Consider the following 57,671-nt stretch of genomic DNA (forward strand, 5'->3'; position numbering starts at 1 on the left):
TTTGCATGCTGACGTAAATTTTCATGTAAAGGTTGTTCTTTATATTGATTTATCAAATAAAACTCCTCCTTATGACTACGTATTCATTTTAATTTCTGCTCTGTACAAGTATTAATATATGTTTCCGTTTAGAAAAAAGTCAACAGTTTTTTGAAAATTAAATATTTTACAATTTCTTCTTTCTATATGTTTTCTAGCTAAAATGCAGCTTTCTACATTGACTATTTTTTTTCATTCTCCCCTCTATTTCTAGTGCTTATCATCAGGCGGCTGTTGTATATTTACGCTAATTCAACTATATTAAAATTATGAGAAGGAGGAATTTACCATGGTGTCATCTAAAGATGTAGCAAAGAAAGCAGGGGTATCACAAACAACTGTTTCACGTGTACTCAACACACCAGAACTAGTTAAAAAACCTACAATAGATAAAGTGATGCGTGCTATTGAGGAATTGAATTATATTCCAAATGCCAATGCTCGCTCTCTTGTACAAAATAAAACGAAAACGATAGCCCTTTTGTCTGGCCCTATCCATAACCCATTTTTTGTTGACACAACAACAGCTATTATTAACTATGCAAACGAGCAGGGCTATCGGGTACATGTCCAATATGTAGATGACGATCGCTTGCAAGAGGCATATACGTCTATTCTTGAAAATAAAGTAGATGGTGTTATTCTCTCATGCATTTTTTGGGAGGACCCAATGTTTTTTAAATTAAAGCAACTCGATATCCCATTTATTACGTACAATCGAAGACATAAAAACAATGAATTTTTTGTAGAGATTGATAATTTTTATGCTGGTTACTTAGCTGCTCAGCATTTGCTGGAGCTTGGACATACGGCTATTTCTTGGGTTGGTGGTCCACAAAATCGCAGCACATTCAAGGAGCGATATGCAGGGTTTTTAAAGGCGCTTGAGGATTATAATATCGCTAAAAATGATGATTATATTTTTACAATAGATACGTCGAAACAATCCATTCAAGGTCTCTTTCAACATATAACTTCACTAGGTCAGCAGCCAACAGGCATCTGTGCAGCAACGGACTCCATCGCTCTTCATTTACTCGATTGCTTCATCACAAAAAATTTAAAAGTACCAGATGATATCAGTATCATAGGCATTGATAATGTGGATTTAAGTAAGCATGGAATGATTCAATTAACAACAGTCGGTAGCATTTTAGAAGAGAATTTAGGATTTTTAGCTATTAAAGAATTGTTTGAAATGATTGAAAATAAAAAAAATAGTTGCGTTCGTATTACAAAGCCTGTTAAAGTATTTAATAGGCGCACAACAGGTGCCCCAAAACAAACTATTAAATAGTTTGTTTCTTTTTATCATCGAATGAATACGTAACCATTTTTATTTTCTCTCTTGTACAGTTGTTTTTTATTGTTGTCAAAAATGAATACGTAACCATCAATAAATAATCCTAGGAGGTTTATAAGGATGAAAAAAAATTTATATATAGACGGGCAATGGGAATCTACCGCTAACTATGCTTCTTTATATGCTCCCTATTCCCGACAGAAGATTGCTGAAATCCCTCAGGCTAGCGAAGAGGATGTTAAAAAGGCCATTCAGGCTGCTTATAAAGCAAAAGCAGCAGTTGCCAATACGACAACCTATGAACGAGCACAGGTCTTGGAGCAGTTGGTGCAACTTTTTATACAACACAAAGAAAAAGCAGCCCAAATCATTGCCTTAGAAGCAGGAAAGCCACTCAAATATGCTCTACTCGAAATAGAGCGTACAATCGAAACCTATAAATTTGCGGCAGAGGAAGCCAAACGTTTAGTGGGTGAAATAGTCCCAATGGATGCTGCTAAAAATGGCAATAATCGGTTTGGTTACACACTTGAACAGCCTGTTGGTGTTGTAGCTGCCATTACACCATTCAACTTTCCTCAAAACTTGGTTGCTCATAAGGTAGGACCTGCAATTGCTGCTGGAAACACGATTATTCTTAAGCCAGCATCGCAAACTCCCCTATCTGCTTTATTTTTAGCAGAGCTAATTGAGCAAACCTCTTTACCAAAGGGAGCTTTCAATGTCATTACAGGCAGTGGCAAACTTGTAGGTGACGTACTAATTGAAAGTGACCATATCAATATGATTACCTTTACTGGGAGCCCAGCTGTAGGTATGGATATTCGCAAGCGAGCAGGCTTGAAAAAAGTTACCTTGGAGCTTGGTTCCAATGCAGGCTTACTTATTGATGAGCAAGTAAATCTTGATGAAATTGTTTCAAAATGTGTTGTGGGCTCTTTCTCTAACCAAGGGCAAGTATGTATTTCACTTCAACGCATTTATGTAATGGATACACTGTATGATGAATTTCTTGCTAAATTCGTTGTCCAGACTGAGAAGCTTGTGCTAGGCGATCCTTTAGAAATGACTACAGATATTTCTTCATTAATTCATGCAAATGAAGAGATTCGTGCGCTTGATTGGATTAATGAGGCATTGGCAAATGGAGCCGAATTAGCTACAGGTGGAAAACTGCAAAATCGTATATTGTTACCTACTATTTTAACGAATGTTGCAGATCACCTAAAGGTATCCTGTCAGGAAGTATTTGCACCTATTGTGATTGTTAATCGAATAACGAGCATACAAGAAGGAATTGAAGCCATCAATAAATCACATTATGGATTGCAGGCTGGCATTTTTACGAATAATATTCAAACTGCTTTTATGACCTCAAAGGCATTGGAGGTGGGCGGTGTCATTATTAATGACATTCCAACTTATCGTGTTGATCAAATGCCCTATGGCGGGGTAAAAGAAAGCGGTACAGGAAAAGAAGGGATTAAATACGCTATCCATGAAATGACCGAAACAAAGCTGATTGTTTGGAATCAATCGTAAGGAGAATTAGTATATGGTATATAAAATTACTTTCACACCTCTTAACTATACAGGCTGGCATTCATTATCTCACTTATTGGCAGAGGTAAAACGACTACAGGCAAAGAAAATACTTGTTGTCACTGATCCAACGTTAATAAAAATTGGCTTAACTACTCAAGCCATTCAACCGTTAATCAATGCAAATTATAGCATTGAACTATACACTGAGGTGGCAGCAGAGCCTTCACTAGCACTCGCAGAAAAATTAGTAGCCTACACTCGACAGCATCAATTTGACATGATTATTGGGATTGGCGGGGGTAGTGCATTAGATTTATCTAAGCTAGCAGGTGTACTTGCTGTGCATGAAGGATTTGTGGCAGATTATTTAAATTTAACTGGTACAAAAAAAATCTTAAGCAAAGGGATTCCCACTATTCTAATACCAACAACGTCTGGTACAGGCTCTGAAGTAACCAATATCGCTGTCTTGACATTAGAAAATACAAAAGATGTTGTAGCACATGACTATTTATTACCAGATGTTGCTATTATAGACCCTGCACTAACGGTTTCTCTTCCACCTAATATTACTGCTGCAACAGGAATTGATGCACTTACACATGCCATTGAAGCCTATATTTCAAAAAATGCAAGCCCTATTTCGGACGCATTGGCTATACAGGCTATTCGTTTAATTACGCAATCCATTCGTACTGCAGTTGCAGATGGTAGCAATCAAGAAGCTCGTACAAATATGAGTTATGGCAGTTATCTTGCTGGGCTTGCCTTCTTTAATGCTGGGGTTGCAGGTGTTCATGCCCTCGCCTATCCACTTGGAGGGCAATTCCATGTCCCACATGGAGAATCAAATGCAGTGCTCCTTCCTTATGTGATGGGCTATATTCGCCAAAGCTGTGAAAAACGCATGAAGGATATTTATGAAATAATGGGCTTTCATACAGCATATTTATCGCAGGAGGAGGCCTCTTATCGTTGCGTGGAGGAATTACAAAAAATCGTTAAAGACGTTAATATTCCGTCTACCTTAAGGGAATTTAATATTCCTGAGGAGGCATTAAAGCATTTAACAGCGGCGGCATTGGAGCAAAAGCGAATTTTAGCACGTAGCCCTATGACCTTATTAGCAAAGGATATCTTTACAATCTATCAATCTGCATTCAATGGCATCATTACAGAAAATAAATAGTTATTTTGTGATGTGTTACTTCTTTCTGGACAGATTGGAACTGTCCTATTAAAATCTCTTTTTTAAAAAGACCTTTGTCCATATGTCAAAGGTACAAGAATAATAAAGGTTTGCTAAAAAATAAGCGCCCCCTATAGACAAAGATAATCTAAAGGGGGCAACATACAATCATTTATAGATGTTTGATGACATCTCCTTAAGCCACTATAGCTAGAAGTACACTATTTCATAAAGCTTCTACTTTTTCCTATTGTGAATATCGAAAATAAAAGGAATCTCCAACTTCTGAAGAGCACCCACTTAAATAGTATTCAATGCCTTCATCATCACTTCTTGATGCTATAGTAGAACAGGTCGTGCTTTGGGCTCCTTTTCCAGAACCCGCATATTTATCTTGAGAATTATCATACGTATATTGTATTTTGTCACCATCATAATCTAAATGATAATAAATGGGATCCCCTTCAATCGTATAGGTTGTGATACGAATGGCATCTTTAGCGCCTTTTTGAATATTTTCTATAAAGCTGGTAAATTTCTCTAAGTTACTAATTTTTCCGTGAAGATTGACGACATCTCCATTTGCCAATGCCTCTTCCAAAGAATCAGCTTGTTTCTGATCGCTCATTTCAGCTTCCTCTTGGCAACCAAGTAAAACTATTGATAAAAAGGTTACGCACAGCATTAAGCTAAACTTTTTCACACATATCCCCCTCTATAAAATTAGTCGTATTTCTATTGTCTTCGTTTCGCTTAATTGTTCCACCGGTAATGCAATATAGAAATTTCCAAACAAAAAATCATCTCACCTCTATAAAATTTTAGAGCTGAGATGATTTTCATCAAATTTCATTATAAGTAAAAGCACTTAGTGAATCTTCCATCAGTGGGCTTTTGCAGGCTGTAGCTTCCTAATCTATTATTTTTTATACAAAAATTTTAACATATTTTTTGTAAACTCTTCATATGAAGAATTCCTTCCCCGCTGGTTATACCACTTTCGAATCGTTTCTACTAACCAAAACGGCACAGGAATTCCATCTATTAAATGATAGTATTGCTCATAGCCTTTTTTTAAATGCTCCCATCGACAATCATTACCTTGTAATGTATATTCAGAAACATCAATTATTTTCGCTTTCCCGTTTTGTAGTAAAATATTTTTTAAATGAATATCACGGGGATTTAGGCCCTTATTCCGTATATATTCTCTTGCATCCTCCACTTCTTTTACAATCTGTTCAGGAATGTGAACACCTTGTAAAATGCAGTCAAAGAGTGTTTTTCCTTCTTCATAACTTAAAACGAGATATTCGTCAGATGAAGCAAAGCATGTTGGGAAAAAAGGTGAGCCCTCTAATAGTTGATAAACATCTGCTTCAACTTGTACTTTGTGTACTTTGTCCTTAGCATATATTTTAAATGCATAAGCTGGGGCAGAAAGAGCCTGAAAAACAGCCGCATCTGTCCCGACACCAATACACTTTAAATCATCAGCTTCACCACTTATGGTTACTGGCTCGTTATTTGGATTTGAAAAAACTTTAATTTTAGAAAGAGAACCTATAGCTTTGTCCCAGTCATTTTCCATATTATCTCTCCCGTCATTAGCATTGAAGAAAACTACACTATCCAATTACTATAATAGAGCTTCTATATAACTGGCACACCTGTAAAGGATTAGGGAGCACTATTTGCATTATTATGTTGCATACCTCCTAAACAAAGTATAACATCCATTTGCTCTTAAACTAACCAGATACGTTATTGAAATTCCTTCTCTTATTTATGAATGTGAAGGTCGCTTCATAACATTTCCACCTAACCGAGATCATCATGACTTTGTCATTTTATTTGGAATTTTCATTGAAAATGCCTTTGATGTAGTAAAGGACGCACAAGTTGGGTGGAACGTGATTCACCTATCAGTTGATAAAGACGATGATGTGTTAGCCAGCCTTGGCACAAATAATAGAGTTGGCAGGACAAATGAATCAAGAAGCATATTTTTGACAATGGCTATCCCACAAAATAGAAATAATACGACAATACGTAATTATTTTTTATTTTTTAGTTCTAACAGTATAGGAGCTATATTTAGTAAGATAGAAACAATTGCCAAAAACCATAATGCCTTTTCCATACTAGGTACTACATCCCCTAAAGCTGACCAATCCTCCACTTTTACCCACCGAGATACAAGGCTATATTCTGCACAGAGTGTCAATGCTGTAAATGATAATCCCATTGCCATCGCAAGTTTATAATCTTTTCCTGTTTTATACATATAAAGATTTATAAAAGTTGCTACTATGGCAATACATCCTAATATTAACCACATCATTATACCTCCATTATATTTTTATTTAAGATTAACATTTATTTACGAATTTATATTAAAAGGTCCAGTTATCTTATTGCGAAATTTAGACTGATCATTAAAGGACGTTCCTTGTTTAAAATGTACCCTCCATTAAAAAAAGTTAGGCAACTTGTTGAAGCTGCTGTCTGTATATTGCAGGCGATAAACAAAAATACCCTGTAAGATGACCTTTTTGAAAGTAGCTATCTTATAGGGTACATATTATATTAACGGTTCCACCTTTTTCCTTTAGGAATTAGCTGCTGCAACAACCCAGATGCAAATGTTAGAAAAAATAAGAAGAAAAAGTGTGTAAATTAGATACTTTTCACTTTCCTTCTTCTCTGTTGTAAAGAATAAAATTTTGATTAGCATCAACACAAATCCAAGACCGCCAAGTATTTTTGCCAGTAGGAACACAGACACCTTTGTTTTTCTCTCCTTTACTTACTAACTGATGAACATTGTGAACCTGTCTTGAATGGATGATCAAAACGCCACATCCATTTGCATTAGCAACGGTTAACGCACCTGCTCCTATTTCATCAAATTGAATTTGATTGCCAATGAACGTTAATAACGGGGGACATTGCTAGAGCGTTTTTGCTTCTTTTTAGATTCTCTATAAATCCTTGTTTTACTAAAATCCCCGTTTGTTTAAGTACATTTTTTCAACCTTATAAAGCAACTGGACTTTTAAGGGTTAATAGCATCCTTTAAGAACTTCTCCGTTAATATTTCTCAATGTTTACTGTTATATTTTCTTCGCGAATTGTTACGTTTGCTGTTTTAGAAGCATTCTTAATAGAATCTTTAACTATTTGTTGAATCATTGTATTATCAACTTTTACATCCTTCGGGAAACTTACTGATACAGAAATATCTTCAATATTACCACCTAACATTATTGCTATTGACTCACTATCAAGTTCCGTTTGTTCTGTAATAGATACTATGATGTCATTTTTTAATTCTGATAATAAATTTCCCTGCTCATCCTCTACTATGCCTTGTTCGCTTTCTAATACTTGAACTTGTTCTTCGTTCTCGTTTCCATTACACCCAACTAACAAAATTGAACATACAACTCCTGAAATTATAGCTTTTTTCATCATTTCTAATTTCCCCTTTCAACAATAAAGTGCATATTCCGCAATAATTTTCCATACATAAGTTTGACGATACTTTATATCACTAAGTTTCCTTGTAACATTTCCTCATCATCAATATTTACTAAGTTTTAGCTGCTTTCTGTAATCAGTAACTTAAGAAGTTGTCTTGCATTTATACTACAGTTTTACATACCTTTATTCATTCAACTGGTAAGATTAAAATCCCATTGTTATTGCATATTCACACAACATAGCTCCCTTCATCTTTAGACTTATATACGGCTCTAATTTATTACCAATAGATGGCACGTTTTGAAATTCAGCTAAACTAACTGGTCGATGCCTAAAATAGGTACTTTGCTTATTTTCACTTTAGCATTTCTAAGTTTTGTTTTTCATTTTTCTATTCTCAACTTATGATGTTCTTGCTCTTTTGGACATAAAAACACCCCTTTAGACAACTATAATCTAAAGGGGTAAAACGCTACGACTTTATTTCAATTCTACAAATAGACATTCTTTACTATTTTACAGACCACATTTTAACTGTGCACCACAGTTTGTACATGTGTTACAGCCACCCATTTCTTCGACTGTACCTTTACGACAAACTGGGCATGTATTTCCTACGTCTGAGCCAATTACTGTTGTGGATTCTAATGCTTGAATTGTGTCGACTAAAACAACTGGACGTGTTGTATGCTCCTCCACTAATTCCTCTTCAAATGATAATTGATCCATATCATTTTCTTCCGCTTTTAGTGTTAGAACTTGTGAATCGCGGCTACCATCTACATAAACCGTACCGCCTTTAGCGCCACCTTTATATAGTCGCTCATAAACTTTTTCCACTTGCTCTACTGTATAGCCTTTTGGTGCGTTCACTGTTTTAGAGATAGATGAGTCAATCCATTTTTGAATAATACATTGAACATCCGCATGTGCTTCTGGCTTCAGCTCCATCGCTGTCACAAACCATTCAGGAAGCTCCTGTTCATTTGCTTCTGGATGACGCTCTAAATACTCTTGGACAATTTCAGCTTTTACTTCAATAAATTTACCTAGACGACCAGAACGGTAATATGTGAAGGAGAAGTATGGCTCAAGACCTGTTGCTACTCCCACCATTGTGCCTGTTGATCCAGTTGGCGCAACCGTTAATAAATGTGAATTACGGATACCCGTTGCTAAAATTTGCTCCTTGATATGAACAGGCATTTTTTGCATAAAGCCTGTTTCTGTGAAGGCTTTGCGTAAGCGAGCTGTTTCTTCGTCTGTAGCACCTACTAAGAATGGGAAGCTACCACGCTCTTTGGCAAGCTCTGTAGACGCCTCATATGCCGTTTCAGCAATGGTTTTAAAAATTTCATCGACTAACGCATTACCTTCCTCTGAGCCATATTCCTTTTCACAGTAAATAAGTAAGTCAGCTAAGCCCATTACCCCTAAGCCAACGCGACGCTCGCCAAGTGCTTGTACACGATTTTCTTCTAAGAAATAAGGTGTCGCATCGATTACATTATCCTGCATACGAACACCCACACGTACTGTTTCACGCAATGCTTCATAATCAACTGTTTGATTGTCCTTATTTGCAAACTGTGCAAGGTTAACAGCCGCTAAATTACACACAGAGTATGGTGCAAGTGGTTGTTCCAATATTGTTATCCTAAAGGCTTTTTATCCTTTAGCTCTTACAGTTCAGTTCCTGTAAGTTCAGCATACATTTTCATTACCTATTTTTGTAATGTTGCGGTCTCGTGCCCAGATTATAGTCTACATGGTAGGATCACTGGGTATGCGTTGCCCCTGACTAACGCTTTACCATTAGCCTTCGGTTCGGATTAGCATCACAGCCTTCCCGCTTTATCCCGCAATTTTTAACGTGAGGCGAGGTTCACCACACGGGTTTGTTGCTACAACGCTTTGCCCATAGGCTTTCGCATTTGTCATATCATTAGCATTGTCGATAAAGAAAATACCTGGCTCTGCAGAGTATGTTGCACAAACATTAATTAAGTTCCATAACTCTTTTGCTTTAATTGTACGGTACGTGCGCACTTTATAGCCCATTTTCTCCCATTCACGCACATCGCCAACTTTATGCCACTCTGTGTTGTAAATGTTCATTTCTTCTTTTGTATATTCTTCAACGGCTGGGAAACGAAGCTCGAAGTCAGCATCGTTTTCAACAGCTTCCATAAATTCTTTTGTCAGCGTTACAGAAATATTTGCGCCTGTTAAAAACTCTGGGTTATGAACCGTATATGTTCCACCATCACGCAATTTATTTTCAGCTTCTCGAATAATCGCCGTATCAAATCCACCTAAGCCTTCAATATTTTTATAGTTCAGGATGCCTTGATACATCGCTTCCTCTTGTGCCGTTAACGGCTTAAAGTTTAATTTTTCTTTTGCAAGACGAATAATCGTTTCATCTGTTGTATTTTCGATTAAGTACCGTAAAATACGTGGATTTTGCATTTTTGAAATAATAAATTCCACAATATCAGGGTGCCAATCTGCCAGCATTATCATTTGTGCCGATTCCTTGCGCGGGTTCGCTACACCCACTCTCTATGTCACCATAGACGTTGAGACCATATCTTACATCATTATAGATGCCCTCGCACTTCGGAGTGGCTTCACTCCTACTCTACTCACTTCCGCTTTTATAAGCGTGTTTTCGATGGTCGTTGAACCTTCCTCTTTTTAGAGGCTTGGCTGCTGATTGTCTTTATCCCACTGCTATTTTCAAGCATTCACGCTTACCGTTCCCAGTTACGTTGTAGCTAGCAGTGCATTTATAATGCGTTGTTTAACATTTTCAAAATCGTTTTTGATCTCATCTTCCCAGAAGCGGAGTAATGTAAAGCCATATTTTTCCGCTAATTGATTTTTTCCATATCCCTCATCATAATTCTTTTTTGAACATCGTAAAAAGTGGAATAAAATTTGGGGTTGCCATGCCAAAAGTCCCCATCACATTCGATTAAAATTGTCGTACCTACTAACAGAAAATCAAATTGCGCTCCTTGCAAAATAAATGAATATTGGTAAGGAATAGCTTCCTCAATCAAGAAGCCTTCAACGATTTTTTCAATACTTGTTTTTCGAAATATTTCTCTTTCTAGTTGTTTTAAAGTAGCTTGTCGAATTTTCTCAATCGTTTCTTGACTATACACTCCTGTTTTACCACTATTCCATGAAGGTGTTCCATTTAATTTTCGTGTTTGTGCTGTTTTGGAAATGATTTTTTCAAAATGAGACTTTTTCAGTTCACAAGGCATTTCTTGATGCCATTTACTCGTATTTTGAGATCTAAGCTTACTTGTACATTGCTTGCTACAAGTCTTCGTTTGACGATGTTTTCCATCAAAACGCTTACCACAAATTACGCATTTTAATGGCTCTCCCTTTCCACGACAACTTCTACTACAAAATTGATTAGGAATACCACGTCTAAGCTTCACGATGTTAGTACATAGAGGATATTGGCACGTAATCATTTCAATGGGATAAAAATAAGATAATAAGTAATTGTCTAATGTTAAATTGTGCTCTTTTTTCAAATGAGCTGTAAACCAGCCTTGTTACATATTAAACAAGTTTGAGGTTGTTTCGCATTATAAACTTCCATATTTTTCACCTCGCTAAAAGTGATCATATTTCCATTAAAGAGTTCCCAGCAATTCACGAGGTTTGTTTACGCAGAAGCACTTAGACAATGCATACCTCTGCGCGAACCTCCTTGTTCGACAAGGTGGGTCAGTTTTGCAATATCATCCAGCCATGAAACAGAGCCAGAGGATTTGCCGTTAACACCGCGTGCTAATGTGTTGCGCGGACGTAGTGTTGAGCCATTCGTACCAACACCACCACCACGGCTCATAATTTCCATTACTTGCTTACGGTGATCACTAATGCCTTCACGCGAATCAGCGACAAATGGCATCACGTAACAATTGAAAAATGTCACATCTGTTTCAGAGCCTGCTCCATAAATAACACGCCCTGCTGGAACAAATTTCAAGGATACTAATTGCTTATAAAATTTTTCAAACCATTCTTGGCGTTTTTCTGGTGTTTTTTCAACAGCAGCAAGCCCTGTTGCATTTCGTTTGGCAATTTGTTCATAAAAAATTTCAAGAGGCTTTTCTATCACGTCAATTGAACGCGTAATCATACCCGTTTCTTGCTCTTTTGGATCATCTAAAGCACTACGATAATCTTCCTCAATCAAAATTTCTGCCGTCTTTGAAGACATGTCCAGTTTTTGAATTGTCCCTAAACCACGCGCAGGGAATTTTGGATCAGCTTTGACCGTTAAAACAACAAAATCACCAGCTTTGAGTGTTTTCTTTTCTGTGTCTTTAAATGAATAGCGATCAATCATCACCAGTCTTGATACACCTTTATGTGTAATATGCATATCAGGCGTTACTGGATGAACCTGCGGGAATTGTTCAATATCTTTGTTTAACTGTTCAAATGAATTGTTTACTTCGGGTTGATGATTTGTGAGTACCATCGTTTTGCCTCCCTTGTTTTCTGTGTTACAAAATAAATACACAATATTGCGTGTTGCTAAACACTACATATTGTGTATTTGTCTTTAAAAAAGATACTATATATAGTTTTTTAATTCAACTCTTGCTTTTTTTCATAGACTTAGAACTACTTGTTACAACTAGGCTTGGGTGCGAAAAAATATTTTTTATTTCCTAAAATTCCACTCATCACATGCATATTTTTTTTCTTCTAGTGCATGCACATACGCTAATTGCTCCTCAGAAAGTGTAAATGGTTTTAAGTCAATTTGCAACGATTTTGCAAAGCCATCGCGGAAAGCTGTCACACATTGTTCAATCGTTACAGGCTCTTTAACAAGATTGTTAATTGCGACTGCCTTTTCTGGTAGCTTTCTACGCATACGCTCCTTCGCTTCCTCACTAGAAAAATTAAAGACTGATAATAATTTCTCTTGATCGAGGTCTAATAAAATAGCCCCATGCTGCAAAATAACACCTTTTTGACGTGTTTGTGCACTTCCTGCTACTTTTTTCCCTTCAACAACTAATTCATACCAGCTTGGTGCATCAAAGCATACTGCACTTTTTGGACTCTTTAAGTCTGCTCTTTGTTCCTCTGTATTAGGCACACTAAAATAAGCATCCATTCCTAAGTTATGGAAGCCTTGCAATATTCCTTCACTTAGCACACGATATGCCTCTGTCACAGACTCGGGCATATTCGGATAGCTTTCCGTCACAATAACGCTATATGTAAGCTCATGCTCATGCAGCACAGCTCGTCCACCTGTTGGTCGACGTACAAAGCCTAAGCCCTGTTCACGTACAGCCTCTAAATTAATATCGCGCTTCGCTTGTTGAAAATAACCAATCGATAATGTCGCAGGCTCCCACTCATAAAAGCGAATCACTGGTGGAATTAATCCCTCACTATGCCAATCCAGCAATGCCTCATCTAATGCCATATTAAAAGAAGGACTACATTTTCCTGAATTTAGAAAGTACCAAGTTGTCATCTTTTCATCTCCTACAAATATAAAATAATACTTTAGGCGTTCATGTTACATATATACTTTTGTAGCACGACTAAATCTGCCACAACCTAGTTAATTTTATCAAACTCATTGGACTATCGCTAGCGCATCTTTTATAATAATAAAGAAGATAGAAAGGGGTAAGAAAATCTTGGACATACTTATCACAATCGGTGTCGTTTTAGTAGTCTTAATTGCATATATCGGTATTAATGCACTACGACTCAAAAAAGCCGTCACAAACCTAACACAAGAACAATTTATAGAAGGCTATCGAAAAGCACAGCTCATCGATGTGCGTGAGCAAAAGGAATTTGATGCTGGTCATATTCTTGGTGCACGCAATATTCCTTCCACAACACTACGTCAGCGTTATAAAGAAATTCGCCCAGATTTACCAGTATACTTATACTGTCAAAATACAGGCCGTAGCTCACGTGCTGCACTATTTCTTAAAAAACGTGGGTACAACCAAATCTACCAACTTCAAGGTGGCTTCAAAACTTGGACAGGTAAAATAAAAGCAAAAAAATATTAAATTTTCTATGAAAAAAGTCGTCTCAAAGCACTAGGAGGCGGCTTTTTTTATTAATAACGCCCTGTTGTAGAGTTTCTACTATTTGGTTTATCATACTCCTGATACTTTATAAAACCAAAAGAAAAAGCTGACTTCGACATTTCCGTTGAAGTCAGCTCCAGCTATTTATATATCTGTTGCGTACATATTGTTATACAGCAGCTCTAATTTTTTCGAAAGCTTACTATAGGCAGTTTGCCAAGCTTTACGAGCCTTATTATTATCCTCTGTTGCTGGCACATATAAGGCATGAACTTCTTCCACCTTTTTTAAATCACTTTCTGCCTGTGTAAGCTTTGCATAATTTTTAATAAGCTTCTTCTCTGCCTCGCTCAATGCATCATAGGTTGTACGAATTTCTTGTACCTTTTCCTGTAAATTTGCAGTATACTCTCCTTTTACAAGTAGCCCATTGATAGCTTCAATCACGCTTAAAGCACTATCATTTGTTTGCTGTTGTTCCTGTTGCTTTGCTATAATTGCTTGTCTAATCGCTGGCTCAATAAGACTTACTTGTTTAGCTGTTAGCTTTGCAAATGCCTTAATAACCGTGCTTGGATTTTTTTGAAACGATTTATCATATTGTTTCATAAAGGATTCAACCTTTTTTACATCAGCAAGTGCTGTTTTTAATGTCGCATAATGAGTAATTAGCTTTTTATCGCTTGCGCTTAAGCGATTATATTGCGTAGAAAGCTGCTGAATGTGCGCTATCGACACATTATATTGCTCTCCTGCAACAATTTGTGCAATCTCAGCATTAAGCTGTGTCGTACTTGGTGCATGCTCATCAATAATGCGATTATTTAATAAAGCCTCATATTGTGCTTTCGCTAAATATTGTTGATTGGCAGGTAATTTCGCATATGCCTTTTGCACGGTTTGAATTTTTTTCGCCTGCTTCGCAGCATCTGTTTCCTCTCTAGCAGCCTGCACTTTTTTATGGAAGGATTGCACACCTGAAATATCCTTTTTCGCCGCTGTCAATAAATGATAATTTGTCACATATTTCCGTGCCGCTGCGGATAAACCTTTATAAGCTGCTGATGCTGCGTCAACCGCTGCCTCTAATTGGACAAATGTATAGCTTGTGACATTTGCAAATTTCGCAATATCCGCCTTTAATGCCTCTGCAGCCGCTACATCAGCAGGCACTTTCTCATTGCCATCCACTGAAACCTTTGGTGTATTGAGTAAAAAATCATCTGCATTATAGACAAGCGATTGCTGCAAAGTGGTTAGTTTTTGATAAGCTTTCAATGTACTCGTATAACTTGATTGCAGCTTACTTTCCTTGACACCCGCTACTTCAGCCAGCTTTTGATAAGCATCGATACTTTTAATCACTTTTTCAGCTACCTTTAAATCCTTTTGTAGCGTAGCCAGACTATTATAGTCTGTAATTTGAGCTGCTGAGGCTTTCGTTAAGCCTTTATACTCCTTGATCATGCGATTGACATTATTGACATGACTTTGCCATGAACTAGCAGATGGATGAATGGGATAAGCATCCTCTCCAATATAGCTCTCAATATCACGATTTAATGCGTCGATTTGACTTTCTTCTGCACCCTCTGCCAGCAATAACTGCTGTATATAGGCGTCTGGTACTAGCTGCAATTGTTTATACGTTAATTTCTCATAGGCAGCACGAATGGATTTTGCAGCCGTTACTTGCTTATTTGGTGTATTGCTTGGTGATAACTTATCAAACAATTTTAGAAATTGCTCCACCTTTTTACTATCCGCTTTAGCTTCCTGTAAAATAGCTTGGTTTTGTACAGCCGCACGGTAATGTGGTGATAATTTAGCAATATCCGCTTCAATCGTCGCAATAAGCTGCTGCAAAGCATCTTTATCTGTAGCTACATATCGCACATACGAATTTTCGTATCGTAGTAATTGAACAATTGCTTGCTGAATCCTTCTAACTTCCTGTACTTCCTCTACATCATTTGGCTCATTTTGTAAGCTTTTAATGCTTGTATACAGTGCATCCTCTACATCTAAGCTGCGTTGCAATAAATCCAATTGCTCATATGCCTCTGTCAATTCTTGAATATATTTAGGTAGGTTTTTCTCCTGTACCTCCCCGATTTTATCCATCTTATCATTTAAGCTGCTAACTAGCTCTACATCTGCAAGCGCTCGCTTTAACACCTCATAATTGGACACATTGCCTCTAGCTGCTGGCGATAAAGCCTGATACTTACTTTCCAGTGTTGTTACTTGTGCCTTAAACGATTCTAGGCTTGACACATTATAACGATTATCATGAACAAGCAATGCCTGAATATCATTCATTAATGTATCGATTGGCGCTTTCGACACTGTCATAACATCCGAAAAATCTGATTCTACAATAGAGTCGCCAACCTTTGCCTTTACTTTCACAATAATATCTTTGATGCCCTTATCAACAGCATCCTTTGGTATTGTATAGGTACTACCAGTAGCTCCTTCAATAATCGTAAAGGCATTCTCTCCAAGTTGATAAAACCATTGATAACTATATGTAATTTGACTACTCTGTAAAGTAGCACCTGCTCTATCTGTTACTTTCGCACCTGCTACTTTTATCGTTTCCCCTGGTGCAACAAAATCGGCTGTTGCATAGCCCTCCAATGTCGGACGTGCAATTGTTAGATTGAGCTGTTGAATCGTCCGTGGGGCACTTTGATATTTTTGCCCTTCTGTTGTAGTAGCTTCGACAAAAATCGTCTTGCCTGCAGCCTCTACAGGTACTGTTAAGGATGCAGAGGTTGCCCCAGCAATTGGTTTATTCGTTGTTGTAGGGGAACCATCTTCACTGTCAATTTGCTCAAGATAATACCATTGATAGCTACTAACAATCGTATTAGCTGGTAATTGATCCACCTTTAATACTTTATTGACTATATTCTGCCCTGTGACTGAAATCGTTTCTGTCGCTCCCGCTACTGTTGGAGCAACAAGTGCTACAGAAGAAATCGTTGCTGCTGTTAAAAATAATTTCTTACTCACTACTAATAACCTCCTCTATCCATCTAATGAATTATATCGGCTCTACTTCCAATATTTCCTTTGTTTAGAGGATATTTTTCTAAAAGGTGCATTTCTTCCTAAATTATCATTGCTACACTTGTACTATTTTGCTGTATCATGTTAAAAAAATAAAAGCCTTCTAATCTACATTCATAGCAACTATGAAGTGATTAAAAGGTTAAAAAGATTGCATTATCCTCGGATCGTATAAGTAGGACGTTTTAATGTGTTGTATGCATAAGGTTGAGGATTATTTGCTTCACTTACTTGAATGCGAATGGTCATCCCTTCTCCAGCTTTCGTATCTAACGCAAATTTGCCATTAAAGGCTTGAACACGCTCCTGCATCCCACGAATCCCCATCGAATCAGCAAGGATAATATCATCCATATTACAGCCTACACCATCATCCGTATACATAATTTCAAAGCCTTCCTCAGTGCCCAGCAAATGCACTTCAACGGTATCAGCGTAGGAATGTTTCAGTGCATTGTTTAGTAGCTCCTGGAAAAGTCGATAAATCATTAAATTTAAACGCTCATCCTCTAAATACAGACGGTCCATCGTATAAATCAATAAAAAATCAGCACGTTTATGAATTTTTTGAATCAGTTTTTCAAGTGCCGCATTTAATCCCAATGTATCCAATAACGGCGGCTTTAAATTTTCACAGTAGCCTCTTAAATCATTTAACGAGGTCACCATCTGTTCATGTACTTTCACAAGCTGCGATGGTATAGCTTCTGTATCTTTGGCATGTATGAGAACATCCATCTCTCTTGCTATATGAAGTTGCTCTTGTAAAATCGTGTCATGCAGCTCTTGTGCCAATTGATATTTCTCTTCCTCAAAGCGTAGCCATAGTAATTTATTCAACCATGGTAGCTGTTGATTATCAGCTTCTTTCATATGCTTTAACTGATCTAACAGCTCCTCTACCATTTTCGTATTTTCAATAAAGTTATTTAAGTACAGTAGCAATAGCTCAAGCCATAGCAATTCTTCATCCTTCAGATAAATCGTTTGGCAATGATCAATCACGAGCATTCGTTTATAATGAGTATCTTGATGAATAAAGGCTATATAATAATGCTCTGTTTTTTGAATGTCGCCCAAGCTCAACCGTTCCAGCAATCCCTCATCAATTTCATACTGCTTATATGCCTTGGGTTGATTTGTTAAGGTACTGTGGTGCGTATGAAAATCGTAGGTAAGCACTGAAACATTTTCCACTTCAAGCTGAAGAATTACTTCCTGCACAAACCGCTCCAATAAATCTTCAATTTTCACAACTCTTCCAATACTATCAACGGTTGTATACAGGCGGTGAATATAGTCGCCCTTTGTGGAGAAAAGAATCTTGCGCTTGCGATAATCAACCCGCTCTTTTATGTAAAACAACGCCATTAATGAAAGAAAAGCAAAAAAGAAAATCTCCGTTAAGCGCGTCATTGATAAATCTGTTAAGACATAAAGCCCTAATAATAGCCAAAGGGTAAAGGCAAAAGAAAAATTAAAATAATAACGCAGCCTAGAAATAAAATACTCCATATCAAATATACGCTCAGTAAGCTGTGTGAAAATAAAACTAAAAGGGATGAGCATTAAAAATATTGAGCATATATCGGCTGACAGCAATTGTTTATTGAATAGAATTTGAGGTAATGCATAGAGAAATAAAAATGGTAAAAACGGGATAATAATACTACTTAGTAGTATTTTTAATTGTGGCGTTCTATATTTAAAATACCCTACTATTATTATTCCAAGAATCACTAACAATAGAAAGAAAAATAACCCTAGAATAATATATGAATTTTGAAAATGAGTAGAAGGATATAAGATGCTGAAAACACTGAGTAATACACCTATTATAGGAAAAATATAAAATATACTAGCTTTTTTAATAAATATCCATTTTAAACCAATAAATTCAAAATATGACTTCATAAAATGTGTCAGTATTGCTAAACAAAGTAACATACTACCTCGATTAATGATAATTCCTACAGCATTTAATCGACTAGCTGCTCCGCTACTAACGTAAGCTAAAGAAACTGTTAAAGTAAAAAGAATTAATAGATTTATAAGAATCGTATTTTTTTGTTTATAGTATAAATACAAAGTGATAAACAATGTAAGTAGAAAATAACAAGAAGGAACTATTAAAACGTAATAAAATTGTTGAGGTATATCAAATAAACTTACTCTTAAATTACTAGTATCTCCGTTAGATTTTTTAATAGTTAGTTCTCTAACTGATCGAATTACAGGTTCATACTTTAAATCATGGAGATAATCTGGCTCTACTCCATTTACTTCTAAAATAATATCACCTGTTTTAATTTGATGTTGCTCAGCCCACTCTCTGTAATATGGCTCAATTAAAATCCATTGTCCATCTTCTTTTTGTACCTTCATACTTAAAACAGGCTCACTATATGTAACATTTAATAAATACATACCCAGTACCAAATATATACCTATAGCAAGCCAAAACCATTGTTTATTATTTGAATTTAGTACCAAATCGTACTTTCTAAACATACATCTTCATTAAACGAATCCAAAATTGCCTTTTGCTCTAGCTCTGAGATACCGATTAGAGAAGCTTTTTTTTCTTTTAACAATGTTACTAACGACGGATTTTGCTCTAAATACTGAATCATGTTAATCATAAAATCTCCCCATTCCACTAGTTTTTTATAGTTACATCGTATGTACCCAATAGCCCTTAATATAAGGAATTATTAACCATATTTGTAACTATACCTTTATTATACTACTGCTTTCCGAGATTTCAACATAATTTTCTAAAAAATTCAAAAATATTAGAAGAAATGTAATGTTCTTTCTTATTTTTCGCTATCTTCTCCCTATAAACTGACATAAACTTTCAAATAAATAAGCTTATTTAGTGAAGCATGCATAGGAAGCGGCTAGCCCCTTTCGCACCCATTCAGCTAAATAAGCTGTTTTCTTTATTATATAAGTATTGGCTTTTTCTAACATAAAAATATTATGTAAATGAAAAATTTGTCACCGCCCTTTCTCGTATTGTCACTTATTTTTCATGTTCCTGCTGGACACATGCTTGATAAAATGACAGCAGTAATTGGTCAATCTCCTGCTTTTTCACAACTTTATTTAACCATTCAGTTGGAATATCCTCTAGCGGATAATACATACCTGCCAGCGTTCCAGCAATCGCTGCCACCGTATCTGTATCCTCACCTAAATTGACAGCCTTTAAAACAGCCTCCTTAAACGTTGCTGTAGTGCCAACACACCATAAAGCTGCCTCTAACGAATGGATAATATAGCCGCTTGATTGAATAGCATCCTCAGTAAGCTTGAAAAAGTCCTCCTGAAAAATGCGATGATAGGAGGCAAGTTCTGCCTTTGCATCCCCTTGTAAATGATTATTTACTAATAAATGGACTTCCTGTAACGCTGCTGCGAGCGAATTATTTCGGTATAAGCTTAATAATATCTCAATATAAATGATAGACCCTACAAGAGAGCGGGGATGGGCATGTGTAATCGCTGTATATTGTTGAATAAGTGCTGCGCGTTTCGTAAAATCTAGCTCATTTAGCATAGCAAATGCTATTGGAGCGATTCTCATCAATGCACCATTGCCATTATCAAATTCGCCTGTTTTTCCGCAATGCTCAGGTAAGCTACCCTTTTTATAGTTTGACACTGCCTCAGCCGTTGTAATTCCTATATCAAACATTTCGTCAAAAGGCGTGCAGTAGCCCTGCTCCATATATAGTACAAATTTATCCATTAAGCTCGCCGTATTCCCTTGCTCAATGATGTTTTCGACTAAACATAGTGTTAACGAAGTATCGTCCGACCAAGTGCCGGGCGGCTGATTATAGGTGCCATATCCAATCATATCCTCTACATAAAAAGTACCTCTAGGCTTAAATTCAACAGGTACGCCCATCACATCGCCAATGATTCCTCCATATAAAGTCGCTAGCATTCGTTCCTTTAGATTATGATTAGCCATATCATTCACGCTCCTTCTCTAAAACAGCACTTTTTTATACTACTACCTCAAATTATTGTAAGAAAAACATCTTTTTTGTATTACCATAAAAAATACTTATCTACTCACGGTATTTTTGTCTGCTTGTATGTGTTGCTAAGTCCGCATATCTAGTGGTAATAGGTAAACGGCTATCTTTTTCAATCAAATGGAGCGTAATTTGAATGGAAGTAGCTAAGTCTATCCAGTTCCCACATGATACAAAAATAGGCTTAACATCTTTTCTTGTTCTTAATGCTGCACCATATATTTTACCATTCACGTTTATATCTGTCGCATCACCTTTGTTATTTTCAGGCATTTGAAAATCTGTATCGTCTATTTTTAAATAGCTTTTCGCAACACCGATTGTAGGTCGGTTTAAATAAAAGGAAGCATGTGTGGCAATACCCATATTGCGATAATGCAAATAACCATTTCCATCAAACATAAAAATATCTGGTTGATATTGAAGTTTTTGCGCTGCCTTTATCACTAACGGCAGCTCTCGAAAAGCTAAATAACCAGCCATATAGGGTACATCTATTTGTGCATAATAGTCAACCTCCTCAATAATTTCTTTTGTTGCATAATCTATTACAACAATGCAACAAACTCCATAATCTACTTGATCTTTCGTCCAATAGGCAATATCAACGCCCGCTACTAAACGAATATCCTCAAGCTGAAAACGATTTTGCAATGAAATTTTAGTTCTCCACTTTTCTTGCTCTTTTTTAAATGCTTGTTCCATATCTTTTCTTCCTTCCAGCTACCCTCTTTAAGGCTTGCTTACAGAGATAATATGACTCCTCAATCGGATTTTTACAGCCTATTCATACGAGATAAAATCTATCGGGATATAATCAGCAAGCCATACTTGTTGGTTTCCTCGATAAAATGTAACACCATTGTTGCGAGCTGCTTCCGTATCAATCCATACGATTACTGGCTCTGGTGCTTTCCGTTTGCCAACAATCCATGCTGTTTCCCTATCTTCTGATAGATGGACATATTGTCTGGACATTGGTAACAAACCCGTTTCACGAATACTCTTCATTAATTTTGGTGAAGTACCATGATATAACCGTTTGGGCGGTATAGCCTCTTCTTTATTGATTTTCATAGGTGTTGAGTGCCCATATAAAGCTCTAATTCTATGATCCAGCAATTCATGACGCTTCTTGTCAGCTAAAAAAATAGTTTGCTGTATATCTTCTAAGCTGATATCTTGCCATTTTTCTGATTGACTAAAAGCTGCTAATAATTGCGCTACAGGAACCCAGCCCTCCGCATCTAATTCCAATTCATATTTCCACGGCTGATGGCGTAAAGCATATGATAGCTCTTTGCTTAATGCCGTGTAAAATGCTGTATCTCTCAATTTTTACACCTCCTAGTAAACAATTAAGTTGTCCTTATCGCTCCAGCCACATGGGAAATGACCAGATTCATATATTTTCAGCAATTCTAAGAAAAACGCTGGTTCTTTTTCGTTTCTATAATAATATTCCATAATAGCATGTAGCACATCCCATTTAACACAATCTAAAATGATAGAAGGCAGCTCTCGCTGATGGACATATGCTGTTATTTCAGGTATAACACATATGTCCATCAGTGCCTTCCCTTCCTTCAAGACTTTATTCCATTGCTGATATTTATCACGAAAATTTATACATAAAAATTCTGTTAATTCATTGCCTGCCTCAAGCGTTATAGCTTCCCAGTAGTCACTTTGACAATGCTCCACAGCCTGCTCCCAATTGATTGCTTGGACAATCGTAAAGGAAGTATCATTATCTAATGGCTTCCCACAATTTGCAAGCCAAGCAATATTTTTTAGTCGATCCATCATTTCTTCGTCCATCATTATTCCTACTCCTCCTATCATGCCATACCTCTAAGTGACACTGCTTTGGTCTGTAGGAATAAACATTCTCAAACTAGCTCTTTAATTACGTCCCAGCTTAATTGGCACTGACGCTTCGCTTTCGATACAAAAAAATTTGCTGAACCGAGATAAACTACTTTCAATCAAGCCACTTAGTTCTAATACAGACAAAAAACCATCCAATAAATACAACTATACTTATCAGATGGCTTCTCTATTTTTTATGCTTTTTGATAACGCAATACTGGTGTACGAGCAGCGCGTGTTTCGTCTAGACGAGATACGACTGTTGTATGCGGTGCTTCTTGTACAATCGATGGATTTTCTTCTGCTTCCTTCGCAATTTGAATCATCACATCGCAGAATGCATCTAACGTTTCTTTAGATTCAGTTTCAGTTGGCTCGATCATTAACGCCTCCTCCACATTTAATGGGAAGTATGTTGTTGGTGGATGGTAGCCAAAGTCTAACAAACGTTTTGCGATATCTAATGTACGAACGCCTAGTTTCTTCTGACGACGACCAGATAATACAAATTCATGTTTACAGTGACGGTTATATGGTAGATCATAGAATGGCTCTAAACGACGCATCATATAGTTGGCATTTAATACAGCATATTCTGTAACAGCTTTTAAGCCATCTGGACCCATTGTACGAATATATGTGTAAGCACGTACATTGATACCAAAGTTACCATAGTAAGGTTTAACACGACCAATTGATTGTGGACGATCATAGTCAAAGTGGTATGTGCCCTCTTCCGTTTTTACTAACACTGGCTTTGGTAGGAATGGAATTAAATCTGCTTTAACGCCTACTGGACCAGAACCTGGACCACCGCCACCATGTGGGCCTGTAAATGTTTTGTGTAAATTTAAATGCACACAGTCAAAGCCCATATCGCCAGGACGTGCTTTACTCATAACGGCATTTAAGTTTGCACCATCATAGTACACTTTACCGCCTACAGAGTGAATTAGCTCTGCCATTTCGATAATGTTTTCTTCAAACAACCCTAGTGTATTCGGATTCGTTAACATTAGAGCTGCTGTATCAGAACCTACTACTTTGCGAAGGTCTTCGATATCAACTAAGCCATTTTCATCTGATTTAACAGTGATTGTTTCAAAGCCCGCTACTGTCGCTGATGCTGGGTTAGTACCATGTGCTGAGTCAGGAACGATTACTTTATTACGGTGACCTTCCCCATTTGCTTCATGGAATGCACGAATCATCATTAATGCTGTCCACTCACCATGAGCACCTGCTGCTGGTTGTAATGTTACTTCATCCATGCCTGTAATTTCTACTAAAGAAGTTTGAAGATCATAGAGAAGCTCCATTGCGCCTTGTACTGTTGATTCATCCTGTAATGGATGGACATTGGCAAAGCCTGAGAAACGTGCAACCGCTTCATTAATTTTTGGATTATATTTCATCGTACAAGAGCCTAGCGGATAGAAGCCAGAGTCTACTCCATGGTTACGGCGAGAAAGTGCCGTGTAATGACGCATAATATCAAGCTCAGATACTTCAGGTAATTCCGCTGCCTCTGCACGTACTAGGTTTGCAGGTAATAAATCTGCTAGGTCTACTTCAGGCACATCTAGTGCTTCTAAGCTATAGCCAACGCGGCCTTCTTTTGAAATTTCAAAAATAAGTGATTGATTTTCGTTATGCATGAAGAGCCTCCATTTCTGCAACAAGTGCATCAATTTCTTCTTTTGTGCGTAATTCTGTAACTGCAATTAATACATGATTTTTAAGAGAATCATAGTTTTGACCTAAAGGATAGCCACCGATAATGCCCTTTTCGATTAAGCCTTTATTAATTTCCTTTACGCATTTATTTGTTTTCACAACGATTTCGTTAAAGTGTGCGCCTTGGAATGCTACTGTAAAGCCTGCTGCTTCAAAGGCATTTTTCGCATAGCGTGTTTTAGCAATATTTTGCATAGCCATTTCACGAATACCTTGTTTCCCTAGCGCTGTCATCGCTACAGAAGCTGCCAGTGCAAGAAGTGCTTGGTTTGAGCAAATATTCGAAGTTGCTTTATCACGACGGATATGTTGTTCACGCGCTTGTAGTGTTAATACATAGCCACGACGACCTTCACCATCCACTGTTTCACCAACAAGACGACCTGGCACTTTACGCATTAATTTCGTTGTCACAGCAAAGAAGCCACAGTGTGGGCCACCGAATGCCTCAGAGATACCGAAAACTTGTGCATCCCCTACACAAATATCTGCGCCTAGCTTACCTGGAGGTGTTAAAATACCTAATGCAAGAGGGTTAGAAGATACAACGAATAAGCTTTTTGCCTCATGCGCAATATCCCCAATTACTTGAAGGTCCTCTACTTGACCAAAGAAGTTTGGATATTGGGCAATAACAGCTGCTGTATTATCATCAATAAGTTCTTTTAATGCATCCACATCTGTCACACCATCTTTTTGTGGAATTGTCACAATTTCAATGGATTGACCATAGGCATATGTAGCCACAACATCACGGTATTCTGGATGTACCGCTTCTGATACTAAAATCTTCTGACGACGTGTATGACCAGCCGCTAGCATACCTGCCTCTGCTAAAGCTGTGCCGCCATCATACATAGAAGAGTTCGCAAGGTCCATGCCTGTAAGCTCTGCAATCATTGTTTGGAATTCAAAGATAGCCTGTAGCTCACCTTGTGAAATTTCTGGTTGGTATGGTGTATAAGCTGTATAGAATTCTGAACGGGAAATAACATGATCTACGATTACTGGCTTATAGTGATTATAAACACCTGCGCCTAAAAATGATACATTGGCATTTGTATCCTTATTTTTAGCAGCAAGTACCGTTAATTCCTTTAATAAAGCAGATTCTGCTTTTGCTTCCTTAATGTCATAAAGGCCCTTAAAGCGGACTTTCTCAGGAATATCCTCGAATAATTCATCGACTGAGGATACACCGATTACGTCTAACATGTCTTTTTGATCTTGCTCCGTCATTGGTAAATAACGATGTTTCATAAATGTAGGTCCCTCTTTTCAACTATTATTTTGAACGCTTGTAAAACGGTGTTTCAACTGTGATTACCTTTAAGTGCTTACCACGAATTTCGATTTCTAGCTCAGTTCCGATTGTTGCGAATTGACTGTCAATTAATGCGTGACCAACATTACGCTTAGAGGAAGGAAGCTGTGTTCCTGTTGTTACTTCACCGATTTCCTTACCATCCATTAATACTTTATAGCCATGACGCGGAATACCTTTATCAATCATTTCAATACCAACCAATTTGCGTGGAAGACCATTTTCCTTTTGTGCTGCTAATGCTTCATGACCAATAAAGTCCTCTTTATTTAATTTCACAGCAAAGCCAATACCAGCCTCTAGCGGCGAAATTGTTGCTGATAGCTCTTGTCCATATAATGGTAGACCTGCCTCAAAGCGCAGTGTATCACGACAGCCTAAACCTGCAGGAACAACACCTTTGTCTTGACCAGCCTCTAAAATTTTCCCCCAAAGCGCTTTAATATCCTCTGGAGCACCATACAATTCAAAGCCATCTTCACCTGTGTAGCCACTACGAGAAACTAATACTTTATGTCCTGCAACCTCAACATTCTCTTGGAAGCGGAAAAATTTAATGGCACTTACATCTGTTGAAGTAAGGGATTGAAGCACTTCTTCTGCTAATGGACCTTGAAGAGCAATTTGTGCATAGGCATCAGATTGATTATCAATCGTCACATCATATTGATGCTGATTTTCCATCATCCAATCATAGTCTTTTTCAATATTCGCTGCATTGACACATAATAAATAATGGTTGTCTGCTAATTTATACGTTAATAAATCATCTACAACACCGCCATCTTCATAGCACATCGCTGTATACTGTGCTTGACCTGTTGCTATTTTGGATACATCATTTGTTAAAAGATTTTGTAAAAAGTTAAGTGCATCAGGGCCCGTTACTAAAATTTCGCCCATATGTGATACATCAAATAAGCCTGCACGGTTACGCACTGCATCATGCTCTTCTTTAATAGAAGAAAATTGAACAGGTAACTCCCATCCACCAAAATCAACAGTCTTTGCACCATATTTCGCATATTCTTCAAATAGAGGTGTACGCTTTAATTCATTTGCCATTCATTTTTGCCCCCTTATTGTTCGTTACATGTTTACTCGTAGTAGTTCGTCTGTACTTTGACCTAAAAGACATAAAAAAAGACAGACGAACCCCTTTTTCGGGATTCTCTGTCCTTGCACCTGAAAGTTACACCAAACTGACTCGCAATTCGTTGCCAATTAGTCGGCTTTCCCCTTTGGTGGCTGTTATTGTTATACTACAGCTCTCTCCAGAGTTGCGTCTTGTACGAGTCCTTTTACCTGAGAGATTCATAGCCCATTGCTACTTGCTCCTTCGGTGGCGTCTATACGCGCTCTCCCCGCACAATCATCCGCCCAAGATCAATCTTGGTACTATTTAGTATTCAATGAACATTTAGTTACTTATTTGTCTATATCCTAACATTAAATGCATTGAAAAGGCAATCATTTTTTAAAAAGATAACCAAACACGAATATTCAATTCTTTTTAAGATATTATCGTTCGCCTTTTAACCTTTTCACTTGGAATACTAAATACTCTAGAATTTGACGAATCGTTCTTCCTTCCGTTAGCACCTGTATATGCCCTGCATCACGATAGAACTTTCTTCTGTAATGATACAGCTTTTCAAGCTCTTCTTTTGTGGAGCTTTGAACAATTGGTCTATTTGGGTCATGCTGAATGCGCTTATAAATATCTTCAAACGACGCATCCAGAAAAAACACCAATCCACTGCGTCGCATAATTTTTCGATTTTCAGCATTCATAGCCACCCCACCACCTGTAGAAATAATACAAGCTTCATCTCGGAAGTTTTTCAAAAATGCTGTTTCGATTTCTCGGAAATGTGCCTCCCCGTACTTTTCAAAAATTTCTGGAATGGTCATCCCCTGCTGTCGCACAATTTCATGATCCATATCATAATATGGCATCTTTAATAAATAGCTTAGACGTCTTCCTAACGCACTTTTTCCGCTGCCCATAAAGCCAACTAAATATATTTTTCGCAATTCGAGTCACCTTCTTATAACTACGATTCTACACTGTCTGACAAAATTTGTCCTAATAAATTTATCGTAGCCCGAACATTCAACTTTTCCAGCCCATCATAAGTTCGAAACTGCATTTCATAAGACATACAATACGCAAGAACAAAAGTAGTTACAAAAAATAATAATGCAATTGCGATTAAAAAAATAGCCCCTCTGTCATTTTTCAGTAATTGCCACATAGAAGGTTCGCTCCTTTTGTATACCGCTAGGAAATTTGACAGCTACTGTCAACATATTATCTGTATAGCGAAATTGACATGCATCGACACCATTTAATAGTGGCACGTGCCCACCATTTACTTGCTGCTCGCGAATAAGATTGCGGTAACAATCAATATGATAGACTTTTTCAGTGGTTTGTAAGGTAACTCTTTTTTGGTCATTTCGAATCGAAAATGCTGACACATTGTGCAAGTATTGATTGAAGTCGTACACAAATAGCTCCCATTTGGATTGCTCATCCGTTAGCATCGTTGAGGACATTTCAGCAAACCATAGCATAATTAGTATGAGAAGATGGGAAGCTACTACAAAAACAACTAATTGAAATAAAGCTTCTAATAATGTATAGCCTTTGTTATTCATAGACTTCACCCGTTAGCCGAATGCATTTTTGGCGTGGCTTATGCATATTATGAAAGCTTACGCAAATTTCCTGTCCATCATACTGCCAATAATAGTCAATTTGTTCAACCGTCCTAGAGCCTGCTGTTTGTTGTAAAGCTTGATATTGTTTTAATCCCTCATAGGCTGTTTCAGCCGCTATCATCTCTAATTTTTTATTCGTTAGATTAGTTTTCATTGTATAGGTAATTGGCAATAACGATGTGCAAAGTAACATGAAAATACTAATAGCTAAAATTGTTTCTACAAATGAATAGCCTGACTCATTCAACTCTTGCTCTCCCTCGCCCTAATGTAATAATTACCTTTTTCTTGCCCTGCGGTGTTTTAAACGACAATGTGCCAGCTGTCATAACATTGCCTTTGCCATTGTAAACAAGCATATACATGGTGCTTTCTTCCGGTAAAAATGCGACACCTTTTGGAAAAGGACGCTCGTATATATTTGTAAAAGCATTTTTTTGAATGACATAGCGATTAGCTGTTCCACCCTCAAATGTCATTGCTATATATTGGCGTTGGTTCATACTATATGTTTGAATATATTGAATATCTAATTGAAGTTGTGTAAAAAACCGCTCCAGCTCTCTTGTTTCCGCTGTTTTTAAAGAAAATTTCAGCACAATGGCAGTAAGGCTCATGACAATCACTAAGACAATAAGCATTTCTAGCAATGTAAAGCCTGCTTCCTGTTGACGATGTCGCATTAGCCACCTGAACCTGCTTCAGATTTGGCATTGGCTAAACGTACCTCTCCTTCGCTTGTAATCATAATTTCTTCTTTATTGGGACATGTAGTTTCATTTTCTTTGAGGTAGCCTTCCCTCACCAAATCCTCTAATGTTGGATAGCTCATAAAATCTACACGATAGGCCTCGACCTGCCCTTGCACCATTGAAATATAGGCTGTACATCCCTTTTTATCAATTGTGGCGAAATGCTTGGTAATATTCGGTATAGTAATAAGGATCAAAACTGAGATAATTAACAATACAATTAACATTTCAATTAACGTAAAACCTGTTTGCTGTTTAATATGCTTCATTCTTTCCCTCCTATACGATTTCAATCATATGATAGATTGGCAGTAATAAACTCATATAAGCCGCTACGATACATAGTGCAATTAGAATAAAAAAGCTAGGCTGTACAAGCGACAGCATTTTCTGCAAAAGATGCTCCTGCTTGTCCATTAATAACTCGCTGTACAATACTAGTTCTTTGCCTAAATAGCCGCTTTGCTCACCATGCTCTATAAAAATAGGAAAGTCCTTCTGAAAAACAGCTAGCATCATAACTGCCTGTGCCAAGGATTCACCAAAAATAACTCTTTCTTTTATACGTTGTGAAAGATTTTGTAAAAAGGGCTGAAGCTGCTGCTCCTCTAAAATTTGAAGGCTTGCTTGTAATGAAAAGCCACTTTGCAGTAGGCTTCCTAAATAGGCTGCGAATTGTCTTGTTAATGTTAAACGAAAATAGCGTTGAAGAAATGGAATTTTTAAGAGGATGGTGAGCTGCTTAGCAATGGGTTGCCGTGTCAGTATAAGGCGACAGAGTCCTATTAGACAAAGTGTTAGAAGTATAACGACAATCACCACATCTGGCACATGCAACAGCAAATTAGACAATGCAACGGCTGCTGGTTCTGATTCGACTGTACGGCTTGTTGTCATTTTTTCAATATTGGGTAAAAACACTGTTCGAAATACAAAAAACAGCAATAATAAGAAAAATGTTAATGCAATAGGATAAGCAAGTAGCTTCAACAATTTTTTCTTTGTTTGCTCATTAACAGCTAGCTGCTTAGCAATCCCCTCTAGTGCCTCAATCATATGCCCATTATTCTCAGCTACTGTAATCGCCACTAGATGCTGCTTGCTTAGCTGCAATGTTTCAAGTATGCCTGCTACACCTACCCCTTGCCTCAATTTATCATCAATTTGCCGCTGAACATCCTGATGTGATTCAATATGATGGGGTAACAGCATGGCAAGCGCCTGTGGAAATAAATAGCCCTCCTGCATAAGCACACATAAACGATTGAAAAATTGTGCCTGCTCTCTTAACCGCCATTTTGTTGCCTTTTTATACCGAAGAAGCAGTCGATCAATAGACTTTTGTAACCGCATATTGCTGACTCTCCAATAATTCTTTTTGCCCCATTAATGTTCGTTCATACGGAAGCTCATAGTATGCCTTTGCTGCTATAGCCGAAATAGCCTTACTTAAATAAACATCATCCAAAATTTCATAAATGGCTCGGCGCTCCTCATGTATAGCTGGGGCTTGGAAAAGTATTTGTGCAACAATACCAATCACCGTTTGTCGCAGCTCCTCAATGGACACACCTAAATCCATTAAACGGTACAGACAGTTAATCGAATCTTTTGCATGAATGGTTGAAAGGACTAAATGACCTGTCAAGCTTGCCTCAATCGCAATTTTGGCGGTTTCCTTATCTCGAATTTCACCAATCATAATAACGTCAGGAGAATGCCGTAAAATAGCTTTTAACCCTGTTGCATATGTAACGCCAGCTCGCTCATTTACTTGAATTTGCAGTAAATTGGCTTGGCTGTTTTCTACAGGGTCTTCTAACGAAATAACATGTCGATGTAATTCTGTAGAACAATAATGAATTAAGGAATATAGCGACGTAGACTTGCCAGAGCCTGTTGCACCTGTAAAAAACAAAATGCCTTGCTTATTTTGCACAAGTGCCATTAATTGGTGTGCTGCACTTTCAGAAAAACATAGGGAAGTTAGTGGGAATGTATGGTTTTGAAGAAGTAAACGGATAATTAAGCTTTCTTTTAAAAATACCGAGGGGAGTGTTGATACACGAAAGGCGTATGGGTTTTGTTCCATCGCTTTTTGAAAAGAGCCGCTTTGAGGTTTACGGCGCTCGCTAATATCTAATTCTGCTAGAAATTTATAGTACGAGATCATTCTTTCAGCTAAATCATTGGGCAGCTCACCTGCTTGCAGGAGCTTATCATATTTCCGAAAATAAAGCTGATATTTTACACTGCCTGGCACTAGCAACACGTCAGATGCACCAAAATGATAGGCTTTTAGTAAAAGCTGCTCACACTTTTGCTCAACAACCGTTTCAAAATTTTGCATATATGCACCTCTCTTCTAGTTCATTCGAATATGACCGCTCTATTCGTTACCCCTAGTATAAATAGAAAGCTGTTATCAGAAAAGCCCTTTGCTGAAATTAAAAATTTGCGCTAAAAATATATGAGAATGTACAATTTTCAGCCTTTTCCTTAAAGAGCTTTCTGTGATAGTTAAAGTTTTATCTTGCTTCAGCAGACATTTGGACACCTGCTAAACAATGTAGTTTGGTATGCATAGATAAAAAATTGTTTAAGTTGCTTTATCAAGATCTAAATCAAAAAAATTTATAAAAAACGAGGAGTGATACCTACTAGCTACTTACTTATTTGTTACCGAGCTGTTCCGCCAAACCGAATAGCAGTCCTTCGATTCCACGAATGTAGCAGAGTCGATACAAGTCCTCGTACTGAACCACTTCGCCAACTCACTGAGCACCATGCTTAGTGAGTTTCGATACCATTTCGTCAATGTCTTCAACGGTGAACATAACGCGTAGATAACCGAGGGCGTTTACAGGAGCAGTCCGGTGATCTGCTATAGTAGGCGGGCTGAGAAATTGCGAAAGTTCAAGTCGACTGTGGCCATCCGGGGTAACCATCATAGCAATCTCTACGCACTGAGAACCCAATCCAGTTACACGGCCAGCCTATTCACCTTCGACAGTGGCTCGCCCTTCGAGGTTCAAGCCAATCTCCTCAAAGAAAGAGATTGCGTCATCAAGTGATTCTACAACGACGCTGACATTGTCCATTCTTAGTAATTTATTTTTTGTCATCGTCTTATCTCCTTATGTGTAAAAATTTATTATCTCTATAAATTATTCTATTAAAAAATTCCAAATTCCTTCCAAATAACAAACACCTTGTCATAGAATAGGAAAATGTGAAATTTGATTTTCAGGAAGAAACAGAAAACCTTCACCATCCACTAACATGTATCTCCTGCTGTTATCCTCTAAAATTCCTTCTTGCATCTTCATTACTCCATCTACAAGATCCATTCTTTTTGACGCTTAGGCTACGTCCCCCAACAATAACAATGTTTAATTTTTTGATAATTATTATACATCCTTTTTAATATATCAACTATGTACAAAAAAGAGGATATATGCGCATATATTGAACATAGTGTCCTCTCATGATTATAGTATAGTTAATTTACAATAAAACCAATTTAAAAATAATATAGTTGTTTGACTAGTGTTCAACAATCGGGTCATAACGGGGAATAATCAAATTTGTCATTATTTGAATATGTAGCAAACTTAGTAATTACATTTTTCTCGTCCCATTACTTGGAATGATTTTTTTATTTTTTAAACAAAGAGGAAAATCAATATGGAAGTAGTATATTTTGCAGGTGGATGTTTATGGGGTGTACAAGCCTTTACCTGGCATTACGTTTACGGAGGCAGGTAGAGCGAATGGCACAAGTCAGACACTTGAGGAGGATTATGATGGGTATGCCGAATGTGTAAAAACAGAATTTGATCCGACAGTTGTCACAATCAGGGAATTAATGGGGTATTTTTTTGAAATCATTGATCCCTATAGCTTGAATAAGCAAGGACAGGATGTTGGGGAGAAATACAGAACAGGCGTCTATAGTGAAAAGCCCGAACATTTACAAGAGGCGAAGGCGTTTATTGGTGAGAGAAATGATTCCAACCTTATCGTTGTTGAAGTATTACCACTTACAAACTACATAAGAAGTGCAGAAGAACATCAAGATAGGTTAGCTAGATGTCCAAATGATTATTGTCATATTCCCGAAGAACTATTAAATAAGTATAAGTAAGAGAGATGATGAAAAGATGATTGAGAGGATCTATAGTTTTCAGACATGCTTAAGCATACAATAAAGGGAATAGAACTGTTTTTAAGAAGAATTAAACAATTTTTAAGAGCCTTATTACATATCTCATGTAGTAAGGCTCTTGTAAATGAAACCACTTTATTATTGGCTCCTGTCAGAGATGAGCGATTGCTATTATTCTGTCATTAAACTGTGAACTGTAATTTTTTTGATTTTTAAAGATACCAGCATGGAAACCAGATAGCCTAATAGAAGGATTCCAATGCAAAGTAGTAGAACGGTCGGTAAATGGATGGTAAAATCCAAACGTTTTACGCCTGCACTTGATAGTAATACAGCAAGCATTGGATTAGTGAAAAAGTAACCAAGTGCACCACCAATTGTAACGCCTGTAATGATAACTGGTAGAAAGCTGATGGCGATTTGATGCATTAGTTGCATTGTTGAATAGCCGATAGCTTTCATCACACCAAATTCCTTTTTACGCTTAATAATCATTGTTTTAATGACCAGGTATAGAATCATGACAACAACTAGCACGGTGATGGCTAGAACCGTCAGTAGCACAGCAAACACTGCATCTGTATACATACCTGTTTCGCTCTCTATATTTTCATCGATATCTACTGTTCCAACTAGATAATCCCCATATTGCTCTTGGACATTTTTGATAAAATCTTTGTTCGATATACCATCTAAATAAACATTAAGGGTAGATCCTTTATAGTTTGTTTGTAATTGTTGAATTCCTTCTAATGTTAATGCGGCTACCTGGCCTGAATGATGAATTAATTGACTGATTCCAGTTACTAGAAAACTAGCTGTTTCATTCTCAAATTCTACTTCAACTGTATCCCCAACTCCTTTATTAATTTGGCTTGATACAACCCAAGAGATGGATATTTCATTTTCATATTTTGGCTGGCGACCTTCGTAGACGATATTGTTTTCTAACTGGTCATAATGATTCGTAACATTTGTATACACGATTTGACCATCAATTTTCGTTTGAATTTTATCCAATAGATTCACTTTCCGTACATATTCCATTTGTTCAATATGACTCAAAAGTTCTCTTATATCTACATCTGATTTGATAATTACATACACATTTGCAGGTTCTACACCGAATAAGTCCACAAATGCTGTCTTATCTGACGCAATGTTATAATAGGACACTGCTGAAAAGACAGAGGCAAAAGTTAGTGCAATAATGATGAAAAGAATCATCATATTTTGTTTTGCATTTGCAAGCGTTGATTTAATCGCAAGTAAGAAATGAAGTCCGCCTCTCGCTTTTTCCAATGGAACACGATTTTTTCTAAAGTTATGCGTTTGAATGCCGCCACGAAGTGCTGCAACAGGCAGAATTTTCTTAACACGAAAGGCGGATAGTAGTGTAACGATTAAAACAGCAAGTGTAACAAAGAAAATACTGATCAAATTAGCCATAGGACCAAATGTTTGCGTCCATATTAAACCAGATAACGTTGAAATAATACTTCCGAAGAAAGACATAAAAACATATGACAGCGCAATTCCTATCACACTTCCACAAAGAGCAATGAAGATAAATTGTAGAATCATCGATGAAAGAATTTGCCTACTTGTGTAACCAATCGCTTTAAGTACCCCAATATTTTCCACACCATCTTCAATACTATTTGCAACTCGGAATTTAATGACAATGAGTGAAACAAGTACAATTATTATTGCAAATGCTACCAGTATTGTCGCTAGAAGATTAATCGTTAATGTAGTTACACTTTTCACTTGTTCAATATCTAATCCCCAAATATTAGCATTCACTTCTATTGATTGGTGGAATTCTTTAAAAAAATTGTTTTTTAACGTCGATGATTGTGTTTGATCATCCAATATTGCAGATATAACCAAGCCTTCTGATTGGGTACTTAATTCGTCTGCCAATTTTAAATAGGAAGGTTCCGGCAACATAAATTTCATAACGCCCATGTTATTCGTACCCATCATCGTTGTTTCAAAAAATCCTCCAATTCGATACTCATATTCCTTGTCTTGATAGGTGATGGTAAAGTGATCACCTAATTGATAGCCACCATTTGTTTTAAAACTATACGGCACAAAAATATCATGAGAACCATATGTATTCAGTTTTTCTATCAAATTTAACGGGCCAATCCTACGTTTTGTATCCGCATTAAAAATAATGACATTAGTCGATAATTCACTATTGCCAAAGTTAAATTTAGCCATGTTCATTCTAATCATTTCTTCTGTTTCTGACTCTGTCACCCCAGGATATTTCGTTATAAATTCTCCATAACTTGAATGATAATTTGCATAATCCATCATTATTATTGCGTGAGGATCTTTTAATTGTTCAGCTTTACTTTCAAAAAATGTATTGATTTGTGTGATAACCATTAAACCGATATTCAAAAGTAAAGCAGCGACCAAAATAAAGATAAATAAAGAAAAGGTCGCAGATTTGCTTTTTCGAATATTCGCCATCGCTAGGTTGATGATCTTCACCTTACCACCCCATTTCTGCAAGGAAATTTTTGAGCTTTTTATGGCGCTCGACATTGTCTTTCTCGCTGTATGTACCTAACTGCAAGTCACCGCAAATAACACCATCCCGCAAATAGAGAATCCGATTTCCGCGCAACGCGGTTTTCATATCATGCGTGACCATCACGATACTTTGCCCGTTACGATTGACATCGGTAAATACATCCAGAACACTAGTACTAGCTGCTGAATTTAACGCACCGGTTGGTTCATCCGCAAACAATAATTTCGGGCTGTTTATTAATGCTCTAACAATTCCAACTCGTTGCGCCTCCCCGCCAGAAAGCTGTGTTGGGAACTTAGACCATGCATTTTCGCCGATTCCTACTTGATTTAATAATTCTTTCGCTTTTTCTTCAACTTCACGCTTATTTTTATTCACTAACAGACCACTTGCCAGTACATTATCAAGCACACTCATATTGTCTAATAAATAAATTTGCTGAAAGACAAAGCCACAATGATTTCGTCTAAATACCGCCAGCTGGTCGTTGTTTAATTTTGCTAAATTTTCACCTGCAAAATCAATTGTGCCTAATGTGGGCTTATCCATACCACTCATAGCATAAAGCAGCGTCGATTTCCCAGAGCCTGAACTCCCCATAATGATGGTAAAATCCTCTTCTAGCAAACAAATATCCAAATTTTTTAATACATGCTGTTGAATTCCAGCGCTTGAGAAGGTTTTACATAGCTTCTCTGTTTTAATAATTGCCTTTGTCATATTTTTTGTACGCTCCTTTATATTCAATTCAAAAAAGACTGTAATGAAGATTACAGCCTTATCATACAAAATAAATTCTTAGCCAATCTTTAGGCAATTCTTAACTAATCCTTAATTCTTATGCCAGTTTAATTTTTAAGACAACTGTAAAGCCATCTTGGCGGTTGTAACAGTGAATATGGCCCTGCATATTTTCCATAAAATATTTTGAGATATAGAGACCAAGCCCTGAACCATTCTTCCCTTCAACATTTTTTCCGCGATAATATTTATTAAACAATAGGGGCAATTCTTTTTCACTAATGCCACATCCGAAATCTATCATATGGAGTTCGAGATAACCGTTATTAATTTGCGACTTAACGATGACCTTTGTGCCTGCATATTTATAGGAATTACTAATAATATTGTCTATTACCTGCTGCATACGTAAGGGGTCTGTTAAAATAATGCATGGTGGAATAGCATCATAGACGATTTGATGATCATAATTAACATTTTCAATCATCTCTACAAGGATTTCGCTCGATTGCTCAGTTACCGTTAACTTTAATTGTTGTAGTTCTTCCAACGTAGCGTGGAACATATCCGTCACAAGTAAATTAATTTGCTCTGCCTTTGAGGAGATCGTCTGCACCTGCTTTATGACCTTGTCCTCCTTTGCCTGCATCAGCATCAATTCACTAACTGCCTTGATGGAGGCGACAGGTGTCTTAATATCATGACTTAATGTGGCAACTAACTCCTTCTTACTGCGATTGGATTCATACTCTCTTTGACGAGCAGCATCAAGCTCTTCCCGTAATAGATCAAAGCTTTCCGTAAATGCGCCAAAGTAATTGTTCTTGCCCATATTTAAAGGTATATCGAAATGACCCCTCGCCACATTTGCGGCAAAAGCCTGAAGCTGCTGAAATGGCTTTAATAAGGTCCTGTAAATATAGGTAATATAAAGAATGCTAATGATCATTAATACAGTAAAAATCACAAGAATGGATTTGACTAGTTCACTTTTCATTTGTTCCACTATTTCTTGTTCGTTATTATGGATAATGATTTTTCCTACTATTTCGTTATCTTTCTTTACATCCATCACTATATCCCTATTTTTTATGGCATCGTATATATAATGAAAAGAAGTATCTGATGTTTGGTAAATCACGTTTTCAGAGGCATCTATAATTGAATATGGCTGGAGTATGCTACTGCTGTGAAAAGTTTCTTCCTGAATTTGTCCCCAATTTTTTTCAACTGTTTTGACCAAATCATTTATGGCGATAAGATCCACTTCTTCAGTATTCTTATTGTTAATAATGATGGTTGAGCAAGTAATGCCAACAGCAAAAAACACTACAATCATTATAATGAGCCATTTTATTTTCATCCGCTTGTATCCTCTAAAATATAGCCTGTCCCCCATACAGTTTTAATCAATTGCGGGTTCTTGGGATCCTCTTCAATTTTCTCACGTAAATGCCGAATATGTACATTAAGCGTGCCATCGCCTACAAAGGAATCGCCCCAAACATTTTGAAACAACTCATCTTTTGTGATGATGCGATTTTTATTTTTTGCCAAATAATGCAGCAGTTTATATTCCATCGTTTTTAGTTGAATATCAACTCCCTTTATCCGCATACGATGAAGTTTTGTATCCATTTGGATTTGTCCAAATGTCAAAGTTTCTTGTTGGTTGCTAGAACCATTCCCATATCTTTTAAGTACAGCTTTGACCTTTGCTAGTAAAATACTTAAAGTATAGGGCTTTTGTATGTAATCATCCCCGCCTATGTTAAGCGCAATTAAAACATCATCATCGCTGGAACGGGCACTAATAAATAGAATTGGAATTTGCGTTGTTTTACGCAATTTTTTACATAAATCAAACCCCGACTCATGCCCAAGATTGATATCGAGAAGAATTAATGATGGTTCGTGTTCCTCCAAAAAACGCTCACATTCCACCGCACTTGTCACAAATGCTGTTTTGACCTCAAACATATTAAAATATTCACAGGTCGTTTCAGCTAAAGCCATTTCATCATCCACAACTAAACAATCTACTTTCATCATAAGCCTCCTTTGTACACTTTCAAAAACCATTTAACGGATCATTTGAACTAGACACTGTCCTCTCTTCGATAAAGTTATAGCATACTTTAATGGTATTGCACCATACTTATCTAAAGTATTTTAGTGATGATCAATCAGCGTTGCTTCACCATTAGATTTTCCATTTTTTATCGCTAAACCATTCATGAAAGATTGTACCTTATGTAATTTTTTATTATTTCTTACACATACAAAATTAAGCGCCTTCTCTTGTGTTTTACTATTTTTAAGTGCATCTTCATCACAAATGGTTAATATAATAAAAAATAAATACATGAAAAAATTATTATTTCTACAGAAATAAACTGTATCTTTTTCAATAATACAATATAATAGAACTATCACGATTATTTTCCTAGCATCTGGTAGACGAATAACAATCAAAAAATTTAAAGAGGTGAAGTATATGATCCATCCATTAAAAATTACTAGTACACTAGCTGATGAAACACGATATTCAATCTATGAATATATTTTAAAAGAGAAGAAAACGATTACAGTTCAACATATTGCAGATGAATTTGGCATTCATCCAAATGTTGCTAGACTTCATCTAACAAAGCTTGCAGAAATTAATATTATCACGGCTGACTATATGAAAACAGGCAAAGGTGGTCGACCAGGGCGCGTTTATAAGGCTTCTGAAAAAGGTGTGTCCCTATCATTTCCAAGGCGCGATGAAGAGCGTTTATTAAAATGGACAATTCAATTAGTGCAGGACATAGGTCCATCAGCGCTAACAAAATGTCAGGAAATTAGCTATCAAGATGGCTTTCAGCAAATGAAAACTTATATAAATGCTGAATTAACATTAAGTAATTCCCTTTCCTTCGATGATAAGCTTCAGCTATTAACAGATAATGCTGCACTAATTGGCTATATTCCGCACGTTCAACAAACAGAACATGGCAAAAAAATAATATTCTCCATTTTCAATTGTCCATTCCAAGAGCAGCTAACTGCTCATTCCGAAATTGTATGTTCATTACATGAATCCTATTTAAAAGGTCAACTAGATGCATTATTCTCAAACAATGAATTTGTACAAATGGAAAGTATGGTACATAATTGTGATTTATGTAAATATGAAATAAACGTGACAGAAATGGATCGCTAGTTTAAAAATCCATTTGTTTGTCACAAAGAAGCAGAAGTTCCAGTTTACAGACACCTTTCATATCATTTATAATGAGTAAGAGATTATTGTGTCGTGGGCAAAAGGAGGGGAAATCTTCATGGATAATATGTATAAAGTTATGGCTTTCTGGACAGGTATTTTTGCCGTTATGTTCTACCTTGGTGGTATGAACGAGGTATCGCTATTATTCGTAGGTAATACAGGTTTATTCTTATTATTAGGCTTCTTAAACCTTTCAGAACGTATGTACATGTACATTTTCGGAGCATATTTAACTGTATTCTTCGCTGGCTTCACGTACTATACAACATTCATTCACGTACCTGGTGGCGGTCATTAATCAAAGAAAATCGCGCATCTCATGCTATAAAATGAGATGCGCTTTTTTTGATTGTTTTAATCGGCAATATTGAATTTATCTATCAATGATTAAAAGCCATTTAAAAATGGATTGGTTTCCATTTCTGCGCCAACCGTTGTATAGCTGCCATGCCCAGGATAAATAATCGTATCCTCTGGTAGCGTTAGTAATTTCTCATGAATAGAGGTTAGTAATACTTTAGTGGAGCCACCTAATAAATCTGTACGCCCTATTCCCTGCTCAAATAATGTATCTCCTACAATCGCAAAGCCATCGTTCTCAAAGATATAGGAAATACTCCCAGGCGAATGTCCTGGCGTAAAAATTGCTTTAAAACTAAAATTACTTATTTCAAATGATTGCTCTTCTTTAATAATATACTCTTCGGCTGGAGCAGCTACAATATAATCTGGTAATGCTGCATATTTACTGGAGCCATTTTTCACGGGATCCCCGAGCCAGCTTACTTCCTTCTCATGAATCCATACAGGCACAGAAAAAGCCTCACGTACAGCCTCCACAGCGCCTATATGGTCAAAGTGGGCATGTGTTAAAAAGATCGCTAATGGCTTTAAGCCATTGCTACGAATTGTTTTAATAAGATGCTCTGCTTCCTCACCTGGATCAAATATTATACATTCCTTGTCTTTATTCGATACGATATAGCAATTTGTTTGGACTGGCCCAAGCGCATAGCTTCGTACATTCATCATAGTGATCACCTCAATAGTTTATTATACAGGCTTTGCCACAATTTGACGATAAATGTTCATAGTTTACGCTATTTTAGTTCTCGACAAAAACAGGTGGAACGTATACAATTAAGGAGGAATATTGTTTGCGACATTCATTTTCTGATGTCGAAAGGAGTGTCTATTTTTAATGAACTTATTAATGGTTATTTTTGGTCTAGTAGCGATTTTAGCTGTAGTTGGTACATTCCAAGCAATTAAAGAAAAGAACCTATTAAGCGTTGTTTTCAACTTATTAAGTGCTGCCGTATTCGGTTGGTTTGTCATTATGACAATCATTCATAGCGGTTACCCACCAAAATTACACTAAAATTTAGACAGAAAAAGAGCAATCTCTTAATTTAGAGATTGCTCCAGACTGTAGACAAACTCAATGAATTTTGAGTTTGCCTACAGTCTTTTTTCTTTTACAATAAAATAAAGTAAAGCCGTTGATTTCCACTACGGGCGGACGCTTTCCGCGGGCGGGGTCGAGCTGCTTCCCTCGCTTCGCTCAGTCCAGGATCTCGACTTTCCCGCTTTTCCCGCAGGAGTCGCCACCCTTCGTTCCAATCAACTTCTACATAAAGAATTCCTTATTCATCTATTGATAAAAAGTACACTTTCGAGGTGATCAACCATGATGACAAAAAATCAAATCAATGAACGTGAACAATTAGAAATGCTAACGATTGATCAATTAGTTCCCCAAGATCATTTAGTGCGAAAACTAGAGGCGGCTATTGATTTTTCATTTATCTATCCTTTAGTAGAAAATCTCTACTCTGCTAAAGGACGCCCTAGTATTGATCCTGTTGTTCTCTTTAAAATGACGTTTATTCAGTACGTTTTTGGTATACGGTCCATGCGTCAAACCATCAAAGAAATTGAAACGAATATGGCGTATCGTTGGTTTTTAGGATTTGGCTTCCATACAGAAGTCCCGCATTTCTCTACCTTCGGTAAAAATTATGTCCGTCGCTTTCAAGACACTGATATATTTGAGCAGATATTCTATCGTATATTAAAAGAGATTATGCATCAAGGACTCCTCCATGCAGACCATTTATTTATCGATTCCACGCATGTGAAAGCGAGTGCGAATAAACGAAAGTATGATAAAAAAGTTGTGCGAAAAGAAACACGGGCTTATGAAGAGAAACTTCAATTAGAGTTAAATATGGATCGTGAGGAACACGGAAAAAAGCCCTTTCCCCCGGAGAAGTTTGAAAAGGAAGAATGGAAAGAAATAAAGGAAAGCACGACAGATCCTGAAAGTGGCTATTACGTGAAGGATGAACGTACGAAGCAGTTTGCGTATTCTTTTCATGCAGCGACAGATGAAAAGGGCTTTGTCTTGGGTGCCATTGTAACTCCGGGAAATGTGCACGATAGTCATGTATTACAGCCACTTGTGGAAAAAGTCATTGAAAACGTTCAAAAACCATTAGCTGTTGCGGCAGATGCAGCCTATAAAACACCAGCGATTACGAATTTTTTATTAGAGAATCAAATGTTGCCTGTTCTTCCTTATACACGTCCTAAAACGAAAGATGGATTCTTCCGAAAGCATGAGTATATATATGATGAGCACTATAATTGTTATCTTTGTCCACAAGGACAGATATTGAAGTATACGACAACGACTAAAGAAGGGTATCGTCAATATAAATCGAATCCTTTGATTTGTGCGAAGTGTCCAAGCCTTTCCCAATGTACAGAAAGTAAGCATCATCAAAAACTCATTCAACGCCATATTTGGGAGTCGTATGTGGAGGAAGCTGAACATTTACGCCATTCCTATGACATCAAACAGATTTATGCAAAGCGCAAAGAAACGATTGAGCGTGTATTTGCGGATGCAAAAGAAAAGCATGGTATGCGTTGGACAACCTTAAGAGGTCTAAAAAAATTGTCCATGCAGGCGATGCTTACTTTTGCTGCCATGAATTTAAAGAAACTGGCTACTTGGACGTGGCAGGCAGCTTAAGAAGGTAGCTATGCTCGAAGAGTATGTTGAATTTGGTAGTATATTACCAAATGTTAAAGATAAAATAGGAAGAAAAATGACAAAAGCCCATCGAGAGTGAACCTCTCGATGGCTTTTGTCTACAGTCTGGAGCAATCTCTTAATTTAGAGATTGCTCTTTTTTCTTGGGCTTTCACCCAAAGAAAAAACCAAACGCTTGTGTAAAACACCTATTAAAAGCGTTTCTCAAACGTCTGGTTTTTCTTGATGATTCAACCTTTTGGAATGGTCGAATCGCTTTAATTATTTAACGGAGTCTTGCTTTAAATTGCCTGTCTTTTCATCATAGAAACGTAGCAGGTCACCATTAATAATGGCATCTGAGTTTTCCAGCTCTGTTGTTGCGCGATCTGCATATGGCTGGCATGACTCACTGTCTTCTACTTCTTCACCAGTTGTTTTGTCATAGCAAACTTCACCAGCATAAACATACTTATCTGTAATAAAGCGTCCATCACGGAATACAACAAAGTCCTCATGCTCTGGAGAGAATAAATCTGCGCCCATTTGCATGTCTTTTGATGTTTCCACACCAAGAAGATGTAAAATCGTTGGACGTAAATCCATTTGACCAGATACCTCTGTCATTTCTTGACCATCGCCAGAACCTGGAATATGGATAAATAAAGGTACTTCTTGTAGCATTGCATTATCAAATGGTGTAATTTGATCTTTACCTAAATATTGTGCCATCGCTTTATTATGGTTTTCAGAAATACCATAATGGTCACCATACATCACAATAATCGAGTTATCATAAACACCTTGATCTTTTAATGCTTGGAAGAAATCTTTTAATGCTTCATCCATATAGCGCACTGTTTGGAAATAACGATTTAATGTACCTGAGTTTGAATCATATTCAGGAATCATCACATCTTCAGGGTCAAGTGTAAATGGATAGTGGTTTGTTAATGTAATCAATCTTGAATAGAACGGCTGTGGCATATCCTTCATTAAAGCAGCAGATTGCTCTAAGAATGGAATATCTTTCATACCCCAGTTTACCGCTTGCCCTTCTTCCACTGTATATGAGTCTATATCATAAAATTTATCGATTTTTAGTGATTGGTACATCATATCACGGTTCCAGAATGATTTATTATTTGGATGCATGACATTTGTAAAGTAGCCATTTTCTCCAAGGCGTTCAGCCATTGAGTTATATGTGTTACCACCATGTGTAAAGAATACTGCACCTCGACCTAAACCAAACAATGAGTTTTCTACAATAAACTCTGAGTCAGATGTTTTTCCTAAGCCTGTTTGGTGATAGAAATTACTGAAATAATACGTATCTTTATCTTTTGTTAAAGAGTTTAAAAATGGTGTAACTTCATGACCATTCATATCATTATTAATCACAAAGTTTTGTAAAGATTCCATTGATACAACAATTAAATTGCGATCTTTATATTTCCCAAACATCTCTGGGTTGACAGTTGCTTGGTTTGAGCGAATATAGTTATTCACTTCTACTAGCTCACTACCATCCGCTAATGCACGTTGCGCTGATGATTTTGATTGAATATAAATATCATACAAATGATAGTTGTACGTACCAATGTTTTTTACTAATAACTCGCGGTCAAAGCTACGTGTTAAAAGCTGTGGACGTTCTGTTTCTGCTAATCCTAAGTTTAAAAATGACATTGCAATTGCTAATACAAAGAACGCACGACGGAACTCAACATTGACTTTAAATGTTTCTTTCATTTTCGGTAAAAACTTATTCGCTAAAATTAAAATAAGTACATCAATGAAGTATAATACATCCCAAGGCTCAACAATCGCTGCTACTGATGTTCCTAAGTCACTAAAGTTACTTGTTTGGAACAATACTGGTAGCGTAATAAAGTCATTGTAGAATCGGTAGAACGCAACGTTTCCGTATAATACAATGGACAAAATAATGCTGACCGTAATTAAGTAACGGTTTCTGGCTTTTGCTGATTTAAAGAATAGTGACAAGCCATACGTAAATAGCAAGAAGCTCAATGGATTAATAAATAAAATAAATTGTTGCATGGCATTTTCAATTTTCATCTCAAAGCTTGTGTGATACACAATGACCGTTTTAATCCATGTTGTTATAATTGCTAGTATCATAAATGAATGTTTAGGCCACTTTATTGATTTCATTCCTAACATCCTCCCTACTTCTTTACAAAAACATAATAATTTTTTACATTTTGTAACTGAAACAAAATATATCTTAATCCTTTTTTTACAGATACGCAACATATATCTTTTGGAATTTATTTCTCCACGCCTCGCTATGCGCCAGATATCTATATATACGTTTTACAGTGTAAAAAGTTTCTTAAAAACATAAAAACAGCGGAAATCCACTGTCTTTAGAATATTACATACATGTTACATCAACTTTACACTACCCATATTTATTTTCTTTCAAACATTACTTTTTATTTTCTTCTACACGCAGTCTTGTTGCTTCCTGTCGAATTAGTAGCAATGCCATTTGGTAATCCTTCATATCTAGTACATTCGCTTTATAAAGCTCGCGTATTTCATCCTCCATTAACACTAAATCGCCAATGGGATCACGTGTATAAATAAAAGTACCATATGTTTTCAAAAGTTCATAAATATCTAACATTTTATCCATTTTCTTTCGCTCCTCGTTGTAGTCGACAATCGATACGGGTTGTCGGCGTCACAATGATATCTACTGGGCAATCATGTGCTTCGGCAGGAACATGCTGAACAATTTGCTCATCAAATAGCAAAGAGATCAATTTTCCTTTTGTATAGTTTAATACATAGCGATCATAATAACCACCGCCATAGCCAATTCGGTAACCAGTCTTATCAAAAACAACACCCGGTACAAGGATTACATCCATATCATTTGCGTCAACAAACTCACATTTTTCAGGAATAGGCTCACGCAAATGCATATATACCGTTTCAAGCTGAGCAAATGATTCAATAGCGTAGAATGACATTTCCCTTGTTTTCGGGTTACATTTTGGCACAGCGACCTTTTTGCCAAGCTGCCAAAGTTCTTCAATAAAAGAGAGTGTGTCGACTTCTGGCTTATGTGAAATGGTTATACCAATTGTATTTGCTTCTATTATATATGGCTCCTGCAGCACTTTTTTTACTACAGTTAATGATTGACGACAATAGGCTTCCTCACTCATTGTGGCAAGCGTTTGTCGTACCTTGTTTCGCAATGTTGTTTTATCCATCTGGGTCAACCTCCCTGTCAATGAAAGCCTTTTAATATCGATATTCCAACAAAAAATAAGCAAAATTAAAATGCCAAAGCGTTGATTTAACAGCGTTTTGGCATTTTAAAGTTCAAGTAATGTTGTTAAAAAGGGACTTCTATAACAGCCCCTTAATGAGCGATTACTTTGTTTCACGGTGAAGAGTGTATTTCTTCTCGCGAGAGCAATATTTTTTAAGTTCAAGACGCTCTGGATTGTTGCGTTTGTTCTTTTTAGAAATGTAGTTACGTTCGCCACAATCTGTGCAAGCTAAAGTAATGTTTACGCGCATCATTAACCCTCCCACTCTATATCAAGAATTAAAATTTGAGCATGATTTATACGACTAACCTATTATAACATAAACTGAAAAAAAATCTACCTTCATTTCATATTAAGTTTGCATATGGTAAAATACCTTATAATTACATACTATAATGAGGTGAAACTATTGGATTTATCCATCCTATTAATGAGCATCGGCATTGTTCTAATGATCCTATCGTTCTTTTTCAAAAATAGCACGAAAAAACTCGAAAAAGATGTTGAAGAATTATCTATTGCTATTTTTCAAGAAACCAATCATTTAAAACGCCGCTTAAAAATTGTGGAGGAAGAGCTATTATTAGAGCCCGAATTCCAAGTAAAGTCGAAATCTGCTCCTACTCATACAGCGCAAAATCCTAAAGTACAGCAAATGATGCAGGCTGTACAACAAGCTGCTCAAACAGCAAAGGTCACTCAAACAACAGCACAAGCAAAGCCCATTCATCAAATTATTGTTAGTCAGGTGCTTGAATTAAATAGGCAAGGTCTTTCTGTTGCAGATATTAGTATTCGTTCTAATTTAACAGAAGAACAAGTTCGTCAAGTGATTGCAAATGGAGGGCGCTCGTAAATGAATAAATCTGCTATCCGCGCATTTGGTCTGGCTATTTTTCTTGTTGGTGCATTGCTCGCTCTTGCTAGTCGCTTCGATATCAATATCGGGCTTCCAACAGAGGCTTCCTCAACAAAGCAGGAGGTCGAAGAATTACAAAATAAGCTACAGCAAGCTAATGAAAAAATTGTGTCATTACAAGCACAATTAAAAACAGCACAAACGACTGAAACATCTGCTGCAAATATGGCTGAGTCAGCTAACAAGCCAGCTGCTGAGGTGACAACAATGACACTGCAAATTTATAGCGGTATTACACCTTATATTGTTGCCCAAAAGCTGGAAGACGGCGGGATTATTACAAATAGTGTGGAAATGGAACTTTTACTTGCCAATGCTAAATATGCACGCAGCTTACAAATTGGCTCCTATGAAATTAATTCTGCCATGTCTTTAGAGGACATTGCTAATTTAATTACAGGCAAAAAGCAATAAGCTAAAGCGGGGCTGGAACATTAAGCAATATAAACAGAAAACTTGAATTATAAGGTTGATTAAAGTGAAGACGATATGTTTTCGAGAGGCTTATCACCCCCCCTTGAAAAACATGCGGATTATAACCGAAATCAACCGTTTACTTTAGCAAAAGCTGTCACCTCTTCAAAATAGGTGACAGCTTTTTAGATACATTAGGCGATGCTTGCTAAGAAGGTTTGTATCATCATACTACCTTCTTTTGTACCAATGGATTCAGGATGGAATTGCAAGCCAAAAAGTGGATATTTTTGATGCTGAATCGCCATAATCTCCCCATCATCACAAGATGTAGCAATCACCTTAAAATCCTTGTGTAATGTCTGTGGTTCAATAATTAAGGAATGATAACGCATCACCTGAATATCGCCCGTTAATTGTGCAAATAGACCTGTTTGTTCATATTGTAAGGATGACAGCTTCCCATGCATAATTTGCTGTGCTTGCACAATGTTTGCACCAAATGCCTGACCAATTGATTGATGCCCTAAACAAATACCTAGTATCGGAAACTGCTGATGTAGCTTTTGAATCACTTCCACCGTGATGCCCGCTTCTGTCGGTGTTCCTGGACCAGGCGATAAAATAATCGCCTCTGGTGAGAGCGCTTGGATTTCTTCTATTGTAATAGCATCATTTCGCACAACTTTCACGTTTTTCCCTAGCATACTAATTTGTTGAAAAAGATTATACGTAAATGAATCGTAGTTATCAATTAATAAAATCATTTTTTTACCTCCAATAGCGCACGAGCTTTATTAAGTGTTTCCTCATATTCAGATAATGGTACAGAATCATAGACAATGCCTGCTCCTGCCTGCACATGAGCTTGCTGATCCTTGATAATCATCGTTCGAATCGCAAGTGCTAAATCCATATCACCTGTTGTTGAAATATAGCCCACTGCTCCAGCATAAACACCACGTTTCACTGGCTCTAATTCATTAATCAGTTGCATCGCACGAATTTTAGGTGCACCTGATACCGTACCAGCAGGTAAACAAGCTCGAAGTACATCTAGCACATGGAGGTCATCTCGTAAATCTGCAATTACCTCTGATACAATATGCATCACATATTTATAGCGCTCAATCGTCATATATTTCATGAGCTGAACAGAACCGACTTTAGCAATGCGGCCAAGATCATTGCGACCTAAATCCACTAACATACGATGCTCAGCGATTTCCTTTTCATCCTGTAGTAACGCATTCGCAATTGCCTCATCCTGCTCGACTGTTGCACCACGAGGCTTTGTGCCTGCAATTGGATTTGTTGTAACCTGTCGATTTTTTACTTTTACAAGACTTTCAGGAGAGGTTCCTAAAATAACATAGGAGCCATAATCCATGTAAAACATGTATGGTGAAGGATTTGTTGTACGCAATTGTCGATACAATGCAAATGGTGCGCCTGTAAATGGTGCTGAAAAGCGTTGTGATAGCACAATTTGGAAGATATCTCCCTTTAAAATATGCTGCTTAGCACGCTCCACCAGCGCTACAAATTGCTCCTTTGAAATCATTGGCTTAAATGCCAATGAATCTACCTTTGCAGCATCAAATCTTGCTCCTGCATAAAGCTGTTGCTCCAGCGCCAAAACAGCGGACTCCATCTCCTCTAATGTACGTCCCTCCTGAAATAAATCAATGGAAGCCAGTGTAACCTCCTGCTTTAAATGGTCAAAAACAATAAATGTATCATAGAAAAACACATGGACATCTGGCATAGCTAAATCATCCTGCAAATACTCGCCAATTTGTTCCGTATAAAAGGCCGTTTCATAGCCAAAAAAGCCAATTGCACCGCCAAAAAAGGCAAATGGATAGGATTCTTTATGGAAAGGCATCACTTGCTTTAATTTATCTAGTACATTGCCGTCCACTTGCTCCTGCCTGTTTCCCTTAGAAAAGGTGTACCCTGTTTGATTGCCCGTTAATTCAGCAATAGGATTCACTGCAATAAATGAATAACGCCCACTTTCCTCATGCTTGGCGGATGATTCAAACAGCATTTTATACTGTCCTGTTAATGCCTGATATACCGAGATGGGGGTCATCATATCCCCCTGTAATACTTTCATCGCATACTTGCTAAGCTCAACTGTCATACATCTCTCTCCTTCTCTAAACTCTGCTCGTCTTACACCATCTAAATAACATAAAAAGGCCCTTCCATCACAAAAAGGACGGAAAAGCCGTGGTGCCACCTTTATTGGTCTTATTGTAAGACCCACTCTAAGCCTTATAACGCAGGCAGACGCTAATCCATACTTTGTATTCTGGATTAGAGCTCCGAAGTCCATTCACCATCCATTTGCACTAGTTTCCACCAACCACTAGCTCTCTATAACAAATACTAATAGCTACTACTCTTCATCAAAGCCGATTACTTGATACTATTGTAAAGCAAGTTATCTTGCAATTCAAACTTTTTTTATAATAAGCTTATTCATTATCGATTGGACTTACTAATGGAATGGCGAAGTCCTCCATAATTTGACGAATCGCAAATAAAATATCCTGTCGCACCTCCAACATCACTGCGGTATCATTTGTTGCTATAAAAAATCGTACAAGCACACGATAGCAATTATGGTGCAGCTCATCAATATAAACATGAATAATATCCTTCTCTGTTTGGTCATGTAAATAAATTTCTTTGTGAATAGCGGTTAAGGCGCTTCGTAATGATTCCTCCTCATTATCAACAGCCACGTACAAAAAATGCTCACATTTCCGTTTTTCACGCCGTGATAAATTATAAATGGGACGATTCACTAAATAGGAGTTTGGCACATAGACAAGTCCTTTATCGCCAGTTTGAATCAATGTACTTCGAAGATTAATATCCTCTATCGTCCCTTCAATTTTTTGATCCTCTGTTGCTATCCAATCGCCAATTTGAAATGGATTATCTAATGCAACGGACATCCCGCCAAAGACATGTGCCAACGTATCACGAATCCCAAAGGCAAGCGCTACACCCGTTAAACCAATCCCTGTTAAAAAGCCATTCAAGTTAAAATTCCAAAATGAAGCAATGGTAAACATCGCAAAAAGCATTGTCAATACTTTACCAATCCTTAGGAAAAACGGCAATAACACATTTTGATCTTCCTCATCCGATAATTGGAATGGTTGTTTTGTATAAAAATGCAAAACATCATATACACCTTTAAAAACAAAAAACACCATAATTGATAATACAAAATTTTTCGTTGATTTATGTGTAAATAACGGAACATCTATTAAATAAGAAAGACTTAACACAATTACGGCTGCTAAAAATGCATAGCCAATTGCTTTGCTAAATTGGGCAAGTACATTGGCTTGAAAATTACGATGGCGATTTTTTAAAAATAGCGCCATACGATTAATAATTTTTTGAATGACAAAGCGTTGAATAAGCCAGCCAATCAGGCAAATCACAATCGCAATCACAATATCTAACCACGTTGGTACTGCAAATTTAGGTAAAAACCATTTTAATGAATCCATGTTGTTCTCCTTTAACGTGCCTATGTATCTCTAACAAAAAGGAGCTCACCATGCTAAAGGTCAGCTCCCTTTTGTTATTGTATCGCATTATCTGCAAAAAAAGCTTTATGAGCAAACCAAAATTGCTGTTTATTAAAATGTTCTTCATGCATCGCAATCACCAAAAATTCGGCATGGTATTTTTGGGTCATCTCCTCTAGCATCATTTTTGCCTGTTTACTAACAAGATGCTGCCCATCAACTGGCGCTCCTTCTGTAAAAAGAATAATATCTGCTTCAGTGCCTTGCTGATTTTCCTGCAATAATGCTTTGACAAACTGTAAAACAGGTAACATCGCTGCTTCTCCACTTGCCTTATATTCAATAAAGCTTTTAAAATCAGCTACATTCAAATGGCCATTTTCAAAGCGATAGTGCACATGTATTTGACGGTCATATGGTACTATATATAAATCACGTCCTTCGTGATGCGCATTCATAAACCATGGTAAAATCATGCTTTTACAAAGCTCTGAATAAGCTGCCATCCCTGTTGTTTGTTCCAAGCAAATAATAATAGGACCAGGTTCTTTTTTATGATAATGAAATGGCACATATAGCACGTTGTCATTTTTAGTGATTTGCTGCTTTAGCTGTTGACGTCTTCGTTCTGCCCATTTCCGTTCATAATATAGACGTTGCTCACGACCATTTGCTAATCGTTCAGCTTGCTCAATTGCAGGCATATTTTCTTGCATCTCCTGCATAATATCTGCCAATTCGAGCGCAAATGCCGCCATATTTCGCAATGGCTCACTCTTGAAAAAATAGTCAATAAAATATTGCTGCTCTTTATCGCTTAGTTCTTCTAGATGTAAATGCTCATATAGAAAACGTAAATAGTTACGTTGTTCAAGCGTTATTTCAATATCTAATTTTTCGATTAGTGCTTGCAATGCATCTGACATATCGTAGCACCTCCTAAGTACCACATTTTTGAATAATGTCTATAGTATAACCAAAAAATTTTTTTGACAATACAAATCCACTTGCTATATTGACGCTGTATCATCAACAATGTTGCCATTCTATAAAATTTTATATTTAGCCATAGAAAAAAGAGCTACTAGTGCAGCTCTTCTCCGTTAATTATTTAATTCATAATGCTTGCCCTTTACTAAATAAAATAGATGCTCAGCGATATTTGTAGCATGGTCAGCTGAACGCTCTAAATAGCGGCAAATAAATGTTAAATGTGTAATTTGTGAAATATGCGCTGGATTGTCAATACCTGCACGTAGTAGTAGCACAATGGTTGCACCATATAAATCATCTACATAATCATCAAGCTCAGCAATTTCTTTTGCGCGTACTGTATCTTCCTCTGTAAAAGCTTTTATAATGCTTTCTAACATTTCCACTGTTTTATCACACATTGTTTGTAAATTCGTGAAAGGGAAGACGATAGGCTCTTTACCGATTCGTATTGCTTCCTTTGCAATATTAACTGCATAGTCACCCACCCTCTCCATATCTGATGCCGCTTTTACAAGCACCATTAAACGGCGTAAATCCGTGGCAACTGGCTGCTGTTTAGCAATCATTAAAATGACATGATCATTAATTTCTTCTTCAAGGCGATTAATCACTAAATCATCTTCAAGAATTTTTAAAGCTTTTTCTAAATCTTGTTCCACCAATGCTGTAAAAGCCATTTTTAATGCATCAATGCTACGGTTAGCAATAGCAATAAATTGCTCCTGTGCATCTTTTAATTCTTGTTCAAAACGCTCACGCACAATCATCTATTCGCTCCTCCTTAGCCGAAACGTCCAGAAATATAATCTTCTGTACGCTGGTCTGCAGGTGTTTGGAAGATAATATCTGTTTTATCGTATTCCACAACCTCTCCATTTAGGAAAAAGGCTGTACGGTCAGAAATACGTGCGGCTTGCTGCATATTATGTGTCACAATAATAATGGAGTAATCTTTTTTCAGCTCCTGTACAAGCTCCTCCACTTTTAACGTAGAGATAGGGTCTAGGGCAGATGTTGGCTCATCCATTAAAATAACATCTGGCTCAATCGCTAAACAACGTGCAATACAAATACGTTGCTGCTGTCCACCTGAAAGACCATAAGCATTTTGATTTAAACGATCCTTTACTTCGTCCCAAATTGCTGCGCCTCGTAGTGATTTCTCAACAATTTCATCCAAAATCTTTTTATTTTTAATACCATGAATTCTTGGTCCATAGGCAATATTATCATAAATTGATTTTGGGAATGGATTTGGCTTTTGGAACACCATGCCTACACGTGTTCTTAATTCCTCCACTGTATAGCTTTTGTCTAAAATATTACGCTCACGATAGACAATTTCACCTGATGTTCGAACGCTTGGTACAAGCTCTACCATTCGATTTAATGTTTTTAAATAGGTCGATTTACCACAGCCAGAAGGTCCAATAATAGCTGTTACTTCATTTTCATAGATGCTTAAATTAATATCCTTTAAGCCATGATGGTCACCATACCATAAATTTAAATCGCGTGTATCATAGACAATATTTTTAGCCACAGCCTCAGAAGATTTTGTTGTTTTATGAATCGATTGGATATTTGTTGTTTCCTTTTTTATATCAAGTACCATAAGGTCACCTCATTAATAACGTTTTTGGAATTTATTGCGAATAAAGATCGCTAGAGAGTTCATTAATAACAGCATGGTCATTAGCACTAAAATACCTGCCGCTGCAACATATTGAAAGGCCTCTTGCGGACGCTTTGCCCAGTCATAGATTTGCATTGGCAATGCGGTAAATTGACTTAATAAGCTATTCGGTAAAAACTGTAGAATAACTGGAATTCCTAAGACAACAAGTGGTGCTGTTTCACCAATCGCACGAGAAAGCGCTAAAATACTACCTGTTAAAATCCCTGGAATTGCGGCTGGTAGTACAACACGTAAAATGGTTTGCCATTTAGTTGCCCCCATACCATATGAAGCTTCACGCTGCTCATTTGGCACTGCACGAATAGCCTCCTGTGCAGCCACAATAATAACGGGTAAAATTAATAAACTCATTGTAAAGCCAGCAGCTAGCACACTTTTACCTAGCCCTAGCATACGTACAAAAATAGTTAATCCAAGTAAACCAAAAACGATGGAAGGCACACCTGCTAAATTGGAGATATTCATGCGAATAAAGTCGTTAATTTTATTTTTCTTAGCGTATTCCTCTAAATAAATCGCTGTCCCTACGCCTAAAATAATGGATACTGGCGCAACAACTGCCATTAACCAAAGCGAGCCTATTAATGCAGCCTTAATACCTGCTTTATCTGCAAATCGTGATGCAAAGTTTGTTAAGAAATCGATATTTAAGTAATCGACCCCTTGTGTAATGATGCGATATAGTAAAATCGCCAATGTCACAAGCGCAAAAGCCGTTGCGAGGAAAAATAAGGTTTTCCAAACTTTATTGAACGTAATACGCTTTGTCATTCGTTTCATCACGACTGAATCATCTATATAGCGCATGCTAGTAAACCTCCCTGAAGCGTTTCGAAATATAATGAGCAAGTAGATTCATTACCAATGTAAAGATAAATAGTGTGAATCCAACAGAATAAATAGAATAATAGATGGTTGTACCATAGCCCGCATCGCCTGTTGATACTTGTACAATGTATGCTGTCATTGTTTGAATGGAATCTGTAACATTCAAATCAAATTTCGGCGTAGAACCACCTGCAAGCGAAACAATCATCGTTTCACCAATTGCCCGGGAAATAGCTAGTACAACAGAAGCTACAATGCCTGATAATGCAGCTGGTAATACAACTTTGATTGCCACCTCAAATTTTGTTGCACCTAGCGCTAAAGCCCCTTCACGCATACTATTTGGCACAGATGACATCGCGTCCTCAGAGAGAGAGGTAATCATCGGTAAAATCATAATTCCTACAACAATTCCTGGACTAAGTGCATTAAATAATTTAAGTTCAGGGAGAATGCCTTGTAATAAAGGCGTAACAAATGTTAATGCGAAGAAACCATACACAATTGTTGGTACGCCCGCTAATACCTCTAAAATAGGCTTTACTGTGCGTCTTGTTTTTTCACTTGCGTATTCACTTAAATAAATAGCCGAACCAATACCAAATGGTACAGCTACTACAATGGCAATCAGTGTGACTTTCAATGTACCAGCAATCAGTGGTAAAATCCCAAAGAGCGGTTCATTCCCTGAAAACGGAAGCCATTGTGTACCAAAAAGGAAATCTGTAATCGACACACGCTTGAAAAATTCAAACGTTTCAAAAATAAGGGTGAAAACAATACCAAATGTTGTTAAAATTGAAAGTATAGCTGCAGAAAATAATAGAGTTGGCATTGCTTTTTCCACTATTTTCTTTGTTTTATTGTTGCGCGAATTTGCAATTAATTGCTGCACAGAGGATGTCTTATTTTCCTTTTGAGAAACCATTGGGAACTCCTTTCAAATAAGAGAGGGAAAGAGCATACACCTCTTTCCCTCTATGCATGTCTTCTTATTTTAAGCCTTCTAAAGTTTTTAAGCCTTCAGTATATTGTTCTTCAGGTAAGCGAACATAGCCAACTGCCTCAGCCATATCGCCTGCATTTTCTAGTGTAAATTTAATGAAATCATATGCTGCTTCATTATCTTTCATTGCACTATTTTTTACATATGTGAATAGTGGACGTGAAAGTGGTGTATATTCACCTGCTTCAATTGTTTCATTTGTTGGCTCTACACCATTGATTTTCACGATTTTTAATTTATCTTTATTTTCTAAGTAGTAAGCATAACCAAAGAAGCCGATTGCGTTTTTGTCACCTGCAACACCTTGTACAAGCATATTATCATCCTCTGATAATGTCGCTGCGCTTACAAGATCAGCACCATCTAAAATCACTTCATCAAAGTAATCGTATGTGCCTGAATCCGTACCTGGTGAATAGAAAACGATTTTGTCATCTGGCCAAGATGGATCAATATCAGACCATTTTTTCTCTGTGCCATCTTCAATCCAAATTTTTTGTAATTGTTCTACTGTTAAGTCTTGTGCCCAGTCATTTTCTGGGTTCACGACTACTGATAAACCATCATATGCTAAAGCTAGCTCTGTAAAATCAATGCCTGCTTCTTCTAATTTCGCTTTCTCTTCATCTTTTATATTACGAGATGCATTTGAAAAGTCTGTTTCACCTGCGATGAATTTTTCAAAACCACCACCAGTACCAGAAACCCCTACTGATACCTTGACATCTGGTTGTGTACCTGCATACTCTTCAACGACTGCTTCAATAATTGGTGCTACTGTTGAAGAACCATCTCCAGCCACAGAGCCTTGTAGCTTTTCATCAGATGCCTCTTGTCCTGCGTCTGTTGATGCATTTGTTTCTGTGCCATTACCATTTTGGGCAGACTCGCCACCACATGCACCAAGCATTAATGCAGAACCCATTACCGCTGTCATTGTTAAGTACTTCCACTTTTTCATTTCATTTGCCTCCGTCACTAACTGTTTTATAGTTATTACTCTTACAGTCTTTACTATAATGATTAATTGTTGAAGTCGTATAAAGGCTTTGTAAAAGAACTGTAAAGGCGTGTAATGCTTTGTAAACGATTGTAAAGACATATTTACAATAAAGTGAACCTTCAATCAGTGAGGGGCCTTATCCCCACCGATTCGTGATAGAGGATAAAAGAAATTTGCTTCTTATAGGAAAGATGTTATAATAAAAAATTGTGTCGGAAATATTTTATATGAGGAGTTTGACCTTTGTGATGAAACATGCAAATGTACAAAATGCCGATTATTTTAAAACATATTTATCTCTTATAATGGAGCGTCGGGAGCTAACATTACAGGAGGCTATCGATTTTATGGTAGCATCTTATTTCTATCATAATATAGAGCATTATGGGGTAAAGCCGAGAGAGCAATTTGAATTAGCGATTCAGCAGCTATCTGCCTAAAGATAAGAGGGTGTTTGCTACTTTTAGCAAACACCCCCTTTTTACATCTATTTTTTCTGAATACTCCCCCACATCCTAATTCCCCCTACCATTTGTAAATACCCTACAAATTACTCAAATCCTCATATGACATCTTATTCAATAAATTATACAATATTGTTATCTAAGACTAAACATTCCATTTTATATAGCGTCAATTAAAATTTATAGTTAGTCCTGAAAAGCATAAAAAAAGTGGATTTGGAAAATAATTTCTTTTCCAAATCCACTTTTATATAAGTTTTATTCTTGCTCACCTTCACCAATTTTTTCCTCTGTAGCGGCTGGTAAAATCGGTTGCTGTACATTACTATCTGATATATTTTCAGCTTGATATTTTGCTTTTAATTCAAAATACTTATCTAATGAACGTCTAGCAATGACATTATTTTGATAGTAGTGAGGATCTAAATTTGTATTAACCCATGGAATCACAACAGCATAGGCAATTTCAGGATT

General features: G+C 37.0%; 56 protein-coding genes, 5 pseudogenes, 1 riboswitch and 1 other annotated feature (2 of these 63 running past the window's edge). Of the genes and pseudogenes, 12 read left to right on the forward strand and 49 right to left on the reverse strand.

Features of this window, described 5'->3' with window-relative positions:
* Positions 1–56: the 5' end (the start) of an AMP-binding protein gene (locus tag MHB42_RS11875; protein WP_340806383.1), read on the reverse strand. 1,582 nt of this gene lie to the left of the window's left edge; only the first 56 of its 1,638 coding nucleotides appear in the window; the start codon lies at positions 54–56; its stop codon lies off the left edge, out of view.
* Positions 57–328: 272 nt separating this feature from the next.
* On the opposite strand from MHB42_RS11875, the gene MHB42_RS11880 reads away from it, so the two are divergent.
* The 3 genes from MHB42_RS11880 (at position 329) to MHB42_RS11890 (ending at position 4,076) form a co-directional block, all read left to right on the forward strand.
* Entirely contained in the window at positions 329–1,336 is a 1,008-nt protein-coding gene (locus tag MHB42_RS11880; RefSeq protein WP_340806384.1) for a LacI family DNA-binding transcriptional regulator, read from the forward strand.
* A 126-nt stretch (positions 1,337–1,462) separates the two neighbouring features.
* Complete coding sequence (locus MHB42_RS11885) at positions 1,463–2,884, forward strand: aldehyde dehydrogenase family protein (protein ID WP_340806385.1); 1,422 nt, start codon at positions 1,463–1,465, stop codon at positions 2,882–2,884.
* 13 nt (positions 2,885–2,897) lie between these two features.
* Positions 2,898–4,076, forward strand: a complete 1,179-nt coding sequence (locus tag MHB42_RS11890; protein WP_340806387.1) for an iron-containing alcohol dehydrogenase — start codon at positions 2,898–2,900, stop codon at positions 4,074–4,076.
* Between the two features lie 247 nt (positions 4,077–4,323).
* On the opposite strand, the gene MHB42_RS11895 is transcribed toward MHB42_RS11890, so the two are convergent.
* The 10 genes and pseudogenes from MHB42_RS11895 to MHB42_RS11935 form a co-directional block, all read right to left on the reverse strand.
* A complete protein-coding gene (locus MHB42_RS11895; protein ID WP_340806388.1) occupies positions 4,324–4,779 on the reverse strand; it encodes a DUF4362 domain-containing protein in 456 nt (151 codons plus the stop codon).
* Positions 4,780–4,995: 216 nt separating this feature from the next.
* Positions 4,996–5,667 carry a serine/threonine protein kinase gene (locus tag MHB42_RS11900; RefSeq protein WP_340806390.1) on the reverse strand — a complete coding sequence of 224 codons (672 nt, stop codon included), beginning with the start codon at positions 5,665–5,667 and terminating at the stop codon, positions 4,996–4,998.
* Between the two features lie 465 nt (positions 5,668–6,132).
* Positions 6,133–6,417 carry a hypothetical protein gene (locus tag MHB42_RS11905; RefSeq protein ID WP_340808584.1) on the reverse strand — a complete coding sequence of 95 codons (285 nt, stop codon included), beginning with the start codon at positions 6,415–6,417 and terminating at the stop codon, positions 6,133–6,135.
* Positions 6,418–7,169: 752 nt separating this feature from the next.
* Positions 7,170–7,553 carry a topoisomerase gene (locus MHB42_RS11910; protein ID WP_340806391.1) on the reverse strand — a complete coding sequence of 128 codons (384 nt, stop codon included), beginning with the start codon at positions 7,551–7,553 and terminating at the stop codon, positions 7,170–7,172.
* A gap of 525 nt (positions 7,554–8,078) precedes the next feature.
* Positions 8,079–9,206 (reverse strand): annotated as a pseudogene (locus tag MHB42_RS11915) (vitamin B12-dependent ribonucleotide reductase); the annotation flags it as partial.
* Between the two features lie 243 nt (positions 9,207–9,449).
* Positions 9,450–10,103: pseudogene (locus MHB42_RS11920) on the reverse strand (hypothetical protein); the annotation flags it as partial.
* 228 nt (positions 10,104–10,331) lie between these two features.
* On the reverse strand, positions 10,332–10,523 hold the full coding sequence (locus MHB42_RS20685) for a DUF559 domain-containing protein (protein WP_445299978.1): 192 nt from the start codon (positions 10,521–10,523) through the stop codon (positions 10,332–10,334).
* Positions 10,439–11,023: a hypothetical protein gene (locus MHB42_RS11925; protein ID WP_340806393.1), complete on the reverse strand. Its 585-nt coding sequence runs from the start codon at positions 11,021–11,023 to the stop codon at positions 10,439–10,441. The genes MHB42_RS20685 and MHB42_RS11925 overlap by 85 nt, the downstream gene beginning before the upstream one ends.
* 260 nt (positions 11,024–11,283) lie before the next feature.
* Positions 11,284–12,081 (reverse strand): annotated as a pseudogene (locus MHB42_RS11930) (ribonucleotide reductase N-terminal alpha domain-containing protein); the annotation flags it as partial.
* A 186-nt stretch (positions 12,082–12,267) separates the two neighbouring features.
* Complete coding sequence (locus MHB42_RS11935) at positions 12,268–13,098, reverse strand: lipoate--protein ligase family protein (protein ID WP_340806395.1); 831 nt, start codon at positions 13,096–13,098, stop codon at positions 12,268–12,270.
* A gap of 169 nt (positions 13,099–13,267) precedes the next feature.
* Between MHB42_RS11935 and MHB42_RS11940 the strand changes: the two genes are divergently transcribed.
* Positions 13,268–13,654, forward strand: coding sequence for a rhodanese-like domain-containing protein (locus MHB42_RS11940; protein ID WP_340806397.1), 387 nt, complete (start codon positions 13,268–13,270; stop codon positions 13,652–13,654).
* A gap of 165 nt (positions 13,655–13,819) precedes the next feature.
* On the opposite strand, the gene MHB42_RS11945 is transcribed toward MHB42_RS11940, so the two are convergent.
* The 18 genes and pseudogenes from MHB42_RS11945 to MHB42_RS12030 form a co-directional block, all read right to left on the reverse strand.
* Entirely contained in the window at positions 13,820–16,696 is a 2,877-nt protein-coding gene (locus tag MHB42_RS11945) for a hypothetical protein (protein WP_340806398.1), read from the reverse strand.
* 213 nt (positions 16,697–16,909) lie between these two features.
* The gene (locus tag MHB42_RS11950; RefSeq protein ID WP_340806399.1) at positions 16,910–19,180 is read right to left on the reverse strand and encodes an ATP-binding protein; all 2,271 of its coding nucleotides are present in this window, start codon (positions 19,178–19,180) and stop codon (positions 16,910–16,912) included.
* A gap of 56 nt (positions 19,181–19,236) precedes the next feature.
* On the reverse strand, positions 19,237–19,395 hold the full coding sequence (gene comX / locus MHB42_RS11955; RefSeq protein WP_340806400.1) for a competence pheromone ComX: 159 nt from the start codon (positions 19,393–19,395) through the stop codon (positions 19,237–19,239).
* Between the two features lie 386 nt (positions 19,396–19,781).
* Entirely contained in the window at positions 19,782–20,738 is a 957-nt protein-coding gene (locus MHB42_RS11960) for an ADP-ribosylglycohydrolase family protein (RefSeq protein ID WP_340806401.1), read from the reverse strand.
* Between the two features lie 100 nt (positions 20,739–20,838).
* Positions 20,839–21,510 (reverse strand): endonuclease V, encoded by a 672-nt coding sequence (locus MHB42_RS11965; protein ID WP_340806402.1) that lies wholly within the window; start codon positions 21,508–21,510, stop codon positions 20,839–20,841.
* A 78-nt stretch (positions 21,511–21,588) separates the two neighbouring features.
* On the reverse strand, positions 21,589–22,140 hold the full coding sequence (locus MHB42_RS11970; RefSeq protein ID WP_340806404.1) for an RNA 2'-phosphotransferase: 552 nt from the start codon (positions 22,138–22,140) through the stop codon (positions 21,589–21,591).
* A 12-nt stretch (positions 22,141–22,152) separates the two neighbouring features.
* Positions 22,153–22,629 carry a hypothetical protein gene (locus MHB42_RS11975; RefSeq protein WP_340806406.1) on the reverse strand — a complete coding sequence of 159 codons (477 nt, stop codon included), beginning with the start codon at positions 22,627–22,629 and terminating at the stop codon, positions 22,153–22,155.
* A 242-nt stretch (positions 22,630–22,871) separates the two neighbouring features.
* Positions 22,872–24,335: an aminomethyl-transferring glycine dehydrogenase subunit GcvPB gene (gcvPB, locus tag MHB42_RS11980; RefSeq protein WP_340806408.1), complete on the reverse strand. Its 1,464-nt coding sequence runs from the start codon at positions 24,333–24,335 to the stop codon at positions 22,872–22,874.
* A complete protein-coding gene (gene gcvPA / locus MHB42_RS11985; protein ID WP_340806410.1) occupies positions 24,328–25,674 on the reverse strand; it encodes an aminomethyl-transferring glycine dehydrogenase subunit GcvPA in 1,347 nt (448 codons plus the stop codon). Before gcvPA ends, gcvPB begins: the two co-directional genes overlap by 8 nt.
* Positions 25,675–25,699: 25 nt before the next feature.
* A complete protein-coding gene (gcvT, locus tag MHB42_RS11990) occupies positions 25,700–26,803 on the reverse strand; it encodes a glycine cleavage system aminomethyltransferase GcvT (RefSeq protein ID WP_340806412.1) in 1,104 nt (367 codons plus the stop codon).
* A gap of 218 nt (positions 26,804–27,021) precedes the next feature.
* Positions 27,022–27,114, reverse strand: a riboswitch (glycine riboswitch).
* A 145-nt stretch (positions 27,115–27,259) separates the two neighbouring features.
* On the reverse strand, positions 27,260–27,775 hold the full coding sequence (locus MHB42_RS11995) for a shikimate kinase (protein WP_340806413.1): 516 nt from the start codon (positions 27,773–27,775) through the stop codon (positions 27,260–27,262).
* Positions 27,776–27,973: 198 nt separating this feature from the next.
* Positions 27,974–28,402: a competence type IV pilus minor pilin ComGF gene (gene comGF, locus MHB42_RS12000; protein ID WP_340806415.1), complete on the reverse strand. Its 429-nt coding sequence runs from the start codon at positions 28,400–28,402 to the stop codon at positions 27,974–27,976.
* Positions 28,395–28,712, reverse strand: coding sequence for a hypothetical protein (locus MHB42_RS12005; protein WP_340806417.1), 318 nt, complete (start codon positions 28,710–28,712; stop codon positions 28,395–28,397). The genes comGF and MHB42_RS12005 overlap by 8 nt, the downstream gene beginning before the upstream one ends.
* Positions 28,705–29,148, reverse strand: a complete 444-nt coding sequence (comGD, locus tag MHB42_RS12010; protein WP_340806419.1) for a competence type IV pilus minor pilin ComGD — start codon at positions 29,146–29,148, stop codon at positions 28,705–28,707. The genes MHB42_RS12005 and comGD overlap by 8 nt, the downstream gene beginning before the upstream one ends.
* A complete protein-coding gene (gene comGC, locus MHB42_RS12015) occupies positions 29,148–29,486 on the reverse strand; it encodes a competence type IV pilus major pilin ComGC (RefSeq protein ID WP_340806421.1) in 339 nt (112 codons plus the stop codon). The genes comGD and comGC overlap by 1 nt, the downstream gene beginning before the upstream one ends.
* Before the next feature lie 10 nt (positions 29,487–29,496).
* Positions 29,497–30,570, reverse strand: a complete 1,074-nt coding sequence (gene comGB, locus MHB42_RS12020) for a competence type IV pilus assembly protein ComGB (RefSeq protein WP_340806423.1) — start codon at positions 30,568–30,570, stop codon at positions 29,497–29,499.
* A complete protein-coding gene (gene comGA, locus MHB42_RS12025) occupies positions 30,548–31,567 on the reverse strand; it encodes a competence type IV pilus ATPase ComGA (protein WP_340806425.1) in 1,020 nt (339 codons plus the stop codon). The genes comGB and comGA overlap by 23 nt, the downstream gene beginning before the upstream one ends.
* Positions 31,568–31,889: 322 nt before the next feature.
* Positions 31,890–32,342 (reverse strand): annotated as a pseudogene (locus MHB42_RS12030) (VOC family protein).
* A gap of 562 nt (positions 32,343–32,904) precedes the next feature.
* Between MHB42_RS12030 and MHB42_RS12035 the strand changes: the two are divergent.
* Positions 32,905–33,364, forward strand: a pseudogene (locus tag MHB42_RS12035) (peptide-methionine (S)-S-oxide reductase).
* A gap of 192 nt (positions 33,365–33,556) precedes the next feature.
* Here the strand turns inward: MHB42_RS12035 and MHB42_RS12040 are convergent.
* The 5 genes from MHB42_RS12040 to MHB42_RS12060 all read right to left on the reverse strand — a co-directional run bounded on the left by MHB42_RS12040 (position 33,557) and on the right by MHB42_RS12060 (position 39,047).
* A complete protein-coding gene (locus MHB42_RS12040) occupies positions 33,557–35,875 on the reverse strand; it encodes an ABC transporter permease (RefSeq protein ID WP_340806427.1) in 2,319 nt (772 codons plus the stop codon).
* A gap of 22 nt (positions 35,876–35,897) precedes the next feature.
* Positions 35,898–36,659: an ABC transporter ATP-binding protein gene (locus MHB42_RS12045; RefSeq protein WP_053994392.1), complete on the reverse strand. Its 762-nt coding sequence runs from the start codon at positions 36,657–36,659 to the stop codon at positions 35,898–35,900.
* 118 nt (positions 36,660–36,777) lie between these two features.
* Positions 36,778–38,019, reverse strand: a complete 1,242-nt coding sequence (locus tag MHB42_RS12050) for a HAMP domain-containing sensor histidine kinase (protein WP_340806430.1) — start codon at positions 38,017–38,019, stop codon at positions 36,778–36,780.
* A gap of 20 nt (positions 38,020–38,039) precedes the next feature.
* Positions 38,040–38,732: a response regulator transcription factor gene (locus MHB42_RS12055; protein WP_340806432.1), complete on the reverse strand. Its 693-nt coding sequence runs from the start codon at positions 38,730–38,732 to the stop codon at positions 38,040–38,042.
* A gap of 120 nt (positions 38,733–38,852) precedes the next feature.
* Positions 38,853–39,047 (reverse strand): hypothetical protein, encoded by a 195-nt coding sequence (locus MHB42_RS12060; protein ID WP_340806434.1) that lies wholly within the window; start codon positions 39,045–39,047, stop codon positions 38,853–38,855.
* A 130-nt stretch (positions 39,048–39,177) separates the two neighbouring features.
* Between MHB42_RS12060 and MHB42_RS12065 the strand changes: the two genes are divergently transcribed.
* Positions 39,178–39,888, forward strand: coding sequence for a helix-turn-helix transcriptional regulator (locus MHB42_RS12065; RefSeq protein ID WP_340806436.1), 711 nt, complete (start codon positions 39,178–39,180; stop codon positions 39,886–39,888).
* Positions 39,889–40,006: 118 nt separating this feature from the next.
* Positions 40,007–40,249, forward strand: a complete 243-nt coding sequence (locus tag MHB42_RS12070) for a DUF2626 family protein (RefSeq protein WP_024361272.1) — start codon at positions 40,007–40,009, stop codon at positions 40,247–40,249.
* Between the two features lie 89 nt (positions 40,250–40,338).
* Here the strand turns inward: MHB42_RS12070 and MHB42_RS12075 are convergent, their stop codons facing one another.
* Complete coding sequence (locus MHB42_RS12075; RefSeq protein ID WP_340806438.1) at positions 40,339–40,983, reverse strand: MBL fold metallo-hydrolase; 645 nt, start codon at positions 40,981–40,983, stop codon at positions 40,339–40,341.
* Between the two features lie 169 nt (positions 40,984–41,152).
* Here MHB42_RS12075 and MHB42_RS12080 point away from each other — a divergent pair, with 169 nt between their 5' ends.
* Positions 41,153–41,332 carry a DUF2759 domain-containing protein gene (locus MHB42_RS12080; protein ID WP_053994384.1) on the forward strand — a complete coding sequence of 60 codons (180 nt, stop codon included), beginning with the start codon at positions 41,153–41,155 and terminating at the stop codon, positions 41,330–41,332.
* A gap of 309 nt (positions 41,333–41,641) precedes the next feature.
* On the forward strand, positions 41,642–42,991 hold the full coding sequence (locus MHB42_RS12085; protein ID WP_339280244.1) for an IS1182 family transposase: 1,350 nt from the start codon (positions 41,642–41,644) through the stop codon (positions 42,989–42,991).
* A 282-nt stretch (positions 42,992–43,273) separates the two neighbouring features.
* Here MHB42_RS12085 and MHB42_RS12090 read toward each other — a convergent pair whose 3' ends face one another.
* The 4 genes from MHB42_RS12090 to rpmG form a co-directional block, all read right to left on the reverse strand.
* Positions 43,274–45,172: an LTA synthase family protein gene (locus MHB42_RS12090; RefSeq protein ID WP_340806440.1), complete on the reverse strand. Its 1,899-nt coding sequence runs from the start codon at positions 45,170–45,172 to the stop codon at positions 43,274–43,276.
* Positions 45,173–45,449: 277 nt separating this feature from the next.
* Positions 45,450–45,659: a YqgQ family protein gene (locus MHB42_RS12095; RefSeq protein WP_340806441.1), complete on the reverse strand. Its 210-nt coding sequence runs from the start codon at positions 45,657–45,659 to the stop codon at positions 45,450–45,452.
* Positions 45,652–46,245, reverse strand: coding sequence for a 5-formyltetrahydrofolate cyclo-ligase (locus MHB42_RS12100; protein ID WP_340806442.1), 594 nt, complete (start codon positions 46,243–46,245; stop codon positions 45,652–45,654). Before MHB42_RS12100 ends, MHB42_RS12095 begins: the two co-directional genes overlap by 8 nt.
* 163 nt (positions 46,246–46,408) lie before the next feature.
* A complete protein-coding gene (rpmG, locus tag MHB42_RS12105; protein ID WP_008408521.1) occupies positions 46,409–46,558 on the reverse strand; it encodes a 50S ribosomal protein L33 in 150 nt (49 codons plus the stop codon).
* 150 nt (positions 46,559–46,708) lie between these two features.
* Between rpmG and MHB42_RS12110 the strand changes: the two genes are divergently transcribed.
* Together MHB42_RS12110 and MHB42_RS12115 are read left to right on the forward strand one after the other, a co-directional pair.
* Entirely contained in the window at positions 46,709–47,164 is a 456-nt protein-coding gene (locus MHB42_RS12110) for a hypothetical protein (RefSeq protein ID WP_340808585.1), read from the forward strand.
* On the forward strand, positions 47,165–47,641 hold the full coding sequence (locus MHB42_RS12115; RefSeq protein WP_340806447.1) for a hypothetical protein: 477 nt from the start codon (positions 47,165–47,167) through the stop codon (positions 47,639–47,641).
* Between the two features lie 194 nt (positions 47,642–47,835).
* Here the strand turns inward: MHB42_RS12115 and MHB42_RS12120 are convergent, their stop codons facing one another.
* From MHB42_RS12120 to MHB42_RS12160, 9 genes are all read right to left on the reverse strand, one after another.
* Positions 47,836–48,408, reverse strand: a complete 573-nt coding sequence (locus MHB42_RS12120) for an anthranilate synthase component II (protein ID WP_340806448.1) — start codon at positions 48,406–48,408, stop codon at positions 47,836–47,838.
* Positions 48,405–49,790: an anthranilate synthase component I gene (gene trpE, locus MHB42_RS12125; protein WP_340806450.1), complete on the reverse strand. Its 1,386-nt coding sequence runs from the start codon at positions 49,788–49,790 to the stop codon at positions 48,405–48,407. The genes MHB42_RS12120 and trpE overlap by 4 nt, the downstream gene beginning before the upstream one ends.
* A gap of 71 nt (positions 49,791–49,861) precedes the next feature.
* Positions 49,862–50,071 (reverse strand) — a binding site (T-box leader).
* A gap of 56 nt (positions 50,072–50,127) precedes the next feature.
* Positions 50,128–51,180: a mechanosensitive ion channel family protein gene (locus MHB42_RS12130; RefSeq protein ID WP_340806451.1), complete on the reverse strand. Its 1,053-nt coding sequence runs from the start codon at positions 51,178–51,180 to the stop codon at positions 50,128–50,130.
* A 74-nt stretch (positions 51,181–51,254) separates the two neighbouring features.
* Positions 51,255–52,127 (reverse strand): hypothetical protein, encoded by an 873-nt coding sequence (locus MHB42_RS12135; protein WP_340806452.1) that lies wholly within the window; start codon positions 52,125–52,127, stop codon positions 51,255–51,257.
* A 177-nt stretch (positions 52,128–52,304) separates the two neighbouring features.
* Entirely contained in the window at positions 52,305–52,964 is a 660-nt protein-coding gene (gene phoU, locus MHB42_RS12140; RefSeq protein WP_340806453.1) for a phosphate signaling complex protein PhoU, read from the reverse strand.
* Positions 52,965–52,978: 14 nt separating this feature from the next.
* Positions 52,979–53,812 (reverse strand): phosphate ABC transporter ATP-binding protein PstB, encoded by an 834-nt coding sequence (gene pstB, locus MHB42_RS12145; protein WP_340806454.1) that lies wholly within the window; start codon positions 53,810–53,812, stop codon positions 52,979–52,981.
* Positions 53,813–53,824: 12 nt separating this feature from the next.
* Complete coding sequence (gene pstA / locus MHB42_RS12150; RefSeq protein ID WP_340806455.1) at positions 53,825–54,703, reverse strand: phosphate ABC transporter permease PstA; 879 nt, start codon at positions 54,701–54,703, stop codon at positions 53,825–53,827.
* A gap of 1 nt (position 54,704) precedes the next feature.
* Positions 54,705–55,652: a phosphate ABC transporter permease subunit PstC gene (gene pstC, locus MHB42_RS12155; protein WP_340806456.1), complete on the reverse strand. Its 948-nt coding sequence runs from the start codon at positions 55,650–55,652 to the stop codon at positions 54,705–54,707.
* Positions 55,653–55,716: 64 nt separating this feature from the next.
* Positions 55,717–56,691 (reverse strand): PstS family phosphate ABC transporter substrate-binding protein, encoded by a 975-nt coding sequence (locus MHB42_RS12160; RefSeq protein WP_340806457.1) that lies wholly within the window; start codon positions 56,689–56,691, stop codon positions 55,717–55,719.
* 290 nt (positions 56,692–56,981) lie between these two features.
* Between MHB42_RS12160 and MHB42_RS12165 the strand changes: the two genes are divergently transcribed.
* Entirely contained in the window at positions 56,982–57,173 is a 192-nt protein-coding gene (locus MHB42_RS12165) for a hypothetical protein (protein WP_340808586.1), read from the forward strand.
* A gap of 282 nt (positions 57,174–57,455) precedes the next feature.
* Here MHB42_RS12165 and MHB42_RS12170 read toward each other — a convergent pair whose 3' ends face one another.
* Positions 57,456–57,671, reverse strand: the 3' portion of a protein-coding gene (locus MHB42_RS12170; RefSeq protein ID WP_340806458.1) for a peptidoglycan D,D-transpeptidase FtsI family protein. The gene runs 1,989 nt beyond the window's last position; only the last 216 of its 2,205 coding nucleotides appear in the window; its start codon lies off the right edge, out of view; its stop codon occupies positions 57,456–57,458.

The organism is Lysinibacillus sp. FSL K6-0232 (genome assembly GCF_038008325.1).
Taxonomy (GTDB): Bacteria; Bacillota; Bacilli; order Bacillales_A; family Planococcaceae; genus Lysinibacillus.

What these genes read in the sequence shown, in the direction of transcription:
- MHB42_RS11880 (WP_340806384.1), top strand. Translation starts at nt 329, where the DNA reads ATGGTGTCATCTAAAGATGTAGCAAAGAAAGCAGGGGTATCACAAACA.
- MHB42_RS11885 (WP_340806385.1), top strand. Translation starts at nt 1,463, where the DNA reads ATGAAAAAAAATTTATATATAGACGGGCAATGGGAATCTACCGCTAAC.
- MHB42_RS11890 (WP_340806387.1), top strand. Translation starts at nt 2,898, where the DNA reads ATGGTATATAAAATTACTTTCACACCTCTTAACTATACAGGCTGGCAT.
- MHB42_RS11900 (WP_340806390.1), bottom strand. Translation starts at nt 5,667, where the DNA reads ATGGAAAATGACTGGGACAAAGCTATAGGTTCTCTTTCTAAAATTAAA.
- MHB42_RS11905 (WP_340808584.1), bottom strand. Translation starts at nt 6,417, where the DNA reads ATGTGGTTAATATTAGGATGTATTGCCATAGTAGCAACTTTTATAAAT.
- MHB42_RS11910 (WP_340806391.1), bottom strand. Translation starts at nt 7,553, where the DNA reads ATGATGAAAAAAGCTATAATTTCAGGAGTTGTATGTTCAATTTTGTTA.
- MHB42_RS11935 (WP_340806395.1), bottom strand. Translation starts at nt 13,098, where the DNA reads ATGACAACTTGGTACTTTCTAAATTCAGGAAAATGTAGTCCTTCTTTT.
- MHB42_RS11950 (WP_340806399.1), bottom strand. Translation starts at nt 19,180, where the DNA reads ATGTATTTATTAAATGTTACATATAGTGAGCCTGTTTTAAGTATGAAG.
- comX (WP_340806400.1), bottom strand. Translation starts at nt 19,395, where the DNA reads ATGATTAACATGATTCAGTATTTAGAGCAAAATCCGTCGTTAGTAACA.
- MHB42_RS11960 (WP_340806401.1), bottom strand. Translation starts at nt 20,738, where the DNA reads ATGGCTAATCATAATCTAAAGGAACGAATGCTAGCGACTTTATATGGA.
- MHB42_RS11965 (WP_340806402.1), bottom strand. Translation starts at nt 21,510, where the DNA reads ATGGAACAAGCATTTAAAAAAGAGCAAGAAAAGTGGAGAACTAAAATT.
- MHB42_RS11975 (WP_340806406.1), bottom strand. Translation starts at nt 22,629, where the DNA reads ATGATGGACGAAGAAATGATGGATCGACTAAAAAATATTGCTTGGCTT.
- gcvPB (WP_340806408.1), bottom strand. Translation starts at nt 24,335, where the DNA reads ATGCATAACGAAAATCAATCACTTATTTTTGAAATTTCAAAAGAAGGC.
- gcvPA (WP_340806410.1), bottom strand. Translation starts at nt 25,674, where the DNA reads ATGAAACATCGTTATTTACCAATGACGGAGCAAGATCAAAAAGACATG.
- gcvT (WP_340806412.1), bottom strand. Translation starts at nt 26,803, where the DNA reads ATGGCAAATGAATTAAAGCGTACACCTCTATTTGAAGAATATGCGAAA.
- comGF (WP_340806415.1), bottom strand. Translation starts at nt 28,402, where the DNA reads ATGAATAACAAAGGCTATACATTATTAGAAGCTTTATTTCAATTAGTT.
- comGD (WP_340806419.1), bottom strand. Translation starts at nt 29,148, where the DNA reads ATGCGACATCGTCAACAGGAAGCAGGCTTTACATTGCTAGAAATGCTT.
- comGC (WP_340806421.1), bottom strand. Translation starts at nt 29,486, where the DNA reads ATGAAGCATATTAAACAGCAAACAGGTTTTACGTTAATTGAAATGTTA.
- comGB (WP_340806423.1), bottom strand. Translation starts at nt 30,570, where the DNA reads ATGCGGTTACAAAAGTCTATTGATCGACTGCTTCTTCGGTATAAAAAG.
- comGA (WP_340806425.1), bottom strand. Translation starts at nt 31,567, where the DNA reads ATGCAAAATTTTGAAACGGTTGTTGAGCAAAAGTGTGAGCAGCTTTTA.
- MHB42_RS12040 (WP_340806427.1), bottom strand. Translation starts at nt 35,875, where the DNA reads ATGGCGAATATTCGAAAAAGCAAATCTGCGACCTTTTCTTTATTTATC.
- MHB42_RS12045 (WP_053994392.1), bottom strand. Translation starts at nt 36,659, where the DNA reads ATGACAAAGGCAATTATTAAAACAGAGAAGCTATGTAAAACCTTCTCA.
- MHB42_RS12050 (WP_340806430.1), bottom strand. Translation starts at nt 38,019, where the DNA reads ATGATTGTAGTGTTTTTTGCTGTTGGCATTACTTGCTCAACCATCATT.
- MHB42_RS12055 (WP_340806432.1), bottom strand. Translation starts at nt 38,732, where the DNA reads ATGATGAAAGTAGATTGTTTAGTTGTGGATGATGAAATGGCTTTAGCT.
- MHB42_RS12060 (WP_340806434.1), bottom strand. Translation starts at nt 39,047, where the DNA reads ATGTATTTATTTTTTATTATATTAACCATTTGTGATGAAGATGCACTT.
- MHB42_RS12065 (WP_340806436.1), top strand. Translation starts at nt 39,178, where the DNA reads ATGATCCATCCATTAAAAATTACTAGTACACTAGCTGATGAAACACGA.
- MHB42_RS12070 (WP_024361272.1), top strand. Translation starts at nt 40,007, where the DNA reads ATGGATAATATGTATAAAGTTATGGCTTTCTGGACAGGTATTTTTGCC.
- MHB42_RS12075 (WP_340806438.1), bottom strand. Translation starts at nt 40,983, where the DNA reads ATGATGAATGTACGAAGCTATGCGCTTGGGCCAGTCCAAACAAATTGC.
- MHB42_RS12080 (WP_053994384.1), top strand. Translation starts at nt 41,153, where the DNA reads ATGAACTTATTAATGGTTATTTTTGGTCTAGTAGCGATTTTAGCTGTA.
- MHB42_RS12085 (WP_339280244.1), top strand. Translation starts at nt 41,642, where the DNA reads ATGATGACAAAAAATCAAATCAATGAACGTGAACAATTAGAAATGCTA.
- MHB42_RS12090 (WP_340806440.1), bottom strand. Translation starts at nt 45,172, where the DNA reads ATGAAATCAATAAAGTGGCCTAAACATTCATTTATGATACTAGCAATT.
- MHB42_RS12095 (WP_340806441.1), bottom strand. Translation starts at nt 45,659, where the DNA reads ATGGATAAAATGTTAGATATTTATGAACTTTTGAAAACATATGGTACT.
- MHB42_RS12100 (WP_340806442.1), bottom strand. Translation starts at nt 46,245, where the DNA reads ATGGATAAAACAACATTGCGAAACAAGGTACGACAAACGCTTGCCACA.
- rpmG (WP_008408521.1), bottom strand. Translation starts at nt 46,558, where the DNA reads ATGCGCGTAAACATTACTTTAGCTTGCACAGATTGTGGCGAACGTAAC.
- MHB42_RS12115 (WP_340806447.1), top strand. Translation starts at nt 47,165, where the DNA reads ATGAATAAATCTGCTATCCGCGCATTTGGTCTGGCTATTTTTCTTGTT.
- MHB42_RS12120 (WP_340806448.1), bottom strand. Translation starts at nt 48,408, where the DNA reads ATGATTTTATTAATTGATAACTACGATTCATTTACGTATAATCTTTTT.
- trpE (WP_340806450.1), bottom strand. Translation starts at nt 49,790, where the DNA reads ATGACAGTTGAGCTTAGCAAGTATGCGATGAAAGTATTACAGGGGGAT.
- MHB42_RS12130 (WP_340806451.1), bottom strand. Translation starts at nt 51,180, where the DNA reads ATGGATTCATTAAAATGGTTTTTACCTAAATTTGCAGTACCAACGTGG.
- MHB42_RS12135 (WP_340806452.1), bottom strand. Translation starts at nt 52,127, where the DNA reads ATGTCAGATGCATTGCAAGCACTAATCGAAAAATTAGATATTGAAATA.
- phoU (WP_340806453.1), bottom strand. Translation starts at nt 52,964, where the DNA reads ATGATTGTGCGTGAGCGTTTTGAACAAGAATTAAAAGATGCACAGGAG.
- pstB (WP_340806454.1), bottom strand. Translation starts at nt 53,812, where the DNA reads ATGGTACTTGATATAAAAAAGGAAACAACAAATATCCAATCGATTCAT.
- pstA (WP_340806455.1), bottom strand. Translation starts at nt 54,703, where the DNA reads ATGCGCTATATAGATGATTCAGTCGTGATGAAACGAATGACAAAGCGT.
- pstC (WP_340806456.1), bottom strand. Translation starts at nt 55,652, where the DNA reads ATGGTTTCTCAAAAGGAAAATAAGACATCCTCTGTGCAGCAATTAATT.
- MHB42_RS12160 (WP_340806457.1), bottom strand. Translation starts at nt 56,691, where the DNA reads ATGAAAAAGTGGAAGTACTTAACAATGACAGCGGTAATGGGTTCTGCA.
- MHB42_RS12165 (WP_340808586.1), top strand. Translation starts at nt 56,982, where the DNA reads ATGAAACATGCAAATGTACAAAATGCCGATTATTTTAAAACATATTTA.